43 protein-coding genes and 2 pseudogenes (1 of these 45 running past the window's edge) are annotated in these 57,671 nt (G+C 61.2%); 28 read left to right on the top strand and 17 right to left on the bottom strand.

Annotated features, from left to right (window positions below; translation table 11 throughout):
• From U1H82_RS16685 to U1H82_RS16670, 4 genes are all read right to left on the bottom strand, one after another.
• Positions 1-519: the start of a tetratricopeptide repeat protein gene (locus tag U1H82_RS16685; protein ID WP_322966087.1), read on the bottom strand. Its footprint begins 744 nt before the window's first position; the window shows 519 of its 1,263 coding nt (coding positions 1-519); the start codon lies at positions 517-519; its stop codon lies off the left edge, out of view.
• The gene (locus U1H82_RS16680) at positions 473-2,680 is read right to left on the bottom strand and encodes a GumC family protein (protein ID WP_322966085.1); all 2,208 of its coding nucleotides are present in this window, start codon (positions 2,678-2,680) and stop codon (positions 473-475) included. Before U1H82_RS16680 ends, U1H82_RS16685 begins: the two co-directional genes overlap by 47 nt.
• Positions 2,681-2,694: 14 nt before the next feature.
• Positions 2,695-3,405, bottom strand: coding sequence for a polysaccharide biosynthesis/export family protein (locus tag U1H82_RS16675; protein WP_322966084.1), 711 nt, complete (start codon positions 3,403-3,405; stop codon positions 2,695-2,697).
• 66 nt (positions 3,406-3,471) lie between these two features.
• On the bottom strand, positions 3,472-4,842 hold the full coding sequence (locus U1H82_RS16670; RefSeq protein WP_322966083.1) for an O-antigen ligase family protein: 1,371 nt from the start codon (positions 4,840-4,842) through the stop codon (positions 3,472-3,474).
• A 274-nt stretch (positions 4,843-5,116) separates the two neighbouring features.
• Here U1H82_RS16670 and U1H82_RS16665 point away from each other — a divergent pair, with 274 nt between their 5' ends.
• Both U1H82_RS16665 and U1H82_RS16660 read left to right on the top strand, forming a co-directional pair.
• Positions 5,117-5,968, top strand: a complete 852-nt coding sequence (locus tag U1H82_RS16665) for a 2OG-Fe(II) oxygenase (RefSeq protein ID WP_322966082.1) — start codon at positions 5,117-5,119, stop codon at positions 5,966-5,968.
• A 463-nt stretch (positions 5,969-6,431) separates the two neighbouring features.
• On the top strand, positions 6,432-6,965 hold the full coding sequence (locus tag U1H82_RS16660) for a chloramphenicol phosphotransferase CPT family protein (RefSeq protein WP_322966081.1): 534 nt from the start codon (positions 6,432-6,434) through the stop codon (positions 6,963-6,965).
• 13 nt (positions 6,966-6,978) lie between these two features.
• On the opposite strand, the gene U1H82_RS16655 is transcribed toward U1H82_RS16660, so the two are convergent.
• From U1H82_RS16655 to U1H82_RS16645, 3 genes and pseudogenes are all read right to left on the bottom strand, one after another.
• Complete coding sequence (locus tag U1H82_RS16655; RefSeq protein ID WP_322966080.1) at positions 6,979-7,986, bottom strand: IS30 family transposase; 1,008 nt, start codon at positions 7,984-7,986, stop codon at positions 6,979-6,981.
• 423 nt (positions 7,987-8,409) lie between these two features.
• The gene (locus tag U1H82_RS16650) at positions 8,410-8,886 is read right to left on the bottom strand and encodes an IS110 family transposase (RefSeq protein ID WP_322966079.1); all 477 of its coding nucleotides are present in this window, start codon (positions 8,884-8,886) and stop codon (positions 8,410-8,412) included.
• Positions 8,887-8,993: 107 nt separating this feature from the next.
• A pseudogene (locus U1H82_RS16645) lies at positions 8,994-9,631 on the bottom strand (IS5 family transposase); the annotation flags it as partial.
• 459 nt (positions 9,632-10,090) lie between these two features.
• Here U1H82_RS16645 and U1H82_RS16640 point away from each other — a divergent pair.
• The 16 genes from U1H82_RS16640 (at position 10,091) to U1H82_RS16570 (ending at position 30,989) form a co-directional block, all read left to right on the top strand.
• A complete protein-coding gene (locus tag U1H82_RS16640; RefSeq protein ID WP_322966078.1) occupies positions 10,091-14,680 on the top strand; it encodes an RHS repeat-associated core domain-containing protein in 4,590 nt (1,529 codons plus the stop codon).
• Between the two features lie 23 nt (positions 14,681-14,703).
• Positions 14,704-15,159 carry a pentapeptide repeat-containing protein gene (locus U1H82_RS16635; protein ID WP_322966077.1) on the top strand — a complete coding sequence of 152 codons (456 nt, stop codon included), beginning with the start codon at positions 14,704-14,706 and terminating at the stop codon, positions 15,157-15,159.
• A gap of 74 nt (positions 15,160-15,233) precedes the next feature.
• Complete coding sequence (locus tag U1H82_RS18330) at positions 15,234-15,587, top strand: TrbC/VirB2 family protein (protein WP_375339553.1); 354 nt, start codon at positions 15,234-15,236, stop codon at positions 15,585-15,587.
• Between the two features lie 92 nt (positions 15,588-15,679).
• Entirely contained in the window at positions 15,680-15,994 is a 315-nt protein-coding gene (locus U1H82_RS16630) for a TrbC/VirB2 family type IV secretion system protein (RefSeq protein WP_322966076.1), read from the top strand.
• A 1-nt stretch (position 15,995) separates the two neighbouring features.
• On the top strand, positions 15,996-16,280 hold the full coding sequence (locus tag U1H82_RS16625; protein ID WP_322966075.1) for a VirB3 family type IV secretion system protein: 285 nt from the start codon (positions 15,996-15,998) through the stop codon (positions 16,278-16,280).
• Positions 16,253-18,646, top strand: coding sequence for a VirB4 family type IV secretion/conjugal transfer ATPase (locus U1H82_RS16620; protein ID WP_322966074.1), 2,394 nt, complete (start codon positions 16,253-16,255; stop codon positions 18,644-18,646). Before U1H82_RS16625 ends, U1H82_RS16620 begins: the two co-directional genes overlap by 28 nt.
• Positions 18,643-19,908, top strand: coding sequence for a type IV secretion system protein (locus tag U1H82_RS16615; protein WP_322966072.1), 1,266 nt, complete (start codon positions 18,643-18,645; stop codon positions 19,906-19,908). Before U1H82_RS16620 ends, U1H82_RS16615 begins: the two co-directional genes overlap by 4 nt.
• Positions 19,905-20,825 carry a VirB8 family type IV secretion system protein gene (locus U1H82_RS16610; protein WP_322966071.1) on the top strand — a complete coding sequence of 307 codons (921 nt, stop codon included), beginning with the start codon at positions 19,905-19,907 and terminating at the stop codon, positions 20,823-20,825. Before U1H82_RS16615 ends, U1H82_RS16610 begins: the two co-directional genes overlap by 4 nt.
• Positions 20,822-21,478 (top strand): TrbG/VirB9 family P-type conjugative transfer protein, encoded by a 657-nt coding sequence (locus tag U1H82_RS16605; protein ID WP_322966070.1) that lies wholly within the window; start codon positions 20,822-20,824, stop codon positions 21,476-21,478. Before U1H82_RS16610 ends, U1H82_RS16605 begins: the two co-directional genes overlap by 4 nt.
• Positions 21,475-22,605 carry a TrbI/VirB10 family protein gene (locus tag U1H82_RS16600; RefSeq protein WP_322966069.1) on the top strand — a complete coding sequence of 377 codons (1,131 nt, stop codon included), beginning with the start codon at positions 21,475-21,477 and terminating at the stop codon, positions 22,603-22,605. The genes U1H82_RS16605 and U1H82_RS16600 overlap by 4 nt, the downstream gene beginning before the upstream one ends.
• Positions 22,606-22,630: 25 nt before the next feature.
• Positions 22,631-23,152, top strand: a complete 522-nt coding sequence (locus tag U1H82_RS16595) for a hypothetical protein (RefSeq protein WP_322966068.1) — start codon at positions 22,631-22,633, stop codon at positions 23,150-23,152.
• Positions 23,153-23,448: 296 nt separating this feature from the next.
• Positions 23,449-24,426, top strand: a complete 978-nt coding sequence (virB11, locus tag U1H82_RS16590; RefSeq protein ID WP_445977871.1) for a P-type DNA transfer ATPase VirB11 — start codon at positions 23,449-23,451, stop codon at positions 24,424-24,426.
• Between the two features lie 98 nt (positions 24,427-24,524).
• Positions 24,525-25,190, top strand: coding sequence for a hypothetical protein (locus U1H82_RS16585; protein WP_322966066.1), 666 nt, complete (start codon positions 24,525-24,527; stop codon positions 25,188-25,190).
• A gap of 129 nt (positions 25,191-25,319) precedes the next feature.
• Positions 25,320-25,526: an RHS repeat domain-containing protein gene (locus tag U1H82_RS16580; protein WP_322966065.1), complete on the top strand. Its 207-nt coding sequence runs from the start codon at positions 25,320-25,322 to the stop codon at positions 25,524-25,526.
• A 1,153-nt stretch (positions 25,527-26,679) separates the two neighbouring features.
• Entirely contained in the window at positions 26,680-29,790 is a 3,111-nt protein-coding gene (locus U1H82_RS16575; RefSeq protein WP_322966064.1) for an RHS repeat-associated core domain-containing protein, read from the top strand.
• A 596-nt stretch (positions 29,791-30,386) separates the two neighbouring features.
• The gene (locus U1H82_RS16570) at positions 30,387-30,989 is read left to right on the top strand and encodes a hypothetical protein (protein WP_322966063.1); all 603 of its coding nucleotides are present in this window, start codon (positions 30,387-30,389) and stop codon (positions 30,987-30,989) included.
• Between the two features lie 274 nt (positions 30,990-31,263).
• Here the strand turns inward: U1H82_RS16570 and U1H82_RS16565 are convergent, their stop codons facing one another.
• Both U1H82_RS16565 and traA read right to left on the bottom strand, forming a co-directional pair.
• On the bottom strand, positions 31,264-31,959 hold the full coding sequence (locus U1H82_RS16565; protein WP_322966062.1) for a DUF6118 family protein: 696 nt from the start codon (positions 31,957-31,959) through the stop codon (positions 31,264-31,266).
• Positions 31,960-32,072: 113 nt separating this feature from the next.
• A complete protein-coding gene (traA, locus tag U1H82_RS16560; protein ID WP_322966060.1) occupies positions 32,073-34,928 on the bottom strand; it encodes a Ti-type conjugative transfer relaxase TraA in 2,856 nt (951 codons plus the stop codon).
• Positions 34,929-35,072: 144 nt separating this feature from the next.
• On the opposite strand from traA, the gene U1H82_RS16555 reads away from it, so the two are divergent.
• The 3 genes from U1H82_RS16555 to U1H82_RS16545 are packed head-to-tail and all read left to right on the top strand — an operon-like array spanning position 35,073 to position 36,062.
• Complete coding sequence (locus tag U1H82_RS16555) at positions 35,073-35,492, top strand: GNAT family acetyltransferase (protein ID WP_322966059.1); 420 nt, start codon at positions 35,073-35,075, stop codon at positions 35,490-35,492.
• Between the two features lie 5 nt (positions 35,493-35,497).
• Positions 35,498-35,827 (top strand): conjugal transfer protein TraD, encoded by a 330-nt coding sequence (locus U1H82_RS16550; RefSeq protein WP_322966058.1) that lies wholly within the window; start codon positions 35,498-35,500, stop codon positions 35,825-35,827.
• 13 nt (positions 35,828-35,840) lie between these two features.
• The gene (locus U1H82_RS16545; protein WP_322966057.1) at positions 35,841-36,062 is read left to right on the top strand and encodes a conjugal transfer protein TraD; all 222 of its coding nucleotides are present in this window, start codon (positions 35,841-35,843) and stop codon (positions 36,060-36,062) included.
• Positions 36,063-36,076: 14 nt separating this feature from the next.
• On the opposite strand, the gene U1H82_RS16540 is transcribed toward U1H82_RS16545, so the two are convergent.
• Positions 36,077-36,577, bottom strand: a complete 501-nt coding sequence (locus U1H82_RS16540; protein ID WP_322966056.1) for a GAF domain-containing protein — start codon at positions 36,575-36,577, stop codon at positions 36,077-36,079.
• A 183-nt stretch (positions 36,578-36,760) separates the two neighbouring features.
• Here U1H82_RS16540 and U1H82_RS16535 point away from each other — a divergent pair, with 183 nt between their 5' ends.
• From U1H82_RS16535 to U1H82_RS16525, 3 genes are read left to right on the top strand one after another with little or no spacing between them, the layout of a single operon-like run.
• Positions 36,761-37,276, top strand: coding sequence for a Ros/MucR family transcriptional regulator (locus U1H82_RS16535; RefSeq protein WP_322966055.1), 516 nt, complete (start codon positions 36,761-36,763; stop codon positions 37,274-37,276).
• 58 nt (positions 37,277-37,334) lie between these two features.
• Positions 37,335-37,598 carry a hypothetical protein gene (locus tag U1H82_RS16530; protein ID WP_322966054.1) on the top strand — a complete coding sequence of 88 codons (264 nt, stop codon included), beginning with the start codon at positions 37,335-37,337 and terminating at the stop codon, positions 37,596-37,598.
• A gap of 2 nt (positions 37,599-37,600) precedes the next feature.
• Complete coding sequence (locus U1H82_RS16525; RefSeq protein WP_322966053.1) at positions 37,601-39,256, top strand: type IV secretory system conjugative DNA transfer family protein; 1,656 nt, start codon at positions 37,601-37,603, stop codon at positions 39,254-39,256.
• Between the two features lie 132 nt (positions 39,257-39,388).
• Here U1H82_RS16525 and U1H82_RS16520 read toward each other — a convergent pair.
• The 5 genes and pseudogenes from U1H82_RS16520 to U1H82_RS16500 form a co-directional block, all read right to left on the bottom strand.
• Positions 39,389-39,892 (bottom strand): annotated as a pseudogene (locus tag U1H82_RS16520) (Tn3 family transposase); the annotation flags it as partial.
• A 162-nt stretch (positions 39,893-40,054) separates the two neighbouring features.
• The gene (locus U1H82_RS16515; RefSeq protein WP_322966052.1) at positions 40,055-41,563 is read right to left on the bottom strand and encodes a tryptophan halogenase family protein; all 1,509 of its coding nucleotides are present in this window, start codon (positions 41,561-41,563) and stop codon (positions 40,055-40,057) included.
• A complete protein-coding gene (locus tag U1H82_RS16510) occupies positions 41,560-42,234 on the bottom strand; it encodes a DUF6445 family protein (protein ID WP_322966154.1) in 675 nt (224 codons plus the stop codon). Before U1H82_RS16510 ends, U1H82_RS16515 begins: the two co-directional genes overlap by 4 nt.
• A 76-nt stretch (positions 42,235-42,310) precedes the next feature.
• Positions 42,311-45,142, bottom strand: a complete 2,832-nt coding sequence (locus U1H82_RS16505; RefSeq protein ID WP_322966051.1) for a TonB-dependent receptor — start codon at positions 45,140-45,142, stop codon at positions 42,311-42,313.
• Positions 45,143-45,305: 163 nt separating this feature from the next.
• Positions 45,306-46,874, bottom strand: coding sequence for a family 43 glycosylhydrolase (locus U1H82_RS16500; protein ID WP_322966050.1), 1,569 nt, complete (start codon positions 46,872-46,874; stop codon positions 45,306-45,308).
• Positions 46,875-47,403: 529 nt separating this feature from the next.
• Between U1H82_RS16500 and U1H82_RS16495 the strand changes: the two genes are divergently transcribed.
• The gene (locus U1H82_RS16495; protein WP_322966049.1) at positions 47,404-50,475 is read left to right on the top strand and encodes a TonB-dependent receptor domain-containing protein; all 3,072 of its coding nucleotides are present in this window, start codon (positions 47,404-47,406) and stop codon (positions 50,473-50,475) included.
• A 47-nt stretch (positions 50,476-50,522) separates the two neighbouring features.
• On the opposite strand, the gene U1H82_RS16490 is transcribed toward U1H82_RS16495, so the two are convergent.
• Positions 50,523-52,112, bottom strand: coding sequence for a hypothetical protein (locus tag U1H82_RS16490; protein WP_322966048.1), 1,590 nt, complete (start codon positions 52,110-52,112; stop codon positions 50,523-50,525).
• A gap of 132 nt (positions 52,113-52,244) precedes the next feature.
• Between U1H82_RS16490 and U1H82_RS16485 the strand changes: the two genes are divergently transcribed.
• The 3 genes from U1H82_RS16485 to U1H82_RS16475 all read left to right on the top strand — a co-directional run bounded on the left by U1H82_RS16485 (position 52,245) and on the right by U1H82_RS16475 (position 57,074).
• Entirely contained in the window at positions 52,245-52,712 is a 468-nt protein-coding gene (locus U1H82_RS16485; protein WP_322966047.1) for a hypothetical protein, read from the top strand.
• 349 nt (positions 52,713-53,061) lie between these two features.
• Positions 53,062-54,234: a glycosyltransferase gene (locus U1H82_RS16480; protein ID WP_322966045.1), complete on the top strand. Its 1,173-nt coding sequence runs from the start codon at positions 53,062-53,064 to the stop codon at positions 54,232-54,234.
• Positions 54,235-54,488: 254 nt separating this feature from the next.
• The gene (locus U1H82_RS16475; protein ID WP_322966044.1) at positions 54,489-57,074 is read left to right on the top strand and encodes a TonB-dependent receptor domain-containing protein; all 2,586 of its coding nucleotides are present in this window, start codon (positions 54,489-54,491) and stop codon (positions 57,072-57,074) included.
• 203 nt (positions 57,075-57,277) lie between these two features.
• Here U1H82_RS16475 and U1H82_RS16470 read toward each other — a convergent pair whose 3' ends face one another.
• Positions 57,278-57,469, bottom strand: a complete 192-nt coding sequence (locus tag U1H82_RS16470; RefSeq protein ID WP_322966043.1) for a hypothetical protein — start codon at positions 57,467-57,469, stop codon at positions 57,278-57,280.
• Between the last annotated feature and the right edge of the window lie 202 nt (positions 57,470-57,671).

The following is a 57,671-nucleotide window of genomic DNA, read 5'->3' as shown; positions in this document are numbered from 1 at the left end:
GGCGCGCTTCGATGTACGCAACGCTACGTCGTAATGCCGCAATGCCTCTGCGACGTCGCCGCGGTTGACGGCATCCTCGATCAGCCACAATTGCGTCTCGAAATCACGACGCGACAACGCCGTCGCTTGGCGCAACAGAGGGCGCGCCCTGTCCGGGCCACCATCGGCTTCCACCGCAAAACCTATCTGCCGCAGGGCAGCAGCGGACACGGGTTCGCGGAGATAGGCGCGCCGTGCGAAGTCGGCAGAGCGCCTTATCCCGTCGGGCGTCAAGGACGCCATCGCCTGCGTTGACATGCCGACTAGCGCCTCGGCATTGTCGGGCGCGATCTTCAGCGCGAACGAGGGGGAGGTTGCTGCCGCAACAATGCCTAGGCCAACCCGCAGAACCGCATAGCATAGTGCCAGCAGAAGCGTTCCCCAACCCAGATACCAGACGGCGCCGTGCGACGCGCCGTCCGCATCACCCCGATCAGGCCGGATCGCTGAGCTTCTCGCCATAACCATATCCGTAATCATAGCCCTGGCCGTATTGCGCCTTGTCGGAGTCGAACTTGGTCAGGACAACGCCCAACGTCCGGGCATGGGCAGCGGACAGACGGCCCAGCGCGATCTTGACCATTGTGAAGCGGATGCCATGGCTTTCGACCGTGAAGAGCACCGCCTGCGAACGGCTGGCGATCAGCGGGGCATCGGCTAGGCCGACGACCGGGGGGGAATCGATCACGATGTGATCGTACTTTTCGCCTAGCAGCGACAGCACGTTGCCAAAGCGAGGCCCGGTCAGCAATTCGGCGGCATTCGGCGGCACTGGCCCGGCAGTCAGTACGTCGATGTCGAAAGCATTGGGCTGCAGGATTGCGTCGAGCCCGGTTTCGTCGCCAGCGAGATAGTTGCTGAGCCCCTTCTTGTTGGGCAGATCCAGCACATGATGCACCGATGGCGAGCGCATGTCTGCATCGATTAGCAACACGCGCTTGTTCGACCGTGCCAGCAGTACCGCCAGCGACAATGCCGTGGTCGACTTACCCTCGGCAGGCCGCGTGCTCGTGACCGCGATCGTGGCCGGCACGCCCGTATCGGTCGAGAAGGCCAGATTGGTCGTAACCGCAAGATAGGCGTCGACGAGTTCCGACTTTCGGTCGCTAAGCACTTCGACCGGGCGGCCGTTCTTCAGCCTTGGAATGACGCCGAGCAGCGGCATGCCAATCAACCGTTCTGCTTCCTCTGGATCGGTGATTGTCTCGTCGCTCTGCTCCAAGACATAGGCGATGGCTGCCCCGATCAGCGTGCCAGCGATGACTGACAGAAGCAGATTGAGCAATAGACGCGGACTTGACGGCGATTGCGGGACCTCTGCCGCATCCACCACGGATATATTATTGACGCCAATACCGCTGGCAACGCCGATTTCCTTGTAGCGTGAGAGCAGGCCGTCATAAAGTGAGCGGTTGGTGTCCACCTCACGCTGGTAAATGTTATACTGGATGCTCCGACGACGCAGATTCAGCAGGCCATCCTTGAGCGTATCGACCCGGCGACGCAGACTGTCTTCGCGGTTCGCTGCGGTCCGCAGTGCGGTGGCAAACGAATTGGAGACGCGGCGTTCCTCGCGTGCGATGGACTGATCGATGTTCGCGATCTGCACGGCAATTTCACGGGCACTCGGATAGTCCGGGGTAAACTGCACCATGAGGCGCTGATAGTTCGCGGCGAGTTCCGCCCGGCGCTGCCGCAATGCATTGATCGCACCATTGGTCAAAGCCTCGGTAACGGCACCATTCGCCTTGGAAGCTTCCTGATACTGCGCCTGTGCCTGGATACGGCTCGCCGTAGCGCGATCGAGTTCTTGGTTCAGATCGGCCAGATCCTGCGCGATCAGCGGCCGGCTGCCCGCTGCGCCACCCTGTCCTGGCAATTCAAGAATTTTCTCGCGAGAAGCGAAGGCGACCAGCGAACGCTCCGAATCCTCCAGGCGCTTACGCAACTGGTTGAGGCGCTCTTCCAAAAAGCGTCGGGCATAGGAACTGGCGTCATAGCGCCGCTCAAGTGACAAGGCGATAAAGTTGGATGCCCAAGCGTTGACGATCTTCGCCGAAAGCGTTGGATCTGGGCTCGAAAACGAGATCTTGACCAATCGTGAGGCACGCGCCGGCACGACATCAAGATGCTTGAGCAATATGGCGCCGGCCACCCGTTCCCGTTGCGCGCGACCTGCCGCCGTAAAGCGGCCGTTGGGACCTGTGACGGTGTCCGGCAGCTTGATCGAAAAGGTTTTGAAGAAAGTGGGATCGTCGACGATTCCGGTGCGGACCGCGACGCGCTCTGCCAAGGTACGCGATTCCAGCAGGCCGTACTGCGTCTGATAGAATTCTTGATCCCCTTCGCTCGCCTCTTGCTGGACGCCTTGGATATTGACGATCCGGTTGCTCTCGCGAGCGATCTCGAGAGTGGTCGCCGCCTTATACATCGGGGTCATCAAAAACGTGATGATGAGGCCGACGACGACACAGGCGACAATCGCACCCAGAATGTAGCGACGCCAGCGCATCGCGATGCGCAGGTATTGACGGAAAATGGATGGCTGCACATCGGCAACCGCCGCCACTTCGTGCTGCGGTCGTATTGCTTCGAAGGTGGCGCCGGATCCGAACCCTAGGGCTGCCGGAATTTTGTTCATGGAGCGGCCTTAATTCAGCGGTTCAGAAGAGCGATGAGCGGCGCGGTGAGGAGAGGTGACACCGCGATCAAGTTACGGAACATACGACGCGCCGGCGAGTCTCCGACCGTGATGACGTCATTCGCGTAGATCGGAGGGTCGCCATATGCGCCGCGCCGGATCGCATCAAGATTGTATAGGCCGGCCACCTTGTGGCCGTTCACCATTCGCAGGATGACAACGTCGTCCAGCTTCGCGTATTCGGAAAGGCCCTTCGCCGATGCGAGCGCACGCATCAAGGTCATCTGATTGGTAACCGGATACAGGCCAGGTTCGGTTACCTGACCATCGATCGTAACCACTTGACTGACCGAGCTACGGATATTGACCGTTACCTCTGGGTTGCGCAGGTACTTGCCGCGCAACGCATCTTCAATCTTAGCGGCCAATTCCTCACGGGTTTTCCCCATGGCATCGATATTGCCCACCAGCGGCATGGAGATGCGGCCGCTTGCGTCGACTTGCAATTCGCGCGTTAATTCAGGCACGTTGAAAACGTCGACGAAAATCACGTCCAACGGACCGATGAACGTCGCTCGATCCGGCGCAGTCAGATCGGCACGGGTGGGTTCTGGCAGCGAAGCCGCTTGAACAACCGTGAGATTGGGAGAGCTTTCGATAGGCTCGCGGTGTACACATGCCGCCAGCAGGAACGTGCTGGCAACTGCCAAGCCAATTGAACGCATGATTGAGTTATCCTGATCTCAGGCTGATCCGGAGCCTATACCGACTAGCTTCAGCGTGGTAAAGGATCAGCAGGTTGAGGCTGCATCTTTCCCATTTTGTGGGTCCTGTCCGACACGCGGCCCATGTAACCAGACCGCGAACAGGGCGAACAGAGCCGCCATTAAGGGGGTTCTTAACGGGTAATCCACGATGCTGGCACCAAGCATCAATATCATCAGGATCGATGCAAGGCGGGCAAGGCGTGTGGCGGTACGATTCGGCGGGGATCGCCAGGCAGCCACCATCTGGAATGCCAGCCATCCCAGAGCGATAACCAAAATCAACGCGCCGGGTAATCCACCTTCCAGGACAATCTGGACAAAATCATCATGAGCCTGATTGAAATATGTAAGCTTGAGGTCGCTCAGGCCCTCAAAGCGCCGGAACGCCGGATTGAAAGTTCCAAAGCCCGTCCCCACCGGAAAAAAGGTTGAGGTCATCTCAACAACGCGAGGGAACAAGCGTGTGCGCGTATCTCCTGCGATATCCATGGACATCAGCCGCCGCACCCCTTCCGCACGATTTAGGGTAGAGATGAGGCCGATTAACCCGATAAATCCAAATAGCATGCCGGCGATCAACAGTTTTCGGGTACGACGCCTCTTCACCTTCTGAAGGAGGCGCTTCGCAGTTTCCGATAGAAAGATAAGGGCCATCACTAGTGCAGCAGTACCTAGCAACAGGCCCGTGCGCGAACCGGTTGCCGGGATTAAGATGATCAGCAATAGGGCGCCTGCGGCCGCGGTACCCCATCTTAGCCAAGGCGTCGTGCGCGACAGCTTATGGTCTGTGACCCATACCGCTAATGCAGGCAATCCGATGACAAACAATAAAGCCTGGTGATTACGGTTGGCGAAAATCCCGCCGCCTCCCCCGTCGGTCGGTTGCCTCAATGCTATCCAGCCACTGCCCGACATCAATCTTGCCAGTGCGACAAGCATACTGAAGCCCACGATAGCCAATACTACTGGAACGAATGCGGCCCGCTGGCGGTAATGCATTTTTGCTAGCAGCGCGACCACGGAAATAGGCACGATAAGCGACAGTAGCGCATTCCAGGTTTGATCGGGAGAAAGCGTCAGCGGCCGCCAAATTTCGCCGGCCCCTATTAAGGAGCCCTGTTGTGCATATAGTGCGCGTCCAGGCAGGGACGACCAAATCGAGAATGGCAAGGGAATAAGCTGGACAGCAACCAAGAAGGCTGCCGCGGCCAAGCCTGCCATGACGGGGCCGGTCGCGCGATCAAGTTTGGCAGGGCGGCTGAATATGGCATACGCCAACGCGGCGATTGCGCTCATTCGCACGATCATCTGGACTGGTTCGTCCGCTCGCGATGCGCCGCCAAACAATGTGAGAATGACGAACAGCGCGATCAGAACCAGTTGCTCGACCGGCATCCACCGGATGCGAGGTGCGCGACGTCTCAACGGCGAAAATCCTTGCTTTTGGCCATATGCCGATTGGGCGAACGGGAGTATCCGTAAAAGGGGAAAATGGGCGAAATATGGCAATTATTTTTAGGGTGATTAGCATTGAGCCATGAGGTTGGCAACGCGAGCGCTGTGCATGCTTATCCACAAACTTGTGCGCCATGAAAGGCGCATCATATAAGATGCGGTTTCGGTAGTGGCCGGTGTTTTTGGTATGTCCAACAGGATTGAGAGGTGGGTCGTGAGCCGTACTGTAGCTGAAATTGAAGGCTTGGTTAACCGTAAAGTAATGGCTGATTTCATCCTCATGCGCCTGGAGGAAGAGAAGTTTAAAATACAAGAAATGATAGCTTTGTCATCTTCCGGTATACCATATTTCTATGTTGATAACGTTTTGCCCTTGGAAGTCGTAAAATCGATAAGTGCCGCATTCCCTGCTCCTGGGTCTATGCGCCTAAAAAAGACGATCAGAGAGTATAAATATATTGCTGCCCAGATGGATAATTATAATCCAATCTTGGAGGAGGCCGTTTACGCCTTCCAAGATAGTAGAATAGTGAAATTTATTGAAGAAAAGATCGGGGCGGGTACTCTTTTCCCCGACGAAAATCTGTACGCAGGTGGTATCTCCCTAATGGGGGAGGGGCAGTATCTTAATCCCCATATCGACAATTCGCATGATAAAGACAGGGAAAAATGGCGAGTTCTTAATCTTCTTTTCTATGTTACGGAAAATTGGGAAGAAGAAAATGGCGGAAATCTTGAGCTTTGGCCTGATGGCGTTGAAGGCAAGCAAATAACTATTTGGAGTAAGTTCAATCGTCTGGCTGTCATGGGTACCCATGATAAATCATGGCATTCGGTAAGCCCGATCCGGGTAAATGACTATCGTCGCTGCGTATCGAATTATTATTTTTCCGATGACCCCCTGCGATCGAGTGACAATTTCCATGTTACTTCATTTCGTGGGCGTCCTGAACAGCCGATTATCGATAAAATTCTTCAGGCAGATGCGAAGTTAAGAACCGGTATTCGTGGTGTACTGTCACAAGGGATTGGCAATAAAACGCACGTTTATAAGAAAATTAAATAATATTAGAAATGGTATTGGCTTTTTTGAAATTGATGCTTGGCCTGCACCTCGCTCTGCTGCCCCGTGTGTTTTATGGCTGAGGACTGAGGGGCGAAGCCAGCGTGGTCCGGTTATGTCCTCGGACCACGCTGGCTGGCGATCTCGACAGGCCTCATAGCCAAGACTGTCCGGGGGTGAACCAGCGAGGTAACGGCATCACCTTGAGGCAATCGGGCTCTGGTTAATTAGTGCGGTTTCAAGCCGAAGTGCGATAGGCCTGGTGGCAGCGGGGGCAGCGTGTAGCCACCCAAGCAGCGCAGCGCTGCCCCCGCTGATGCGATCACCTCTCGGCTCCTGACCCCGGACCCGCTGCGCTAGCAGTGGGCCTGGTCACGCAGGGCGAGTGTCTGAAGGTGGTGGCAAGTGGACGTTGCGCACACTCAACTGTGACCGATAATAAGGTGCCAATCATCGAGGCTAGGCAATGTCGCAAATCATTTTTTTGCATGGTGCTTCAAGCAGTGGCAAATCTACCCTTGCCAAGGTGCTTCAAGCGCGGCTTGAAAAGCCGTTTCTCCATATTCCGCTAGATCATCTGCGTGATTCAGGCATCCTTCCGATGAGCCGCTTTAAGAGCGGAGAATTCGCTTGGGCCGACGTGCGCGAAGCCGTTTTCAATGGATTCCACGCCTCTTTGGCTGCTTATGCAGACGCGGGCAATGATCTGATTTTAGAACATATTCTCGACACCAACGAATGGATGACGGCGCTGCGCAAGCTTTTGTCGAGCCATAATGTTTTCTTCGTTGCTGTGCATTGTCGTCTCGATGTACTGATCGAGCGCGAGAAGCTGCGCGGCGATCGGAGGCTGGGCAGTGCAAAACGTGATTTTGAGACAATTCATGTCGGCAAACTCTATGACCTTGAGCTGGATGGCGAGGACGGCGCAGAGGCCAACGTTGAAAGGCTCCTCATAGCTTGGCGATCCACTGAACGCGCTTCGAGCTTTGACAATTGATGTGGGGAGGTCGTCAGGGTTCCGCTTCAAGCACGAGGGCGACCTGCTCGGCCAGGACCTCGCCAGGTGTTCGATAGGCAAGGCACTTGCGTGGCGTTTGATTTAGGCGGTTAACCAGCTGCTCGAGCTCGGCTCGCGATACCTGTGCGATGTCCGTGTCCGAGGGTAGGAAACGCCGTACCCTGCCGTTGCTGTTCTCCACGCTGCCCTTCTGCCATGGCGCTGACGGCTGGCAGAAGTACGCGGTCATGCCTAGGCTCTCCCGTAGGCGCCCATACCCGGCGAACTCGGTGCCTCGGTCGAGCGTGATCGTGCGACGGAGGGAAGGGGGGAGAGTGCCGAGGTGGCGCTCAATCCCTTCCATGATGCCGGCCGAGTGACGGCTGCCGTTGGGCGCAAGCACGATGAAGCGGCTTCGACGCTCAACCAACGAGGTGAGGTTGGCTTTACCGTGATGCAACTTGAACGCGATGAGGTCGCCTTCCCAATGGCCAAAGTCGGCCCGCTCGGCGATGTCTGGCGGCCGAGCCGCAATGGTGTGCGCAGGCGGAATGTTCAGGCCGCGTGGCTTCCGGGCGTAGCGACGTCGCCGCTTCCGCCTACCGGTGGGCAGCAGGCGTGCCAGCTTAGTCGCCTGACCTTCGGGCCCGTACACAAACTGATAGATCGTCTCATGGCTCACCCGCAGCGGACCTGCGGTGCGGTGCCGAAGGTAGCCAGCGATCTGTTCGGGCGACCAGGCGGCTTTCAGTCGGTCGACGACGTACTTGGCGAGCTCGGGATAGCGACTGAACTTGGCACCTCTCAACCGTCGCTCAGCCGCCATCAAGTGCGCCGTTAGTGGGAAGTAGCCGCGGAACATCGGCTCCTCGTCGAACCGGTGATTGCGCTTGAGCTCGCGATAGATGGTCGACGTGTGGCGCCCCAGCTCGACCGCAGCCTGGCGCGGACTTCTGCCAGCGCTGGTGAGCTGATAAAGCTTGCGGCGTTCGTCCAGATCCAGATGCGTGTAGCGGCCCATGCGCGACCCTCAGGTGGTTGGAACCCGCACTTAAGCCGGGTTTTCGCACTTCGATCTAGAATGCACCTAGCCACTCCCTTCAATTCGATAATGATAGTTATGTTAAATGCCATTCCTTCTCACGCTTATTGGCTCATTCGGCTCCACGACAACCGGACATTCTAAAAGCCTCGGTCTCTCAGCCCGCAGATGAAAGCCTGCCGCCCGCGCTACATCCCGATGCCAAGTCCCGGCTGCGGGTCCGCCCGATCATCTGCTCGAGCTCCCGACTAACGCTGGCGCCGGTGCTATTACCAAGACCCAGTGGCACCTTCCGATTACGCAGGATGGACTCGACCTGTGGGTCGCGCTCGAGGTCCTTGGCCATCCCCATCATCCGGTCTGCGACCCGATTCACGCGTGTCTCGCGACCGCGCGCGGCGTTCACGACATCGATGCGCTGCTCGCGACAATTGCGCGAGCGGATCTCTGGTCGATGGCGGAGCGGCCACGTGCTTCGACCAGATGCGCGCGGGCGGTGATCACCGAGCGCACCCCGTGTGACGTCAGCGATTTGACGTGCACCTCCTTGTAGAAGCCTGTCCCGGCCAACTGTGCGAGGCCCGCCGCATCATGCGGATCAGTCTTGTTCGCCTTCATCGCCCTGAGGCTCTGGTGGGCTTGGCGCGCATCAAAGCACACGATCGCGACGCCCAGCTCGTGCAGGCCACGCGCAACCCATGGCGTCATCCGGCCGGTCTCGATCACCGCGCGTTCCATCGGACCATGGCGTTCCAGCAGCGCGGCGATCGCTTCCGGCGTGCTGTCCACGCATTGCGCTGCGACCTTGCGCCCTTCGGCATCGACAATGCAGACGTGCGACGTTTCCATCGACAGGTCTATTCCGGCATAGTACTTCATAGCTGCTTCCTTCCTTCAGGTCCGACAACCAGAAGGTGCGCCGCTCAGCCGGCCCGGGGAAGCAGCCACAAATTACACGTTGACTCGTTGATTATAGCCAAAAGATGACGGTGGCAGCGAGGGTGACGGCGCTTGTCATACCTGATCGGCTCGTTGCGGGGTCGCCGACCCGGTATGCAGGGCTGGATGCCCTTGGCCTGGAGAGCGTCGCGAAACCAGTCGGCGTCGTAGCCGCGATCGCCGAGCAGCCACTGCGCCCTGGGCATATCGTCGAGCAGCGCTGCCGCTCCGGTGTAGTCGCTGACCTGGCCAGCGGTCATGAAGAAGCTCAAAGGCCGGCCGTTCGCGTCGGCGACGGCGTGTAGCTTGGTGTTCATGCCGCCCTTGGTGCGCCCGATCAGGCGGCCAAGATCCCCTTTTTTACCCGCAGGCTCGAGGCCGTGCGGTGCGCCTTCAGGTAAGTCGCGTCGATCATGACCGTCTTCGGCTCGGCACCTTTCGCCGCCAACCCCTCCATCATGCGCGTGAACACGCCTGCCTCACCCCAGCGCTTCCACCGATTGTAGAGCGTCTTGTGCGAACCGTAGGCGGTGGGTGCATCTCGCCAGCGCAGCCCGTTCTTGTTGACGAACACGATGCCACTCAGCACCCGCCGGTCATCCACGCGCGGCTTGCCGTGGCTCCTGGGGAAGAACGGCCGCAGCTGCGCCATCTGCTCATCAGTCAGCCAAAACAGATCGCTCATTCCGGTCTCCTTGCGGAGCCTGAATCAGATCGTGACGCTCACATCAATGGGTCCTGACCCTAGCTCGCCGGGACGTCATCGCAAACGTGACGACGTCATCCTATCGAACGCCCACAGTCAGAAAAGTAGACCTTTTCACCTCATTGAACATTCAGTGCCAACGCGGCTTCATCCCCGACAAAGCGAGGAATTCGATGTACCGCGCCTCGGCCAGAACAGGGAGACGCAGGCCTTCGCGAGCATGGTTCAGTCCTGTTATCTCTACGGCGTTCAACCTCGGCGATTAGCAAATACTGAAAATTAATGAAGTTATCGCCTTCGCCAAAAGGCAAGGCATCACACGTTACATAATTACAGTCAACAATTATAATTAACCTTATTAACGACTTCCTACGGAAACATACCCTAGATAATATATAGACTAATTAGTCAGGCACAGAGTTGACCTAGGGGGCTAGAATGTCACGCAATGCATTGATTTCACTTATTTGTTTGATGCTATTGCAAATTTGCATGCCTGTAAATGCGCAAACTCGTGCCCCCCTTCCTGCGCCCCGAGCGCCCTTGTGGTGGGGGGGCAGTGAGGATCGGGCAGGAAAGACTCCCGATGAGGCTTGCCGCAAGGATCATGATTATTGGAATCCTGAAGCTCCGTATTTGCCTCCAGAAAAGCGGCCAGATTCAGATATTACCTATAATTGCAAATGGCTTGCAGCTCAAGATGAGGGCGGGGCCGGTAATACAATATTACCGGCTATAGTATGGGCAAATTGTGAAGTTGATTACTATTACAGCAATGGAATGTGCTATAATCCTAATATTGAAAGACCTATATGTGATTGCACAGATTCGGCTTTGCCTGTTGGGTCAATGCCTTCTATATTTGCAGGAGATCCAGTTGATGTAAGTACAGGCCATGAAGTAAGATACGAGAAGGATTACGAATCTGCAGATGGCTTACTATCTATACAAAGACGATACGTAAGTACCAATTTCAGTGCTTATGATGACCCGTTTGTTGGATTTGGCCAATCATGGCAGGGCCTAATACCGGCCCGACTTTACATTTCTCCGAACTTTGGAAGAGTCACATACGGCGCCAATAGAGGTAGCTCGTCATTGACATTTGATTGGGATGGCAATGACAATAGTTACAAATTTGTAACATCGAATGAAGACCGAAGAGCGACCCTGACTTTTGTTGGTAAAACAAGGGAGTCAATGTCATCATATTACCAAAGTCAATCAATCATCAATGGTTCAGCTGAATTTAAATTACAGTTTTCCAATGGAGAATATATACTTTATAGAAGAGCGAACGTATTCAGTGGCTCATTGCGAGGTGAAGGTCGCTTTGCTGTCCCAATCGAGCGTGGCTACGCAACCGGCTACAGGATTACCTATATATATCCGGATGCGGGATACTATCCATCGTCAGTATATGATAACCACGGCCGAACTTTAAATTTATCGTGGCAGCTGGCCTCGCTCGAACCCGGCATGCCTCCTACCGATAGTGATCCACGATATAAAGTATTGAAGAGCGTAAAGCTGCCCTCCGGTGGCAGTTTGGAATATCAGTATGACGAAGCCCGCTGGGCTTCAGACGGGGCAACGAGCCTCGATATGGATGGTCGTGTCGATCGTCTGATAAAGGTTAAGCGATTTGATCATGATGGCGTGTCTTTGTGGATGAAGTCCTATCTATATGAGAACAGCAAGTTCCCATATGCACTTACGGGCGTTTTAGACACACTGGGACATCGTGTTTCCACCATTGAATATGATCAATCTGGTCTCGTCAAATCTACGCAGCTTGCGGGAGGCGTAGATAGATACGAATTTCAATCATATATCATGGTAGACAATGACGGAAACTCGTCTGACGATATAGTTTATAGGGATGTGAAGAACCCACTTGGACAAATCAAACATTTTGAGATATCGCGAGGATATGGGGGCGCGCATGATGCACCTCATCCTTCTATATTTAAAATCACGACTCTGCCTTCCAATAATACCCCTGGAAGTGAGGTATCTCTTTCAACAGATCGCCTCGTTCCATACTCAATCACAGATGGTCGGGGCACGCAGACAAATTATGAATATGCCGGTCTATTCGGTAGGCCTACGACGATCACTGAAGCGGTAGGGCTGCCAGAGCAACGGAAGACCGTCACAAGTTGGCATGCGAAATTCGATCTTCCGGTTAAGGAAGTCGTATCAGGTTTGACCACGACATACACCTACGGTGCGACAGGTCAGATTCTAACAATTACGAAGACGGATACAACGAGCCAGACAGTACCGTACTCGACCAAGGGGCAGGCGCGCACTTGGACGTATAGCTGGAACGCCAACGGAACCCTCGCATCGGTTAATGGACCCAAGGCAGCTGTGAATAGCCAAGACGATGTAACCAGCTATGGATATGATCAGAACGGCAATTTGCAGACCATTACCAATCCGCTCGGACAGGTTACGCGATTTGAATCTTTCGATGCGGATGGTCGTCCTGGAGTAATGACGGATGCCAATGGTGTAAGTACGACCTTTGCCTACGACGCCTTGGGGCGACCCACGACATTCACCGTCAAAAATCCCGCCGATACTACGCTCGATCGCACCGCCACACTAACCTACGATCCAGAAGGCCGCGTTATCGGCGTGACCCAGCCGGGTACGGATCCGCTGATACTCGATTATGATCTTGCTGGACGGTTGAGCAGCGTTCGCGCGGGTTCAGGTGAGCGAATAGATTATGAACGCAATGCGATGGGCGGTGTCGTTTCGGAAACGATCAAGCGCACCGATGGTTCGGCACGATCGACGATCACACGTGTCTTCGATGAGCTCAATCGCGTGATTCAGGTGGCCAAGGGGCCGGGGCGGGTCAGCAATTTCCAGTACGACGTTAATGGCAATATCGTGCAACTGCAGTTGGCGCGTTCGAACGCAACAATCTTCGCTTTCGACGGCCTTGATCGGCTCGTCAGTTCCGTCGCGTCCGATAGCGGGAAGACGAGTACGGCCTATAACGCACGCGATGGCGTAACATCCTTTACCGATCCGGTAGCGGTCAAAACGACGTTCGTACGTAACGGTTTTGGCGAGGTGATACGCGAGATCAGCCCTGATCGCGGCATTACTACGTACTATCGCGATGCTGCTGGTGACGTCATCGCGCAAATCGATGGGCGCAATCAGCGGGTTGATATAGTTCGCGACGTGCTGGGCCGGATTATTCAGAAAACGCCCGCCAATCGGCCTGCGTCGGAGGTCGTCAGCTATACCTATGATGCTTGTGGCAGCGGAGCCTATCTCGTCGGGCGATTGGCCTGCATGACAGATGGCACCGGGACCACAACGTTTGGGTATGATTTTGCTGGTGACTTACTTGAAAAGCGTCAGGTGATCGGCGTGTCGACGGACGCGAAGCTCGGCTATCGGCGCGACCAAGCCGGGCGTGTCGTCGAAATTCTTTATCCCTCGGGAATGACTGTCTCTTATACGCGAGACAGTAAAGGGCGCGTCATCGCGGTCCGAAGCAAAGCGTCCGAGGGATCTTCTTGGACAATCCTGGCTTCTTCCATGGGCTACGAGGCATTTGGCGCTTTGAACGCGCTGACCTATGGCAATGGCTTGGTCCTCTCGATGGAATGGGGCAATGACGATCGCCTCTATGCCAAGACAGTGCAGTATGGCGCTACTAATCTTTGGGCGACGCGGTATCGTTATGATAGCGACGACAACATCATCGGTATCGATGACCTGGTAGATACTGCTCGCAGTGGGACCTACGGGTATGATGGCGAGAATCGTATGATCTTCGCGACGGGGAGCTTTGGATCGGCCCGGCGCTATGATTATCTTTTGGACAAGAACGGTAATCGTACCGCGCTGGAAACTCGCAATGACGAAAACCAGAGCGTTGCGATATCGACGACGCCTTTCACTCGGGCAACCGGCAGCAACCGTCTCGCTTCGATAGGGACGGATTCCTTGGCGCGGATGATCGGCTATGATGGACGCGGGAATACTACGTCCGAGACGCGTCCGGCTGGGATAACTGTGAATGTCAGTTATGACGGATATGGTCGGTTGACCAACTATACCCGCTCCGATCAGCCGGTGCAGGACAACATCTATAATGGTCTCGATGATCGCGTCGTGGCGACCAGCACGAATGCAGGCGTTACGGACGTTCGGCGATTTGTCTATGACGCAGACGGCCGCGTCATGGGCGAGTACGGCGCTGATACGAGTGACGTGAGGGGTGAATTTGTCTGGCTACAGCCGGAACAGGCTGAAAACAGCATATTCTCGAGGGGGGATGGCTTGGGAGGCTACGGCATCCTCGCTGTCGCAGTTGGTGCTGGCGCACGGCAAAAGGTCGAATTCGTTTCTACGAGTCATCTTGGTACGCCCGTACTGACAACCGATATGGGCGGACAAGTCGTCACGCCGAGCGACTATTCCCCGATCGTATTCCCGGGGCAGACCCGGACGCTGAGTGATCTCTATTATAATCGCTCTCGCGATTATGATCCTACGCTGGGTCGATATATTCAGGCCGATCCGATCGGTTTGGAAGGCGGCACCAATCCCTATGCCTATGCTGCCAATAATCCACTGAGGTTCATTGATCCTTCGGGTTTAGCGCCTCGTCCGCTTGATCCAAATGGTGAGGAGTGCAGGGCGCTTGAAAAAAAGATCGCTAACATTCGGAAAGACATAGCAAAAAGAAAACAGGAAATTTTGGATAATCCAAATGACCTTCCTGAGTTTTTGCAAGGAGGAAAGCCCCGGGACTCTGTCGAGGGTCACCGGCAAATTATTAGGAATCTTGAAGAGATTTTAGCAAAAAGAGAGGCCGAGTATGCCCAAAAATGTGGTGGAAAAGGAGGATGCCCCGAGGGGATGGGTACTGCCGCAAAAATTGGAGCAGGAGTAGGTATTGGATATGCGGCTTATAGAGTATTAAGATTTCTTCCCTCTCTTCTACCTCCTCTATGGGAAACGATTCCGCTGAATCTTGTTACCCCGTAATTATCACGGTATTGGAGCAATCAATGAAATTATATAATGTAAATGGCATTGAAATATACAATTTACCTGGCCATGGTAATTCAAATGACTTAGACTCTGCAAAATTGTCAGGATTAAATCTTTCTTTTGTTGATTTAGAAGGTTTCAATTTGAGTGATGCGGATATGTCATATGCAATCCTGAAGGGTGCGAACTTATATTGGGCCATACTGTTTCGAGCAAATTTGACTGAAGCAAACTTGGCGGATGCCGATTTGCGAGGAGCGAACCTTTGCCAAGCCAAAATGGTCAAGGCGGATTTGTCTGGATCAAACTTTGGTTATGACAAATTGGGGGTGGCGGCCAAGCTACAAGGGGCTCAACTATTAGAAGCAATAATCGAAGATTCCAATTTCATTGGCGCAGAATATGATGATTTTACAGTATTCCCAAAAGACTTTAACCCTATTACTCGCGGAATGAGAATGGTAAATTTTTAAATATTCCTTTATCACGCCATAGTGAAAATATTGGTGGAATGGCTAAGGTCTAGGCGTTTCTGGATTTGGTGAATATGGAGATCCTATTATCAGCGTTACTTTGGATCGAGCGCCTGACCGCAGGCTCATTCGCGACAGCCATTGCGACGATTGCCGTCGCAATGGCTGGTCTTGCGGTCATGGCGGGGCGCTTGCGTGCCCGTCGTGGCTTGGAGATCGTGCTAGGTATCGGTATGATCTTTGGAGCACCAAGCATCGAAAGGGGGGTTTTGGCCGTACCTTCATCGCAGCCTGTTGAGATATCCCTGGCTCCTGCCGCCACTCCGATCACCGTGAGGCAGCCGTCAATAGCTATGTACGATCCCTATGCGGGCGCATCCGTTCCGAAATCGCAAACATCCTCTGATATTTTTTTGCCAGTCCGGTAAGATCTGAAGGCGCGATGCGTTTTCCATAAGATCAAGAATTGACGGGTCTCGATAAACCTACGAGAAGTCGGTAATGCGTTGGGCGGGGATGAATGGTGTCGATCAAATCTAAACTCAGTGTCATCTCTCTCATTGCCTGGCCGCAAGTCGCTTTGGCACAAGACAGTTTTGCCGATCCGGCCGGTTCCGGCCCCATCGTGGGGGCCATGCAGTGGTTGCAGCATACCTTGCTCGGCACGGTCGCGACGGTCTCTGCCATAATCGCCGTAGCCTTGGTTGGCTTCCTGATGCTGACCGGCCGGATAAACTGGCGCTACGGTGCCACCGTGATCCTGGGCTGCTTCATCCTCTTCGGAGCGGCAAGCATCGTCGGGGGCATTCAGGCATCGGCTGGCAGCGGCCTTTGACATGGACAGCCTCGACCGGGACGTGCTGTTCACGGGTCTGACGCGTCCGCAGATGCTGCTCGGCGTCACCTATGGTTTCGCCATCGCCAATGCGATCCTGACGACCGAGTTGTTCCTGATCTTCAAGTCCGCCTGGGTGCTGGTCGCGGCGGTGGTGGTCCATATCCTCGGCTTTACGGCCTGCCTGCGGGATCCGCGCATTTTCGACCTCTGGTTGGTCAAGGTGCAGCGCTGTCCTCGTATCAAGAATTACCGGCTATGGCGTTGCAACTCGTACCGCCCGTAGGTCAGCCTGAAGACTGGGCGTGCGAGGCAGCGGCAGGCTCGCACCTGCCGTACCTGGCGCAAATCGACCCGCATACGTTGATGCTGCGCGACGGGCGGCTGATGCAGGTCATCGCGCTCGATGGCCTGCTGTTCGAAACGGCCGAGACGAGCGAGATCAATTATCGCAAGGCTCTGCGCGACGCGATGCTGCAGGCGATCGGCTCGTCGCGTTTCGCGCTCTACCATCATATCGTGCGCCGACGTGTCGACATCGCGACCGAAGGGGTGTTCCCCGATCCGTTCAGCGCGCGTGTGGATGCGGCGTGGCAGCAGCGGCTGGCCACCAAGCATTTGTTCGTCAACGAGCTGTTCCTGTGCCTGATCCGACGACCGGCGCAAGGCAGAGGCGGTTTTGCAGATCGGCTCGCCAATCTGTTCGGCCGTATCTCGACCGAAGGGCGTTCGACGGCGCTGATCGAGGAGCGGCGCCAGCTCGAAGCCGCAACCGATGCAATGCTCGCGGCGCTGGGCACCTATGGCGCGCGACGGCTGGGCAATTACCCCCTCGCCGGGGGCACCTGTTCGGAAATCCTCGACTATCTCGCGCTGCTCTATAGCGGCGCTCCCCGGCCGGTGCAGTTGCCGGAGAGCGACATTGGCCAGGCTCTGCCCGATCGGCGGATCAGCTTCGGGGCCGACACGATCGAATTCGGCAGCGCAGGCGATGCGCCGCGTGGCTTTGTTGGCATGGTCGGGGTCAAGGAATATCCCGGCGCGACGGGGCCGGGGATGCTTGACGAACTGATGCGGCTGCCGATCGAGTTGACCGTGACGCAGAGTTTCGGCTTTGTTGACCGACAGGCCGCGCTCGGCAAGGTCAATCTGACGCTGCGCCGGATGCGGGCAGCGGACGACGAGGCGCTGAGCTTGCGCGGCGAACTGGCGGGAGCGCGCGACGACCTAGCGGCGGGCCGCGCGGCGTTCGGCGAGCACCACCTGACCGTCTCCGTGCGCGGTGAAACGCCCGATATGGTCGACGCCCATGTCGCGGAAGTGCAGGCGGCTTTGACGGATCTGGGCATCATCGCGGTGCGCGAGGACATGGCGCTGGAGCCATCCTTCTGGGCGCAATTTCCCGGCAATTTCCGCTACATTCCGCGACGCGGGCTCGTTGCCAGCCGCAATTTCGCCGGGCTTGCCAGCCTCCATAATTTCCCGGTGGGGAGTGCAACCGGCAATCACTGGGGCGATGCCGTAACAGTGCTGGAGACGACTGCCGCCGGGCCCTATCATTTCAATTTTCATCACGGCGATCTAGGCAATTTCACCGTCATTGGCCCATCGGGCTCGGGCAAGACCGTGGTGTTGAACTTCCTCCTCGCACAGGCGCGGCGCTTCGATCCCCGCATCGTCTTTTTCGACAAGGACCGCGGTGCCGAGCTATTCCTGCGCGGGATCGGTGGGCGATATGACGTGTTGCGCGCTGGCGAGCCCGCCGGGCTCAACCCGCTGCTGCTGGACGACACCCCGGAGAACCGACGCTTCTTGGTCGAGTGGCTGGGCCTACTCGTCGGTGATGTGGGCCGCCCCCTCGATGCCGATGATCTGGCGCGGATCAAGGAGGCGGTGGATGCGAACATGGAAGCGCCGCGCGCCTATCGTCGGCTCGGTCATTTCGCCCAGCTGCTGCGCGGCGGACATCGCCCGCGCTCAGGGGATCTGGCGGCGCGCCTGGCACCTTGGTGGGGAAGTGGCGAACATGCCTGGCTGTTCGACAATGCCGAGGATCTGACCGACCTCGGCCAGCGCGTCGTCGGCTTCGACATGACGCGTATCCTCGACACGCCGGTCGTGCGCACGCCCGCCATGATGTATCTGTTCCACCGCGTCGAGGAACGGCTGGACGGAAGCCCGACGATCATCGTCGTCGACGAAGGCTGGAAGGCGCTAGACGACGAGGCGTTCACCGCGCGGATCCGCGATTGGGAAAAGACGATCCGCAAGCGTAACGGCATCGTCGGCTTCGCGACGCAGAGCGCGGAGGATGCCTTGGAAAGCCGCATCGCCTCGGCGATCGTCGAGCAGGCGGCGACGCAGATCTTCATGGCCAACCCCAAGGCGCAGGCGCGCGACTATGTCGATGGCTTCGGTCTCAGCACCCACGAATATGATCTGGTGCGCGGCCTCCCCGATAATGCCCGGGCCTTTCTCATCAAGCACGGTCAGGAGAGCGTGGTCGCGCGGCTGGACCTTTCGGGCGAAGCGGACTTGCTGACCATCCTGTCGGGGCGTGAGCGCACGGTACGGTTGCTCGATGCAATCCGCGCGGAGACGGGCGACGACCCGCAGGCCTGGCTGCCCCGGCTGCTCGAGGCGGCACGGTGACGCTCGGCTGCGTTCCCGTCGATGCGGATGCAGGCGTCGTCCTTCGCTTCGCGGCGAATGCCGAGTGCGCGGCGCAGACGATCGGTGCGGACGGCTTTCAGGCGATGATCGGCGGCCCGGTTGCAGCGGGGCTATTGTCGGCGTTGGTGACGATCTTTGTCGCGATCATCGGCTATCGGTTGGTGCTCGGCAATGCGCCACGCTTTGACGAGGGCATAGGGCGGGTCCTTCGGTTGGGCATCGTGCTCGCGCTGGTCACCGGCTGGCCGGCGTTCCAGACACTGGTCTACGACACGGCGACACAAGGGCCGGAGGAGATTGCCGCCACTATCCTGCCCGCCGCAGGTCTGTCGCCGACCGATCTGCCCGCGCGGGTGCAACAGGTGTATGATGCCATGCGGCTGGGTGCCAGCGGCGATCCGAGAGCAGGTGATGCGCAGCAGGGCGCGTCCTCTGCTGCGTCCACTACGTCTCAGCCCGGCACGGCGGGGGCGACCGCGACGTCTCAAGCAAGTGCCAGTCAGCCTGGGCTTGGCGCTTTGCCGCAGAGCGCATCGATTTTTGCAGTAGCGACGATCGGCACGCTGGCGGCGCTCCATCTGGCGGTCGGCTTATTGCTCGCGCTCGCGCCCCTCGCCATTCTCGCGCTGCTCTTCGACGGTACGCTCGGCCTGTTCAATGGCTGGGTTCGAGCGCTGGTCGGCACCGCGCTCGGCGGGCTTGCGGCCACGATGGTCACGGCGGTGATGCTGATCCCGATCGAACAGGAAGTACTGAAGCTTCAGGGTTGGCGCGGCGGTGGCGTGCTGGCGGTGGTCGACCCCCAGGCCTTGCCCACCCTCGTGCTCGCCAGCGCCGTGGCGATGCTGGTCTCGACGCTGGCAGCAGTTCGAATGGGCAGTGCCCTGCGCTATGCCCCCGTCGCTGGCAGCATCTGGGGTTCTGCCGCACGGAACAGCAGCCGTTCGGAGGTGTCCGTTTCGGCAAACACGCAAGTGGCATCCCCACCGGCCAGGACCACCGCCGTTCCAGGGCGCGACCGCGCCGCAGGCGTCGCGGAAGCCTTGGCCATGTCGGTGCGACGCGAACAGCAGTTAGGCGGCAATAGCAGCTCTGGGGCGATGGCGGCGCCCGGCGCATCGTCGGCAAGCAGGCTGCAGGATCAATTCGCATCGACGCCCGGCGGGCAGGGAATGGCAGCGCGTCGGACGGCGCTACGCCGTTCGCGTGCCGCGGCATCGCGAGACAAGGTGGGACGGTGAAGAAAGACTATCACGCACAAGCCGAGAGCTGGGCGCTCGACCGAGAGGTCCAGGCGGCACGCTCACGCCGTACGGCCTGGACGGTGGCTGGCATTGCCGTCGCGGTGGGGATGTTCGAGGCCATCGCACTTGCGATGCTCGCTCCCCTCAAGACCGTCGAGCCCATCACCCTGCTGGTCGACCGGCAGACGGGCTATGTCCAGGCGCTCAACCCGCTTCAGCCGCAGGGCATCGCGGCGGACGATGCGCTGACCCAATCCTATCTGGCGCAATATGTCATTGCCCGCGAAGGCTTCGACCGGGCCACGGTTCGCCTGGATTATCGCAAAGTCGCCCTATGGTCGGCCGGAGTGGCGCGCAGTCGCTATCTGGCCTCGATGCCGGCGAGCAATCCCAACAGCCCACTGACACGCTATCCGGCGGGCACGACGATCAGCGTGCGGGTGAAGAGCGTGTCGCGCGTCGGCCAGAATGTCGCGCTTGTCCGTTTCGACACCCAACGGGTCGATCGCGACGGACAGGTTGCTGCACCGTCGCCCTGGATCGCGGTGATCCGTTATCGCTTCGTCGATGCGCCGATGGCGCTCTCGGATCGCCTGATCAATCCGCTCGGCTTCCAGGTGACAGGCTATCGCCGCGATGCCGAAGCCTTGCCGCCACCTGATGCCTCGCCTCCCTCCATGCAAAGACCTGATGCTCAGCCGACGCCGCTGGCCGCTATTCCAGCCCCCATCGCTCCTGGTCGCGTCGTGCAACCGATAAAGCTTGGTCGTTCAGAAGCTATGCTGGCGCGAAGAGTTGAAACGGCATCCTATCAGGTGGGTGCCCCCCGCGCGGTACCGATCAATCAATTGCCGATGGGCTCGCCGCTTTCGCCAAGAGCGGACGCGCCGCCTGCCGGGACAGCCCAGCCATGATCCTGACCATGCTGGCCCTGGCTGCGCCGCAGGCGATGTTCCAACCCTCCGACCCGCGCATCCAGACGCTTGTCTATAATCCGGGACAGGTCGTGACGCTGACGGTCGCGCAAGGCTATGCAACCGTTGTCGAACTGGTGCCGGAGGAACGCGTCGATACCGTCGTGGTCGGCAATAGCGCTGGCTGGCAAGTCACCGCTTCGCGCGCTGGCGACAAGATCGTCGTCAAGCCGCTGGCGGGGGCCACGACTACCAACCTGGTCGTCATCACCGATGCGCGGCGTTATGCGTTCCTGCTCCAGCCGGGCAATGGCGATATGGGCACGCCGTTCATCGTCCGGTTCACCCCGCCATCCGAGCCTCACGCGAATGCCGATGCAGCCGGACAAATCCGCACGTTCCGCTTGTCAGGCGACAAAACCCTGTTCCCGGAAGAAATGTCGGGGGACGGTCAACGCACCCGCATTCGATGGAAGCTGGACGTGCCATTTCCAGCCATCTTTGCCGATGATGGCCGCATGAAAGAGACGTTGGTCAACGGACGTATGGTCGACGGCGTCTATATCATTGAGGGGGCAGCGCGGCGTTACACCTTCCGTGTGGGCAAGCAGCGTGCGGTGGCCACGGCTGTCACAAACGGAAACCGGCGATGACGGCGCCCGCACCGCGCAGCCGTGATCCGCGACCGACCGTGCGCCTGCCGCGCGCGGGTGTTCCGGGCGTCGCGATCGCCGGGGGGGCGGTGCTGGCCGCAGGGCTGCTCTTCGCGGTCCTCGATGCGCGGCGCCGTGACGATCGCACCGGACCCAGGGTGGATGCCGTCCAACAGGTCAGCGCCTTTCCGTCACCGCCGAGCCTCGCACTCCCGCCTGAACCAGAGACGACTCTACAACCCCCTGTGGTCATGGTGGCCCCGCCAGTCCCTACCGCGCCGCCTGTCATGTCGCGGCCTTATATCGCGCCGCAGTCCTCCCCGCCCATGATCGTCGCCGCGCCGCCACAGCCGATGATCATGCCCCAGCCGACCCCGCCGCCAGAGCGACGGGCAACGCCCACTGAGGAGCCTCAGGCACTGATCATCGATGGCGGCATCGAACGGCAGCCCGATACGGGGACGTCCCAAGCCGCCAAAGTGTCGCAAAACGGCAATCAGCAGCGTAATCCCATGATGCAGGGGCCGGGATTGGGTAGCGATACGGCGCCAGCACAGGCGATATCGCTTCGTAACCCGACCATGGTCATGCCGACCGGCACGATGATCCCCGCCGTGATCGAAACGCCGATCGATACTGCGCGGCCTGGACTCGTCCGCGCGATCGTCAGTAGCGATACGCGGGGGTTTGATGGACGGCGTGTCCTAGTGCCGCGCGGCTCGCGTCTGGTCGGCGAATATCAGGCCGTCGTACAAGGCGGACAGAACCGCGTACTCGTCAACTGGACACGCCTAATCCGCCCCGACGGCGTGACCATCGCGCTGTCGTCACCAGCCGCCGATGCGCTGGGCGGGGCAGGCGTTCCCGGCAAGGTACATAGCTTCTTCTTCCAGCGCTTTGGGGCCGCCTTGCTCCAGTCGGCGATGACCGTCGGCGTCAATCTGGCCTCGCGTCCCGGCAACGGCTCGGTGATCGTCGGGCTGCCCTCCAGCCAGATCAACAACACCGTTGGCCAGGGCCTGCTCCCGAACGACCTGCGGCCGAAGATCACCGTCAAGCAGGGGGCGGAAATCAACGTGTTCGTCGCGCGCGATCTCGACTTTTCCCTCGCGTCGCCCGCACCGTGACCATTTCGTACCCAAGGGGGGTGTAATGCGGTATTTTGCTTTGGTGTCAGTGGCATTGCTCACATCAAGTGCATCTCAAGGCGAAACGGTTCGGTATGCCTATGATGCTCAAGGTCGGTTGCAAGTAGCAGATTCCAGGCGTCCAGGCGGCGCTGCGGCCGGCTACGGCTTCGACCAAGCAGGTAATCGCGTACGATATCAATCAGCACTGGTAGTGAGAACCGGGACTTTACCGGCTGGTACAAGTCTGAAAGTCGGCGAGGGCATCATTTCGCCAGGAGGTGGCTACAGGTTTACCCTGCAATTCGACGGTAACCTTGTGCTTTATGCCGGGCCAACCCAACCGCTGTGGGCAACGATGTCATTTCAGCCGCAAAATGCGCATCTTGAAATGCAAGGTGACGGAAATCTGGTGCTTTATACAGGAAATCAGCCAATCTGGTCCTCAAATACGTACAACCATCCAGGGGCATTTTTCGCCGTCCAAGATGACGGCAATATAGTCGTTTACGACGCGAATGGCTCCCCTCTCTGGGCAAGATTTTGACTTTAGAAAAACGAAATTTGTCCAATATCACAAAAATATAAGATCGCACGAATTATCAGCTTAACACTGCACCCATCACTAGCGGAGCCCGTATCTATGGACCTGAAAATTCTGACAAGGCCAAGTCAGGCGGAGCCGATAGCGGGCCATGCTCTCGCTGAAATCCTGCGTGTCATCCATGTTAGGTTAACACGTAATTATTCTACTAACTCCAAATATAATGCTATACGTCCGCGTACTGTCGGCCTGCCGATAAATATTGTTTGGCCCAGATCCATACCCCGCTTGGACATCCCGTGAGTAATTCAACAGCATCCTATCTTAGTGTCTATCTAGCGCCGCTGGCTGAATATATGGCTCGGGGCGATATCACCGACATTTACATCAACCGGCCTGACGAACTCTGGATAGAGCGTCTCGGCCACAAGCCTGAGCGTTGCGATGCGCCGGGACTGACCGACACCTTGCTTTGGCGATTGGCCAAGCAGGTGGCAAGCCTGACCCATCAGGGCATCAGCCGGGAGCACCCTCTTTTATCGGCAAGGCTGCCCGATGGTTCGCGCATCCAGATCATTGCGCCACCCGCCACCCGTGGCCCGATCGCAATCGCGATCCGCAAGCATCTCGTCGCTGACCTGACCCTTGACGATTATGTCAGCCAGGGTGCCTTTGCGCGTACACGTAGGGGCGAGGGTCCCAGTGTCGATGACGAACTGGCCGCGTTCTATGAGGCAGAGGATTGGGGAGCATTCCTCCGCCGGGCGGTACGGCAGCGCAAGACGATCCTCGTCTCCGGCGGCACATCGACCGGCAAGACCACTTTTCTCAACGCCTTGCTGCGTGAAATCCCCGAACAGGAGCGGCTAATCCTCATCGAGGACACGCCGGAAATCCAGTTACGTCATGCCAATGCGGTGGGCCTCGTTGCCATACGCGGCGAGCTTGGTGAAGCAAACGTCACATCCGACGATCTGTTGACGGCCACCCTGCGTATGCGACCCGACCGGATCATCATCGGCGAGCTGCGAGGCCATGAAGCTTTCACGTTTCTACGCGCGGCGAACACCGGGCACCCCGGTTCGATGAGCACCATCCATGCCGACTCGCCCGAAGGGGCTTTCGAGCAGCTAGCCATGCTGGCGCGAATGGGTTCGGTGCCGGCGAGCCGCGATGAAATCATTACCTATGCCCATACCGTCGTCGACGTCGTCGTACAGATCGAGCACCGCGATGGGAAAAGGCAGATTTCTCAATTGCTCTGGCGGGGCGCGTAAGACAGCAAAGTAAAAGATGTGAAATAATTCATCTGGTGTGATCTTGCGCGAATCAAGGCGAACGTCTCCAAAGAAATTGTTTTTTCCGGGGGGATGCAATGCGCTTGAAAATCACGGCAGTCTTAATCCTGCTTTCGATCCCCATGGGGGCGGCCATGGCGTTGGAAACTGCGACCTTCAGTTATGATGCGCTAGGTCGTTTGATCCGCACATCGAAGGATGTGGCCGGTCCCAATATATCAACCTATCAATATGATGCGGCCAGCAATCGCCAGAGAGCAACGACGTACCCTGAGGCGACTATCCCAAACGGCGATTTTGAAAACCCGGCATTGAGTAGCTACGTCTACGATCCCGCTGCTCCTGGTCTTTCTTTTTCCGGTAGCGCAGGTATTTCAAGATATGGCGATGCATGGGGGTTTCCGGCGCCTTGGTCGGGGCATCAGGTGGCTTTCCTCCAAGCGACTCCGGGGGGCACCGGCGCTGTCGAGATGACGGCGGTCAACCTCTACCCTGGACATCAATACCAGATCGCCTTCGCGGCAGCGCAGCGGCCGGGCTATGCCGCTAATAGCCTGCAAGTCTTCATAAATGGTGTGCTCGTATGGAGCCGAGTTCCGGCATCGGCCGACCACTTCACCCCTTATCCTACCTCGTCGTTCGTTCCATCATCGGACAGTGTCACGATACGGTTTGCGTCCTCACCGTCCTCGCAGGATTCGGCATCTGCAATTGATTCAATCAGTGTGCAGCGGCTGAACTAAGCTGGTATAGTTATTTGATACTGCTTCATATTTTGTATGAAAATAATATGATACAAAATTCATGAAGGTTACCTCTTGTGAAAACTTGCAGCTGGCATTTTAATTGGAGAATAGATTAGGGGGGTGGTCATGAAAATGCGTATATGCATTGCTCTTGTTCTGGCGGCGGTTCCCGTAAGCGCTGCCTTGGCCACCGGAACCGTATCCTACAGCTATGATGCGCAAGGGCGACTGATCCGGATCGTCAAGAGCGGCTCGGTCAACAATGGCGCGGCTGTTCAATATACCTATGACAAAGCCGGTAATCGGGTCCGCGTGACGGCTACAGGATCGTAACCAGCTCGATAAAGGCTGCGAGACGCTGCCGTACTGCCAGCACTTATAATTCGGTTGCAGGTCAATCTTCGCAGACGCGCAGATAGCGTGGGCCCTTCTCGTGCCCACGCCCGTCGTCGCGCGCAAAAAAATCAGGGGGTGGAACATGAAAGTTGGAAATTTCGGCGCCATGTCGACGCGTAAGCGTCGTCTCTGTCTCGCGATATCTACCGCGTTGTGCTCGGGTTTGGCAGCACCTGCATTTGCGCAGATCGTGCCTCCTATTCACACATCTGTCGACGCTAATGGTGTCGACCTTATTAGCGGAAATTTCGTCACTACGATCGTGGAGGGAAGTATAGGTTCCGGGGCGGGGGCTATCTCTCTGTCAAGGAATAGATTTGGTCAGTCGAATTGGATCGACAATTGGTCTGGTGGTCTGTTTACCCAAACAGTCAATGGAAGCAACCGAGTCTATGCGACGCAGGGCAGTACTTCTGAAGCCTTTGTTCAAAGCTCTACGGGATACCAATCCGTCAGCGGTGACGGATCAACGCTTACAAATTCGGGAAGCACCTATACACTCACTGCCTCTGATGGAACCAAGATTGTATACGACGCTGACCCAAGCATGTACCCTATACAAGGATTTGCATGCACCAAATTTGGAAGTGGATACTCTTCGTGTGCTATTCCCAAAACAGTTACGCGCCCCGATGGAATGGTGTTTACGATCAATTGGTCGTTTGCCAATATGTGCCCAGGGCAGCGGGTTCGGCAACCCGACTGTCCAAATGGTGTAAGCTACTATAGGTTTGCGGGAGTTACGAGCAGTTCCGGGTACGGAATCAGGGTAAATTATGTCACTTCAAACCCTGGTAACTATAATGCTCCGCAAACAGACTGGTATAATAAGACATCTGTCACATTTCTAAATAGCAAGGGAGGAGGCGGATCGTCATCCGTCTCTTATGCGACGCCATCAGCATATTATCCTGATTTTACGGATGCGGCTGGTGGAGCTTGGCATTTTTCTGGTGGTACCAATTCGGCGCTGTCGGGCATCCAAATGCCTGGTAGCTCTGGGGTGAACATATCGATTAGCAATCAAGGCCCTGATGGGACAGTGTCTGCCGTCACGCGCAATGGTGTTACGACCAATTACAGCAGATCGGTGAACGGCAATCTCGCCACGACCACCATCACCGATGCCCTCTCGCATACGACGACGGTGGTAGCGGATTTGAATGTGCAGAGGATTGTGAAATTCACCGACCCGCTGGGGAATGTCACCAACTATACATTCGATCAGAATGGTCGCCTAACCCAGGTGACGCTGCCATCTGGAATTTCGAAGAGCTACACCTATGACGGCTATGGCAACGTCACGAGTGAAACAGGCTCGGCCAATGGCGTCACCATCACGAAATCCGCTGGTTTCTCTCAAAATTGCTCCGGCTCACCGGTTTGCAACCAGCCCGTATGGACGAAGGACGCGAATGGCAATCAGACCGACTATACATACGACTCCGCGACAGGCCACCTTCTCACGGTCACGGCACCGGCAGATAAGACGGGGACGCGACCACAGCGGCGTTTGGGCTATTCGACGATTTCAGGGGTGTCGTTGCTGACGTCGACCTCCGAATGCACAAGTTCATCCAGTTGCGCGGGCGCAGCGAATGAGTCCAAGACCAGCATCGCTTATAATTCCAACCTTTTGCCGTCCAGCGTGACGCGATCGTCCGGCGATGGCGCGATCAGCGCCTCGATCGCTGCGACCTATGATGATTTTGGCAATGTGACTGCGGTCGACGGTCCGCTGCCGGGTTCGGCAGATACGACGAACTATACCTATGACGCGATGCACCGGGTGACGAGCATTGTCTCGCCGGATCCTGATGGCAGTGGGCCACGGATGCGGCGGGCAAAAGTCATGCATTATCTGCCGAATGGCTTGGCGGACTCGGTCAGCGTCGGCACGACGGATGCAAATGGTGGATCGTTCAACTCGCTGCAGCAACTGGTCAGCACTTTCGACGGCAATATGCGCAAGGTCCAGGACACGCTGTCGGCGTCGGGCACGACCTATGCGGTGACGCAGTATGGCTATGACGCGGTCGGTCGGCTGCAATGCACGGCCGTGCGCATGGATCCGAGCCAGTGGGGCGGCCAGAGCGATGCCTGCACGCCGCAGACGAACGGCGGCAACGGCCCGGACCGTGTGACCAAGCAGGTGTACGATGCCGCCGGGCAGGTCACCGGCGTCTATTCGGCCCTCGGCACCGGCGCGCAGGCCTTTGAGCAGACGAGCTATACGCCCAACGGCAAGGTCGCCAGCGTGACCGATGGCAATGGCAATGTGACGACCGCGGGATATGACGGGTTCGACCGGCAGACGACCACGACCTATCCGGGCGGCAGCTTTGAGCAACTGACCTATGATGCGAACGGCAATGTGGTGACGCGCCGCCTGCGCGATGGCCAGGTCATCAACTATGGCTATGATGCGCTCAACCGGATGACGTCGAAGGACCGGCCCAACAACAGCTATTCGGAATATGACCAGAGTTATGGCTATGATCTTGTCGGTCACCTGACGAGCGCATCCGACACCAGCGGCCGGACCCTGAAATACGACTATGACGCGCTGGGCAACCGGCGCGCGCAGTATGACAATGTCTATACCTTCGGCAACGCGACCTTCCAGTATGACGCGGCAGGACATCGTACGAAGATGACATGGGGCGACGGCAACGCCGTGACCTATGACTATCTCACGACCGGGGAGGCGAATACGATCCGCGATGGCTCGGGCAACGTACTCGTGTCGTTCGGCTATGACGATCTGGGACGGCGGACGAGCCTGAGCCGGGCCAATGGCACGATGACCTCTTATGCCTATGATCCGGCATCGCGTCTGTCGCAATTGACGCAGGATCTGGCCGGAAGCGCCAATGACCTGACGGTGACGTTCGGCTATAACCCGGCAGGTCAGATCACGAGCCGGAGCGCGTCGAACGATGGCTATGCCTGGACGGCTGGCGTGAACGCCGACCGCAGCTACAGCGTCAATGGGTTGAACCAGTATACCCAGGCTGGCTCCGTGTCGCTTGGCTATGACGGCCGCGGCAACCTGACGAGCTCGGGCAGCGATACCTACAGCTACACGGTCGATAACCAGATGGCGGTCGGCAAGGGAATCGGCATGGCCTATGATCCGCTCGGCCGCCTGTTCAATGCCGCGGTCGATCCCGGTGCCAACACCTCATTCACCTATGACGGGCCGGACCTGATCGCGGAGACCAACCAGAATAACGGAGCACTGCTGCGCCGCTATGTCTATGGCCCGGGCAGCGACGAGCCGCTGATCTGGTATGAGGGCGCAGGGCTTGGCGATCGGCGCTGGCTGCATGCCGACGAGCGCGGCTCGGTCATCGCAGTGACCAACGATGCGGGCAACGCCATCGCGATCAACCGCTATGACGAATATGGCATTCCGCAGTCCGGCAATATCGGGCGCTTCCAATATACCGGGCAGAAGTGGCTGCCAGCGCTCGGCCTCTACGACTATAAGGCTCGCACCTATTCGCCCACCCTTGGCCGCTTCATGCAAACCGATCCCATCGGCTACGGCGATGGCATGAACTGGTATAACTACGTCAAGGGCGATCCGGTTAACTTTAAAGATCCGACCGGATTGACATGGAAATTATGCACATACTACAGTGTTACTTATACTTACTCAGATGGATCCCAGGAAACAGTCGTCAATGATCCGGCTTACACCCAATGCACGGAAATGCCCGATCCGACGCCAAGTTGGAATCCAGATACATATGGGCCGGGCGATGGTGGCGGGCCTAGTGGGCCTCCCTCCCCTTCAAGGTCTACCACTCCTACTCAGCCGTCGCAAAATTCTCCACGACCTGCACAAGCGCCAACGCACCACTGTAAATTGACCGGAGACATCATCGCCCTTGGTTTTGATGCGGCTGGCTTTCTTGCGGGCTTTACGCCGGGTGGGGATGCAGCCGTAGCTTTGACCCAGATCGCATTGGGAGCTGGCGCTACAACCAATAGCGGCGCAGGGCATGACAATTTAGGGATTGGACTCGGGTCTGCGGGCATGATTTCCGCATTATTTACCCCCGCAGCTAAAGCAACGGGTTTACTCGCAAGAACTATTCCTGGTTTAGGTGCTGCTATTGCCATAACAAGCACGATTCATGATGCCAAAGGCCTATTGGATCATCTCAATGGAAATTGTCCCTCGGATCAATAATATCATGAAAAATTTTTCATTGCAGTCATTGGGTTATGCCGCCGGCCTTCTATCTATTCCGATAATGTTTGCATCATCACATTTTTTTGGTGAATCATTAAGTATTTTGATTGGCTTTATTTCTGCTATAACAATATTTTTTGTAGCAAAATTCTTTATTCGTTCTTAATAGCAATTTTTGTTAATATTTCCGTAAATCAATAACCCAGACTGCACTTCTGGGATATGGGACCATTGGCCAGTGATTTTCTACCACCGTCCGAGAGGAAAGTAATATAGAGATTGCGATTGCAGCCATTACACTCATAACCCTTCTTCAAGACCGGATAAATGGCGCATATACTTAAAGAGAGAATAAAAAGCGAGAGTATACCTCTCTCATATTCTTTTTTGGGGGGGGCGGTTTGCGGACTGTGCGGGTGCTATGCCGCCGGAACTGCTATGACGGTGCATGGTGCCCTAGCTTGTCCGCCATGCTTCGATGATATGTCTCGTCGTAACAAGTGAGAAATGCATTATATACCAATTGTTGTATTTTAGACGCGTATCATTTAACCATTCTATGGCAACACCCCTCTGATAATGGGCATGATATAATGAGCGCGACTGGTCGAATAGTAAGCATTAGTGCTTTTTTAGTTTTACTAGTGCCTTCGTTAATCCAAGCGCAGAGCTCGACATCTTTTTCTTACGACTCGATGGGGAGGCTGACCGGAACTGCTGACGGTACTGGCACAAAATCCACTTACACGCTTGATCCAGCTAGCAATCGTAGGGATGTTGTCGTCCGCCGGCAATTCGATCGCATGTGGGAGGCGGAGAACCTTCCCCATATTGTCGGCTACGCCGATCGCAATGGATGGGCTGCCAACGTAAACACGGCAAGCGGGCATATGACATATGGCCCATATGTCACTGACATTGCCGCAGGAGCGAGAGTGGCCACCTGGCGCATGGCCATCGACGTTAGAAATGCATCGAATGATCAGATCGTGACGCTCGATGTCTACGACTCTACGGCTGGCGAGCAACTCGCATCGCGGTCTATCTCTCGGCTCGAATGGAGCGCTGATCAATCATTCCAAGTATTTGAGCTACCCTTTACCATGGCAGCTTCACGTGCTGGCCACGCCTTAGAATTTAGAACATATTACCACGGCTATTCCTACATATTGGTAGATAAGATTGGTGTATACTAATCATTATCCAATGATTACCTGAAATCTATCGAGATACATCTTTATAATATCAAAGCCTGATTATTGCTTGCAGAACCCCGGGATGATTAACCTGTTCAGCTAAATCACAATCTGACCGAGCACCTGTACGTGACCGGAGATTGGCGGCCATGAATCCATGCCGTTCAGGTGAACTCGATGCTACCGCAGAGCGTCTTCCCGGCAGATGGCCCCACGTTTAGGCGTCGAGAATCCGCCTGATCGAAATCCTTTGGCCTCGCGCGTCTTGCCGGCATCACGGTTCACCCCCTCCCACTTCGATCGTGCAGCGCACCGCCTTCTTCGTCTTGGCCGCCTGACCACGACATACCTCCAATGCTTCACGGTTCGTAGCCACCAGCCGGTCGGCCGCCACTAAGCTGGCGAACCCGGTCGCATCCCCTGCCCGCATCAGCCGCTGCCCGGCCTCCCACATAGGCAGTCGCAACGATCGCGCCGCCATCCGCTCCGGCAACAGCCAGCTCGCCGGGAAGCTGCGCGCGATCGGGCCGGCAAGGGCCGCCCACAACACCATGCCCGCTGCAACCCCGGCCAGTCCCATCTGCCGCAGCCGGCGCTGCTGCTCGCCCGCCATGACGTGCGAATCCAGCTGATAACGAAGCTTGGCCGCCACCTCGTCCATCCCCTGCTTCGCTGCGGTGAACAGGCGGTGATCCTCCCGCCGCGCGTCGAAGCCGGCCGCCATGATCTGCCGGCCGATCTCCTCGGGCGGGAGCGATAGCGCAGGGCTCTTCACCAGCACATCGACGCGTTGCGCCACGGCGGTGATGTTATTGGCGATGACGCCCAGCGTTTCGGAATAGTCCGGGGCGTGGGCATCATCGCCCCGTTCGGCCGCCAGGCGTTCGACGGCACGGCGGAGCAGCGTAACCTCGCCGCGAAGGTGCTCAAACGCCTGCGTCGCTCCATCCATGTCGTTGTCTTGCGTCATTCACGCCTGCCCTTTTTGCACTTGCAACCGACGATGCTGCGCTGCACAAAGACCCTACCTTTCAGGCATCCTCTCCTAAAAACTTTGCGGCCGTCCATCAGGGCGGCCTTTTTTTATCGCTCGAACCCGCGATCCTGCTGGCGATCACGCATACGCACCCTTTCGATCTGGTGCCCGCGATCCAGCCCCAGCTCGGGCGCATGCCGCTCAAGCGCTGCGCGGAGCGCCGGATCGTGCCGCAGTCCGTCGATCATGTCGGCCCTGACGCTGGCGATGCGGCCACTGCCACCACCACCTTCGGCCTCCAACGCCCGCCAGCGCTCCATGAACCGCTCCGCGCGACTGTAGGGATCGCCACGGACCCGCGCCTCCTCGGCCATTGCCCAGACGGCACCGCGCGTGTTCCCGGACGCGGCCTCATGCACCAGCCTCGGATCACGCTGGAACGCGACGACGAGATCGCGTGTGCCCTGCTCACGTATCGTGTTGAGCGCCTCACCGGCGCGCTCCATCGCCGTCATCTGATGCGGCAGCACCGGCAATCCCTTGCGCTGCATCTCGGCTGCCTTGACCGCGGCCCGCGCATAGCGCCGGATCGCCACCTCCAGATCCGGCCGGTTCGTGCTTTCGGTTACACGGTCGGTCTCGGGCGCCTTCGGCCGGAACCCGGCGAACATGCTCCTAGCCTTCGCCTCGACCGTCCGCACGATCTCGCGCACCCGCTCCGGCAAACGGATCTCGCGTCTGTCCGCGAAAGCACGAGCCGCGGCGTCGGGATCGACGGCATAGTCGGCCGCCATGTCCTTTGCCCGATCCCGCGACAGCACCGCGGCAAGCTTCGCGTCAGAGGCGAAGTCGTCGCGACCATAGTGGAGCTGCACGCCGTCCCGGTGCCGCGACAAGGCGACATAGGCGGCGTGCCGGTCCATCCCCGGCGTCACCAGCACATGCGTCCGATCGACCGTCACACCCTGCGACTTATGGATCGTGGCGGCATAGCCGTGATCGATCGCGGCATAGTCCTTCAGGTCGAAGCCGACATGGCGCCCGTCGTCGAGCCGCACCGCCATCCGGCCGGGCGATACCGCCTCAACCATGCCGAGCGTGCCGTTCTTCACCCCCAGCCCACGCTCGTTGCGCAGGAACATGATGCGGTCGCCGCTCGCAAACTGCCGCTCTCCGCGGTCCGCCTGGACACCCACATCCTGCCCGAGGTGGCCGCTCGCCCGCATCCGTGCGCGCGCCTCCTCGTTGAGCGAGCGCACCTCCGCGTTGGTATGGGTGAGAATCATCCGCGTAGCGCCCGGCTCGGCCTGGCGTTGCCGGTCCCAGTCCTCCACCAGCGCCGCGCGCGCCGCCTCGCGCGTGTCGGCGCTGCGCACCATATCATGATCGCGATAGGCGCGGATCGCTTGATCCGTGCGCCCCGTGGCCAGCCAGCGCGTCGCATCGCGCTGCCAGTCCGTCCGCTGTCGGCGGATCTCGGTGATCTCGGCCGCACCGTGCGCTTCCGCGATCGACCGGAACGCCGCACCCGCCTCGATCGCCTGAAGCTGCTCGGGATCGCCGACCAGCACCACTTTGGCGCCGGCCTGGGTAGCAGCGGTCAACAGCCGCTCCATCTGCCGCGTGCCGATCATACCCGCCTCGTCGACGACCAGAACGTCCTTCGGCCCAAGCTGGTCGCGATCCCGCGCCCACGCATGTTCGAGACTGGCGATCGTGCGCGAGCTGATCCCCGATCCTGCCTCCAGATTTTCCGCCGCGATCCCCGACAGAGCCGCCCCGCGCACCGTATAGCCGGCGCTCTCCCATGCGTCCCGGGCAACGCCCAGCATCGCTGACTTGCCGGTGCCGGCATAGCCGATGACCGAGGCCAGACCGTCGCGCTTCGTGATCCGCCCCAGTGCGTCACGCTGCTCGCCCGACAGCGTCAGCCCCCTCCCCTCCGCGCCCTCCAGCGCGCGAACGACATGCGATGCACCGACGAAATGGTGCCGCCCATTGGCGAGCCGATCGCCGGCGCGCTCCAGCCGCGCCTCGGTCGCGATCATCTCGCGGCTGGTGAAGCGCTCGTCGCCGCGCCCGTCCCGGCCCAGCGCCACCAGCTCGGGCGAGCCCTTGGTCGCCGCCATGACTCGGTCATACTGCTCCTTGCCGTCCGAATGCCGGAACGCGAACACCGCCAGGTCGCGGGTGGTGAAGGTCGCCTGGGTGCGCGTGATCGCGTCCAGCGCGACGCGCGGATCCGCGATGATCCTGTCGCCGTTCTCCCACGCAATGCGCGCATGATCCTCGATCCGCTCGGCTTCCAGGCCCTGCCCCGGCCGCCTCGATGCGGCCGGTCCGATCTTGTGCTGCGGCTCCAGCGCAATGCCCTGATCGGCATAGGAGCGATGATCGATCCGCGCATCGATCCCCAGCGCGACCAGCCGCTCGTTGACATGCGCGCTCCACGCCTCGCGCCAGTGCTGCAACAGCTCGGTGCCGTTCCAGTCGCGCTGCTTCTTGCCGAACCCGTCGGGGCCGACATCGCGCATTGCCAGCATGACATGCGCGTGCGGCTTGGGACTGCCATCCTCCGCCCGGTCCCAATGGACGCTAAGGTCAGCCACCATGCCTCGGTTCACGAACTCGCGGGCCACGAAGTCGCGCGCGAGCCGGATGCCCTCTTCGCGGTTCATCTCGCGCGGGATCGCAAACTCGATCTCGCGGGCGAGCTGCGCGTCCTTGCGCTTCTCGCCTGCCTCCACCTCGTTCCACAGCATCGTGCGATCCCTCAATCGCGCCGGCGCACACTCGGGCAACAGCACCTCGGAGTGGATCACATTGGCTTTGTTGGAGAAATCGTGATGCCGCCCAAGCCGCTCATCGAACAGTTCGCTGGCCGAGCGATAGGCGGCGGATGCAACGGCGCTGGAGCCTTTGGCCCGGCTGATGACCTTGGCGCTGAAATGGTAGATCGCCATCGCGTCTCTTCTTCTACTCTTCTGAGCGCATGTCGGCAACGACGTATAAGCGCGCACTCATGATCCGCTGCGCTCCTCTGATTGACTGCCAGTCGCTTATGATTTGTGTTGCCTGCTCTTGCCTGTGCGGTAGAATGCGCGGCTATGGAGATTGGCGAGCTGATCGACATGGAAACCGGCTCCGTTGTCGAACTGTGGCAACGCTGCGACCTCACCCGTCCCTGGAATGATCCCTTTGCGGACATTGCCCATGCACGCCGCACCGCCGATGCCGTCGTGCTGGTCGGTCGCGAAGGATCCGCGATCGTCGCCAGCATCATGGTCGGCTTCGACGGGCACCGGGGATGGGTCTATTACCTCGCGGTCGATCCTGCCCTTCAGCGGCGTGGCTATGGTCGCGCGATGATGGCAGCCGCAGAGACTTGGCTGCGTGATCGGAGCGCACCGAAACTACAGCTCATGGTGCGTGACACCAACCTCGCCGCACTCGGCTTCTACGAACGCCTGGGCTTCGAACGCCAACCCGTCGCGACCCTGGGTAAGAGACTGGATGGGAGGACGTAACGCTCATGCGCAAAGTGCGTGATTATGATGCGGAGCTCAAAGCGCTCGAGGAGCGCGCCCGCGCGCTGAAGGCCCGCCGCGTCGAACAGCTCGGCCAGCTCGTCACCTCGACCGGCGCCGATGCGCTCGATCTCGAAACGCTCGCCGGCGTGCTGCTCGATGCGGTCGCTTGCGATGACGCCCAGGCGAAGGAGGCGTGGCGTGCGAGGGGCGGCGCCTTCTTTCAGCGAAGCGGGCGCAAAACTGCACGACAGCCTGGCCGCAACCGCAGCGATGCAGCGCCGCAACCGCCAGGCGATCCGGCGTCTGGAAACGGCGCGGCGTCGCACGGATAGGCGGGGCTGGGTCGTGGATCGCCGGACACGCACCCGCCACCTCATCGAGCTGGGCGGCCTCGTCCAGAAGGCCGGCCTGGTCGATCTCGCCGACGACGATCGCGCCACCATCTACGGTGCGCTGCTGGAGCTGGTCGGCAAGGCGCGGAGCGAGGGTGCCGGCGACACGCTTGCCCTCTGGAAGCGACGCGGCAAACGCGCCTTCGATGCCGATGCATCGGAGACGCAGACCTGACCGCGACCTTGCCCCTATCCCGCCTGTTTGGTCCGGCTCAGTTCCAATGCCTGCATGGTGCGACGCGCCAGGCTCTCCAGAGCCGCGCGATCCCGCTCCCTCAAACCATCGGGATGCGCCTTGGTGTCAATGACGCAGAGCGTTCCGATCCGCTTGCCGTCCTCGGTTCTGAGCGGAGCACCGGCGTAGAAGCGAATGCCGACATCGCCGGTGACGAGCGGATTGGTCGCAAACCGATCGTCCTGCATCGCATCGTTCACGATCATCGTCTCGTTGCCGTGGATCGCATGCGTGCAGAACGAAATCGACCGCGGCGTCTCGGCCGGCGCCAAGCCGACCCTGGCCTTGAACCATTGCCGGTTCTCGTCGATCAGCGAGATGAGCGCGATCGGCGTGCGCAACGTCCTGGCGGCATCGCGCACGATCGCATCGAACTGCACCTCGTTGGGTGTGTCGAGAACGCCATAGCCCTTCAACGCCGTCAGGCGTCCCTCTTCGTCGTGTCTGCCGTCCATGTCCTGATCCGAATTTTCCGGCATGGCGGGTAATAGGCAAAGCTTAATATCGTCGTTCGATGTCGCGCCATGGCGGATCGCTCAGAATAACAGGTGTCTAAGTCGGCCTTTAGGCAATCGACGCGCCTGACGATCGCAAGTACATCCGCCCATATGATCCATCCCATTCCTTCAGGAGACCCCATGAGCGACAATATCGACACCGTGACCCTTGCCAGCGAACTGACCATCGCATGGCTCGGCAATCCCAATACCCGCACCACCGCCGATGACGTGCCGGCGTTTCTCACCTCGATGCACGGCGCTGTCTCGCGCCTTGCCGGCACCGCCGACGCGCCGGCGGTCGAGGAAGCCCCGCAAGACTATGCACCTGCCGTCTCGGTCCGTAAGTCGCTGGCATCGAAGGACCACATCGTCTCGATGATCGACGGCAAGCCCTATAAGACGCTGCGCCGCCACCTGGCCACCCATGGGCTGACGCCGGAAGAGTATCGCGCCCGCTACAACCTCAAGGCCGATTATCCGATGGTCGCGGAGAGCTATTCGGAAGCACGCCGGACCATGGCCAAGAAGATCGGTCTCGGCCGCAAGCCCGGGCAGAAAGTGGCCAAGGCGGTCGAGGGAACCGTGAAAACCGTGCGCAAGACCGGCAAGGCCGCGCTCGCGTCTGCCCGTGAGGCGCTGACGCCGGAGAGCTGACCGAAGGACATAGCCGGCACGGAGCCTGCCATCGGGCAGGCTCCCGATGGAGGACGACATGGCTGAGATCGTATCGCGCTCGTGGCAGCTCCTGACGGTCGGCCCCGGTAGCCGCCATATCACCCCCGAACTCCACGACAGGCTGGTGCGCCTGCTCGACCTTCTGCCTCAGACCCGCCTCATCGAGATCGAAACCGACGCAGGCGCGGTCAGCGTGTCGCGCGACTGGCCGAGCGACCGCCTGGAAGAGGTCGCTGCCATCGAGGCCGACGTCGCCGCCATGCCTGGCATCCACCGCCTCACCCTGTTCCAGGCGACCTGAGCATGGAGTGGGTCCGCCAGCTCGGCCGCGCGTCGCGCAACCTGGCCCGCATCGCTCGGCAAAATCCCGTCTGGGCGATCCAGAGCCTTATCTTCGCCCCCTTCCGCTTCGCCAGGCACCTGTTCGGCGTCCTGGTGCTGACGATCGTCGTTGCGGTCGTCCTCATCCTCGGCTCGGACGGGCTGGTCTGGTATTTCGGTCTTTACCGCTATCCCATGCTCCACGGCGTCATCTCAGGCCTCGTCCTGCTCGCGATCCTGCTGGTGCCGCTGCGCGCGCTCTTCCAGCCGCTCATCCTGCACTATGGCGGTCCGGATGGTGCCGACACGCATGGCTCGGCCCGTTTCGCAACAGACGCCGAGGCACGTGATCTGACCGGCAGCGCCGGCCTGTTGATCGGTCGCGACCGCAAGTCCGGCAAGCTGCTGCGCTATCCCGGCCCTGCCCATCTGCTGACGATCGCACCCACCCGCAGCGGCAAGGGCGTCGGCACGATCATCCCGAACCTCCTCGACTATCCCTTCGCCTGCGTCTGCATCGATCCCAAGGGCGAGAACGCCCGCATCGCCGCCCGCCAGCGCAGGCGCTTCGGCCCGGTCCATGTCCTCGACCCGTTCGGGATCACAGGCCTGGCCCCGGCCGCCTGTAATCCGCTCGACCGCATCGACCCTGACGGCCTCGACGTCGCCGACGACTGCATGACGCTCGCCGATGCGCTGGTCCATGACGCTCACAACGAGCAAGGCGAAGCGCATTGGAACGAGGAAGCCAAGGCGCTGATCGCCGGCTTGCTCATGCACATCGTCGCCAGCGAACCCACCGCCACCCGCACGCTGGCGACGCTGCGCGATCACCTGACGCTCGCGCCGGCCGCGTTCTCGGACCTTCTCGCGCGGATGCAGGCCGCCGGTGGCCTGGTTGCGCGCGCCGCCAACCGCCAGCTCGGTAAAGCTGATCGCGAGGCCGCCGGCGTGCTGTCGTCAGCGCAGCGCCATACCCACTTTCTCGACAGCCCTCGCATGACGGCGACGCTCGGGGCTTCGGATTTCGGCTTCGCCGACCTCAAGGAACGGCCTGCGACCATTTTCCTGGTGCTGCCGCCCGACCGGCTCGACACCTATGCGCGCTGGCTGCGCCTGATGGTGGCGCAAGGACTGACCGAGCTGGCCCGCGCTCCGGGCCGTCCGCCCTGGCCGGTGCTGTTCCTGCTCGACGAGTTTGCCGCGCTGGGCCATCTCGAACCCGTCGAACGCGCGATGGGGCTGATGGCGGGCTACGGCATCCAGCTCTGGCCGATCGTGCAGGACATCCACCAGCTCCAGGCACTTTACGGCAAGCGCGCCGGCACCTTCCTGTCCAATGCAGGCGTCCTCCAGGTCTTTGGGGTCAACGACCAGCAGAGCGCGCAGCTCGTCTCCGACCTGTTGGGGCAGGAGACGGTGGTGTTCGAGACGATGAGCCGCGCGCTCGATGCGCAAGGGTCCGGGATCACGTTCGGGCAGCAGCATGTCGGCCGCCCCCTCCTCACCCCTGATGAAGTCCGCACACTTGCCCCCGATCGTCAGCTCCTGTTCCTCGCCGGGCAGCGGCCGGTGATCGCGGCCAAGCTGCGCTACTATGCCGATCGTGAGTTCGCCGGACGCTTCGATCCGGCGTGATCGTACACACCCAAGGCGAAGGGCAAGGTTCTGGGTGAAGCGTCCTGGGTTTTCCGGCGGCTCTCACATGTGAGTAGGAGCATCGGGAATGAGCAAGACGGGGTCATCGCAGAATGTCTCTCCAAACGTATCCTAAGGGCTGATGGCTGATCCCGTGGTTCGCAGTGGCCTGAACCGTTCGCAGGGTTTGTCGATCTCGCTCCACAGATAGTCGCCGGTAAGGCTGATGTGCTCCCAGCCCAGCCGGGCGACATGAGCGAGCAGGGTGTCGGGCACGTCGATGCCGCGCTCGCGCAGGTGGCGGGCCGCGCGGTCGAGATAGACGGTGTTCCACAGGATGATGGCCGAGACGATGAGGTTGAGGCCGGAGGCGCGGTGTCGCTGATCCTCGAAGGTACGGTCGCGCAGTTCGCCGAGCCGGTTGAAGAAGATGGCGCGAGCGAGCGCGTTGCGGGCCTCGCCGTTGTTGAGGCTGGCGTTGGTGCGCCGACGCAGATCGGCATCGTCAAGCCAGTCGAGCATGGACAGTGAGCGCTCGACCCGCCCGATTTCACGCAAGGCGCGGGCGACGGGGTTCTGGCGCGGATAGACGGCGAGCTTGCGCAGCATCACCGAAGCCCGGACGGTGCCGGCGCGGAAGCCCACCTTTCACTCTGCGTCATGCCAATTCCCGACGTGTTTGAGAGATTGCAATATCGAGAAAAGACGCCTGTCTGAGGCATATCCTGCACGGGGGTCCCGAAGAAGTGCTCGCCTCGATCGGCGGTGATCCGGGCAATGAAGTTGCGAGGGAATATATTACTCCGCGCCCCCGCAATGCCGCGCGATGAATTCCCCATGCGCCGGCAAATGCTGCACCGCCGCCCGCGTCACCTCCGCGATCCGGCCTAACCGTGCCCGCCCAGCCTCCAGAGGCACCCCTAGGGCGATCGGGTCGAAACCCTCCGCCTTCATCCCCTGGCCGTCCATCACCGCCAGCCAGCTGGTGCGGGTGAACAGGTCGTCGGCTTCCCGGTACACGCGCCCCGTGCGGCGGTAGATGGCGATGCGTTCGGCCAGGGTGTCGGGAATCGGCATGGCGGCCAGGTCGCGCCAATAGGCGGTGTCGTCGCGGGCGTTGGCGTGGAAGTGCAGGATCAGGAAGTCGCGGATACTCTCGAACTCGGCGATCATCAGGCGGTTGTAGCGGCGGATATCGGCCGCCTCGAAGGTGCGGGTGGGCAGCATTTCCAGCAGCCGGGCGATCCCGGCCTGGACCAGGTGGATGCTGGTCGACTCCAGCGGCTCCATGAAGCCGCTCGCCAGGCCGAGGGCTACGCAGTTGCGCACCCAGAAGGCATCGCGCCTGCCCGTCTGAAAACGCAGCAGGCGGGGATCGACCAGTGCCTCGCCGTCCAGCCCGTCGAGCAAGGTCGCGACGGCTTCGTCGTCGGAGATATGCCCGCTCGCATAGACATGGCCGTTGCCGATGCGGTGCTGGAGCGGGATGCGCCATTGCCAGCCTGCGAGCCTGGCGGTCGAGCGGGTATAGGGGGCGGGAGGCCCCGTGACGGCGCTCGGCACCGCGACGGCGCGGTCGTTGGGCAGCCAGTGGCCCCAATCCTCGAACCCCGTGCCCAGCGCCTGCCCCAGCAGCAGCGAGCGGAAGCCCGAGCAGTCGATGAACAGGTCGGCCGACAGCTGCCCGCCGTCGGCCAGCGTTACGTGCTCGATAATGCCGGTTTCGGGGTGCAGGCCGACCTCGACCACCCTCCCCTCGATGCGGGCCACGCCTGCCCCCTCGGCATGGCGGCGCAGGAAGGCGGCATAGAGCGTCGCGTCGAAGTGAAAGGCATAGCCGATCTGCGCGAGCGGCGTATTGCCCGGCTGGGGGCGGCCGAAGCGCCCGGCCATCGCCGCGGCGGTGCAGATCGAATAGGCGGCGAGCGGCTCGGCCTCGCCCGCCTGGTGCAGGCGCCGCCACAGCGCCTCGAACGGCACCGCGCCCGCATCGAGGCCATAGACACCGAAGGGGTGGAAATAGCGTTGCCCCCGCTGCCACCAGTCGACGAACTCGATGCCCAGCTTGAAGGTGCCGCCCGTCGCGCGGACGAACTCGTTCTCGTCGATACCGAGTAGCGCGTTGAACGCCTGGATGGGCGGGATCGTCGCCTCGCCGACGCCGATCGTGCCGATCTCTTCCGACTCGACCAGCGTGATCGTCGGTCCCTGCGGCCCCAGTACGCGGGCGAGCGCGGCGGCCGCCATCCAGCCCGCGGTCCCTCCGCCGATGATCGCGATGCTGCGCAAGGGGGCGTCGGGGGTCATGCGGCGGTCCGGCACTGGAGGAAGAGATTGCCCGTCAGCCGCCCGCGAGACGGGTCCTCGGCATGGGGCGGAAGCGCATCAATCAGGCCGCTATGGAGCAAAGCGGCGCGGTAGAGGATCAGCCGGTCGGGCTGTGCCTCCACCCGATCGATCGCGGTGAAATGATCGTGGTCGCCGGTGACGTAACCGCCTTGCCTAAGCCCCGCCAACTCGGCGTCGAGATGCTGGCGATAGACGGGCAAGCGCTCGGCATCGATCGTCTCATACCCGGTGGCGCGGTGGCGGAAAAAGCCGGTGCCTGCCGGGTGCTCGGACAGATAATGGACCCCGGCAAACTGCATCCGGTCGGCCGCGTCGACATGCGGCACGCGCTGGTCGGGGGAGAGTTCGTTGGGTGGGGTCGTGACCAGCGAGAAATTGCCGCGCGCGCGGGCGGGCACCACGGGGCCGGTGCCGAAATGCGCCGCGATCAGCGGGAGCGCAAAGCGGACCAGCCCGTCGAGATAGGCGACCGGCGCAGGCGCAAGCAGGCCGGGATAATGGCTGTCGACCGTGGCGGCGGGCGCGAAACCCGCCTTCGCCGCAAGGCCCCGCAACGGCCCCAGCAGACTGGTCGCGTCATCGATGACGACGACCGGCTCCTGCTCCTGGCCGACATGGCGGAGGGTGATCCGGGGCGTGGCTCTACTCCATCATCGGGTTCGATCGAAACCGATGGGGTCGTCCTCACGACCCCATCGGACCCGGTCAATAGGTGGCGCGCAGCGAGAAGCCGAAGCGCCGGTCGTTCAGCGTGTACTGCAACGGCTGGCTCATCGTGCCGATGTACGTCAGGTTCATGCGGTTGGTCAGGTTCACCGCGTCCAGCGACACCGCGATATGCGTGTTCAGATTATAGCTGACCGACGCATCGAGCGAGGCATAGGGCTTCTGGAACTGCGGAATGCCGTTCGCGCCGCTACCTTGCGTGGTGTCGAAATATTTGCCGCGCCAGCTCCAGGCCAGACGGCCGGTGATCGGCCCCTTCTCGTACAGGCCGACCAGATTGTAGCTGTGCTTGGACAGCTTCTCCAGCGGCACCGTCGTCGGGATGTTCGACCCTGCGGTTGCGAACGGGTTGGTCACGCTGCTGTCGACATAGGTGTAATTGGCCTGCACCCCCAGCCCGCTGAGCGGTCCCGGCAGGAAGTCGAAGAACTGCTGATACGCCGCCTCGAAGCCCTTCACCGTGCCCTTGCCGGTGTTGACCGTCGTGCCGATCGCATAGGTGATGCCGTTGAAAGTCTGGAAGGTGGTGCCGCCCGCCAGGAAGCCGTCGACCTTCTTGTAGAAGCCGCCGATGGTGAAGGACCCGGTCGGCGCGAAATACCATTCTGCCGTCACGTCGTAATTGTCCGAGGTGATCGGACGGAGATAGGGATTGCCCGAACCCCCGGTCGGATATTGCGCGATGATGTTGTTGTTGCTGTCGCGCACGATGAAGGTCCGCTCGGTCGGATTGTTGAGCGTGACGTTGGTCGCCATCTGGTCGAAATTGGGCCGGGCGAAGGATTTCGAGAAGGCGAAGCGCGTCTGGAGCGTATCGGTCAGGTGCGCGCGGATGTTGAAGCTGGGCAGCGCCTTGATATAGCGGCGCTCGACATCGATCGGCGCCTGGGTGCCGTCATTGTTGAAGATGGTGCCCGCAGAGCCCGTATCGGTGCGGACCAGCCGAACCCCGGCATTGCCGTCGATCTTCACGCCCCCCAGCACGCCTTCGTAATCCGCCGCGATATAGGCGGCGAGCGTGCGTTCGGTCTGGTGGTTCAGGTCGCCGGGCGAGAAGCGGGTCTTGGGCGTCGCGCCGAACTTCGCCTCGGTCTTGGTCAGGCTGTCCCAGAGCGAATTGCCGGGCTCGAAGCTGGGATAGAGGATACCGCCGGTCAGGGTGCGGCCGTCGAAGAAGTTGGGCGTCGGCCCCTTCATCGCCAGCTCGGGGAATTGCGAGACCCGGACGAAGGGCAGGCCCGCCGGGGACGAGCAGCTCGGGTTCGGCCCCGACGGCAACAGGCAGAAGCCGTTCCAGGTGCCGCGCAGGTCGATGGTGCTGTCCGAATAGCGAAGCCCCCCGCGCAGCTTCTGGAGGAAGCCGCCCTCGACATCATATTCCAGATCGTATTTCAGCGCGAGCTGGTCGGCGTCGTTCCGCGTGATCGCATCCGCCATATAGGTGAAGGCATAGTTGTTCGGATCGGACAGCAGCGCCGGATTCTGGACATTCCAGACGGGCCGCGATCCGCGCAGGTCGAAATCGACGATGCTCTGGTTCTTGGCGTTGTACGGCGTCTGCCCGGTCTGGTCGTAGAGCGAGATGACGAAGCCGTTGCGATCGGCATTGTAGCTGGACTTCAGATACTGGCCGTCGAAGGTCGCGTGCAGCCGATCGGACACGTCCCATTTGGCGTTGAGCGTGTAATTGCCGGTGGTGTTGGTCAGGTCCTGGTCGAAGCGCGCGGACTCGAACACCTGATTGGCCAGCGAGCCCGAGGTCGCATAGCCCGCCTTGTCGAAGGTGAAGGCCGCACCGTTGAGCGGCGTCGTGACCGTGTTGCCGTTATTATTGTAATAGAAGTACTTGCCCTGGCGGTAGAAGGTGTAGCGCGAATAGAGCGCCTGCGCCGTGATCAGCAGATTGTCCGCCGCCTGCCACTGCCAGGCGCCCGCCAGGCCGATGCGCTTGCGGTCGCCGCCATCGTCGTAAATCTGCTCGCCATAAGGCACTTGCGCATTGGCGGGGGCGCCGGGGATGGTGATGCCCGAGGGGATGGGACCGAAGGCGCCGATCAGGATCGCGTCCTGCCGGTACGAGCTGCGCGCATAGCTGGCGTTGAGCAGGAAGCCCATCTCGCCGATGCCGGTCTGGAAGCGGTTGCTGTAGAGCGCAGAGCCCGATCCGCCGAACTTGTCGGCGCGGTCGTAATAATTGCCCTTCAGCGTCGCGCTGATGAGCTGGCCCGGCTGGTCGAAGGGCAGGCGGGTGCGGATATTGACCACGCCCGCGATATCGCCCTCGATCGTGCTGGCGGGCGGGTTCTTGTAGACGTCGATGCCCGCCAGCAGTTCGGGCGGGATCGCCTCCAGGTCGAGGGTGCGGCCGCCCGAGGCCGAGATGGCGGCGCGCCCGTCGATGAAGTTGCTGACCTGGGTCAGGCCGCGCACGGTGATGGCGGGGGTGGTGCGATGGTCGAAATCGGTCGCGCCCTCGCCATAGCGGCGCTGGATCTGGATGCCGGTGATGCGCTGGAGCGCCTCGACGGTGTTGGCGTCGGGCAGCTTGCCGATATCCTGCGCATTGACCGAGTCGACGATCTGGTTGGCGTTGCGCTTGATCGCCTGGGCCGAGCGGAGGGATTCGCGGACGCCGGTGACGACGATGTCCTGGTCGCTGGCCGTGCCTTGCGCGGCCTGATCGGCGGTGACGTTACCGGTCGCCTGGACGGGCGGGCTGGCGGTCTGTGCCTCGGCAGTTCCGCAAGCGCCGATCGACAGTGCCGCGACCGAGGCGCCACACAAGAAACGCGCGTAATATTCTTTCATCATCGCTCCCCTTTCGTACCAATCGCGTTGGCTTGAGGGGCCCATGGTATAGATTTATATTGTTAGACAAATGACAAATCGGTCATGTTTCTAAGGACGTGACGTTAGGCCCAAGCCAATGGGCAGGGAAGAAATCACGAGGGAATCCCTGCTATCAGGGATGAAATCAGTTGTCGGATGATAAAGGCAGGTGTCCATCGCCGGAGCAGCCAGCAGGGGCCTCGGTCGGTCGCGGCGTGATAGCAATCGGCCGGGGCGACAACGCCTCCCACTCCTCCACCGCAAGTCCCGCATGGCGCCCCCCTGACCCCGACGCCTCCAGCACCGCGCGCAGGCAGCGGGTGGTGACGGTGAGGAAGCGCACCTCCTGGAATCCGTCCGTGCCCGTGGGATAGGTGCCTGCGATCCGTCGCCAGCGCCCTTGGCCCCAATATTCCAGATGCCAGGCGGCGGGCGGGGCGACGCCTTCGTCGGCACCTGCGGGATGGTCGGCGAAGAAGCGAATGCGCGCGGCGTTCAGCGTGACGGGCCTGGGCCAGCGATATTCGAGCCAGGCGCTGGCCGGATTGGCCTTGGTCCAGTTGCCCCACATATCGGGCGGCAGCGGGCTGGTCCGCACCACGCCGTCGTTCAACGCGGCGATCCAATATTGCACCGGGCCAGGCGCGTTGGAGGCGGTGGCCCAGGCGGTTCGCGCGACGTTGCGGGTCGGCGCGGGGCGTGGCGCCGGCGCTCTGGTCGGCGTCACGGGGCGGATGGCGGGCGGCGAGACGCTGTCGTCCCACGCCATCGGATCGATCGCGACCGAGCGGCGGAAATGCCCCCCGCCCTTGGCATCGGCGGTGTGATAGGTCAGGTACCAGCGGCCCTTATACTCCACCGCACCGGCATGGGAGGTGGTCGACGAGACCGGCCGCAGCACCACGCCGCGATAGGTCCAGGGCCCCATCGGCGTCGGCGCGGAGGCATAGGCCTGGCACGCATGATAGAGGGTCGGGGTGCAGGGGCTGTCCGGCCCGGCATTGTTGGCGGCATAGAGCAGATAATAGGTGCCGCGCCGCTTCATTGCCCAAGGCGCCTCGAAGAAACCGGTCGCACCGGTCACGACCTGCTCGGGCCCCTTGGGCGTGACCATGTCGGAGGCCAGCTCCATTGCGCGCAGCCGCCCGAAGGTGCCCCAATAAATGTAGATACGCCCGTCATCATCGATCAGCACGGTCGGATCGATATTCTGGATGTCGTTGGCGACCGGCACACTCTGCGAGATGATCGGGCCGGAGGGATGCGCATCGCGCCATGGCCCGGTCGGCCGGTCGGACACCGCCACGCCGATCGCGAACCGGTCCTTCGCCTCGCCGCCCCGCTGGAGCACCGGCGCATAGAGATAGAAGCGCCCGTCCCGCCCCTTCACGATCTGACCGGCATAGGCGCGGCCCGGCTCGGCCCAGGCGAACACGGCCTCGGGCCGGGCGATGGCGGGATAATGCTGCCACATGCCGCTGGCGGGGCTCTTGGTCGAGAGCAACTGCCATTCGTTCATGATGAAGTCGTTGACGCCGTCCGGTGCCTCGTCGCGCCCGGCTAATATCCAGAGCGTATCGCCATCGACCAAAGGTGCCGGATCGGTGGAATAGGAACGCCCATCGGCCAGGATCGGATTGCCCCGGCTATGTATGGTTTCGGAGGGCACAGTTTCCGGGGCGAGCTGGGCAGCGAGGAGGATCAGCGGGATCATGGCGGCGATCCTGACCGCCCCCGTCGCGCTTGTCGATATCGTATACGGTTACCCATGTGACATCGCTGCTTCCGCAGGAGGCGTGAACGAAGCTTTGCGGCCTACAAGATACCGGGAACACAGGATAAAACCCGCTGCTGGCCCAGCTGGTATGACCAATGACAATAAAGTCATACCAATTTGTCTATTATTCAATGAGATATAACGCATTCATATTTTTTTAATCGCCTGGAAATCCCGTTTCCTCGCCTAAGAATATGAAATGTAACAAGAGTCGAATATAGGCTGTCATGGCGGACCTGTGGGGCAATGGTAGGATACCATTGAAACCCCCAAATCATTCTGCAAGCATGATCACCGGTGATAACGGCGCAAGGTCCGGGACCTGCTGTTCAAAGCGGGCCTGGCATTTTTGGCCGATATCGCCAGACGCCTTCGCCGATATTCGATCGATCATCAAAAAACGACAGAATCAAAAAGAGATACGGTGAAATCGCGGGGGCGTGATCATCACGAAAAGGGGGGTTTCATGAAGAATATAGGTTTCCTGTTCGCGACGAGCGCGATGGTAGCGCTCTGCGCCGTTCCGGCCGCTGCACAGTCGGAACAGTCCAGCACCAATGCCTCGAACACCGCCAAGAGCGAGAGCCGCAAGAACGCCGAGCGTGAGGATATCCGGTCGGATGACCGCGACACGATCCAGGACGGCGATACGGCATCGGGCGATGTCGTCGTCACCGGCTCGCGCATCGTCAATCCCAACCTCGCCTCGGCCGCGCCGATCCAGGCGGTCTCCGCGCAGGAGATCAAGCTGAGCGGTGCGGTGAACGTCGAAGACGTGCTGAACCGCATGCCGCAGGTCGTACCCTATGCCCCGCAGGCCGATGACGAAGGCAATGGCACCGGGCGCATCAACCTGCGCAATATCGGTGGTTCGGGCGGCGCGGCGCTGATCCTGCTCGACGGCATGCGCCTGGGCGGTCAGGTCTCCGCCGACATCAATACCATTCCGCCCGCGCTCATTCAGCGGGTCGATATCCTGACCGGTGGTGCCGCGGCCGTCTATGGCCCCGACGCGCTGACCGGCGTGGTCAATTTCGTCCTGAAGAAGAATTTCGAAGGGGTGCAGGTCGACGCCAATTACGGCTTCTTCAACCACCTCAACCGCCGCAACATCGTGACCGACACCGCCCAAGCATTCGGCTTCGCCTATCCGCTGGGCATGACCAATGACGGCGGGCGCGCGACCATCAACGTCACGGCAGGCACGCGCCTGTTCGACGACCGGCTGTCGCTGTCGGGCTATTTCAGCTATCGCCACACCGACAACCTGCCCTACACGTCGCGCTCGACCCAGGCCTGCCACCTGCTCCAGGCGAGCGTCGATGGCGCGCTGAGCTGCGACACCACGCTCTATTCGCCCAACGGCGTCATCCGCCGGCTCAGCGACGGCGCGCTGTTCACCAACGCACGCGACGGCAGCCGCGTTTTGCGGCCCTTCAATAACACCCAGGACGCGACGACCGACCGCCAGAACCGGATGGACAGCAGCTATCAGATGCTGCGCGGCAACGAACGGTACAATGCGGGCAGCTTCCTATCGTTCAAGGCGACGGACTGGGCCGAGCTGTACGGCAGCTATATGTACACCAAGAACCGCAGCCAGGGCACCTACAGCCCGGCGACCGCGCCGATCCAGGCGCGCGATGGCGGGTATCAGCTGAACTGCAACAACCCGCTGATGTCGGCGCAGCAGGCGCAGACCCTGTGCGGTGCGGCCGCGGGCACCTCGGCGACCGTGCCGATCGACTTCGGCTATCGCTTCGCGAAGCTGCCGACCCAGACCATCGATTATCAGCAATTCTACAACCGGGCGGCCCTGGGCGTGCGCGGCGATTTCGGCGGGGCCTGGCATTATGACGTCGGTGGCGTCTGGGCCAAGGCGCTGATCAAGAGTTCGATCAACCGCAACTGGGACCCCTCGCTCGACAACATCGCCAAGGCGCTGAACGTCGTCAACGTGAACGGCGTGCCGACCTGCGTGTCGAAGGTCAACGGCACCGATCCGAACTGCGTGCCCCTCGACATCTTCCAGGGCGGGAACAGCGATCGCGCCTCCTATAACTACATCTTCCAATGGGCGCCGAACGGGCCGACCCGCAACGTCCGCTATTTCCTGGACGGTCAGGCCAATATCAGCGGCGATCTGGGCCATTACGGCATCCGCTCGCCGCTCGCGACCGACGGCATGCAGGTCAGCTTCGGTGCCGAAATCCGGCGTGACATCGCCAACAACTTCACCAGCGCCGCCTATAACAGCATCATCCAGAACACGCCCAACCCCTCCTCCTCGGCACGGGGGACGCAGACGGCCAAGGAACTGGCGACCGAAATCCAGCTGCCCTTGGTGCAGGACAAGTCCTGGACCCATTTGCTGGGCTTCAGCGGCGGGTATCGCGCGTCGAACTACAGCACCTCGTCGCGCACTTTCTTCAGCACCTGGAAGCTGGAGGGCACCTGGGCGCCCACGCGCGATATCCGGTTCCGCGTGGCACGCAACTTCGCCTCGCGCGCACCCAATGTCTTCGAGGCGACGTCGAACATCAATTACGGCCGCAACATCAACTTCCGCGACCCCTGCGGCGCCAATCCGAATGGGGGTGCCCCGGTCGCCAGCAAGGAAATCTGCGCACTGCAGCCCGGTTTCCAGCCATCGACCTATGGCAGCGCCGACCTGAACTGCCCGCAGGAGGGCTGTATCTACCGCTTCGGCGCGGTCGATCCCAAGCTGGGGCCGCAAACCGCCAATACCCTGACCTACGGCCTGGTGCTGACCCCGCGCTTCCTGCCGCGGTTCAGCTTCTCGGTGGATCATTATGAGATCCGCTACACCAACCAGATCGTCGAACTGGACCAGGACAGCGTCTACGCCAACTGCCTCGGCTATGCCAAGGACCCGACCGAGCTGAACAAGATCTCGTGTCAGCAGTTCGTGCGCAACGGCCAGGGCAAGCTGTTCGGCAGCATCAACAACCCGAATTCCGGGTTCGTCAGCTCGATGGTGCTCAACGTGCCCAACCAGACCGGCACGACCGGCTATGACTTCCAGGCGCATTACGACCTGCCGGTCGCCTCGGGCACCTTCGCCACCGACTTCAACGGCGGTCTCGTCACCAGCGCGGCGTCGGTCGCCAACCAGTCGGGCACTGTCGGCTATTTCGGCGACGGCGTGGGTAACCCCATTCCGAAGTGGCGCCACAATCTGCGCGGCACCTTCACGGGTGCGGAGGGGCTGTTCCAGCTCTCGCTGAACTGGCGCTATATCTCGGCCACCGAGAGCGGCACGCTGCGGACGCAGGCCCAGACGACGTTCGCCCGCATCCCCAATTACAGCTATTTCGACCTGGCGGCGAACGTGAACATCGCCAAGCGGATGACGCTGGGCGTGACGATCAACAACCTGCTCGACAAGGACCCGCCGATCATCCCGGCGCGGGGCGGGGCTCTGACCTATTCGATCAACGGGTGGCAGAATTCGCCGGTCAATTTCTACGACATCTATGGCCGGTACATTCAGTTCTCGGTCACGACGAACTTCTGATCCGACCTGAAATGCCTATCCCCGTCGGCCATGCCGGCGGGGATTTTTCATGGGCGCAGCGCCAGCGCGGTTGCGCTCGGGCAGTGGTCCGGCACCCTGCCCGCCCCCGGCCGATAGACCAGCCGCACCCGGCTCGGCCCGGTGGGGATACAGGCGGCGAGGTGATAGTCGCGCGCCAGTACGTCCCGCAGCACGGCCCGCGTCGCGCGGTTGCCGAACGCAAAACGCGGATAGTCGTCGACGATCGCCCCCGGCCGCGTGGCCAGGATGCGGCGAATCTCGGTGACCGGATCGACGCCGATGGCCTCCCGGCTCGCCTCGTCCTGCGTATCAAGATGGCCGGGGAACACCCATTTCGACGGCAGGCAGCTATGCGTCAGCATGTAGAGCGCCGGATAGCCGTCATAGACATAGAGACAGCCGCGCGCCGGGGTCGCCGCCTGGGCGACGGCCTGCGCTTCGGCCGCGCCGCCTTTGGTCCGCTCACTCAAGTGCAGCACGATCTGCCCGGCTGCGGCGATCGTCAGCACGAAGGCGGCGATCCCGGCGCGGTGCCAGCGGGCGAGCGCGGGTGCGGCGACCAGCATGGCGGGCAGGGTGATGGGCAGCGCATAATGCGGGCTGCCGAACCGGCCATAGAGCAGCACCGCGACCGCCGTCACCGCCAGCCAGACAAGCAGGAAGCGAAACCCGGCCCGCCGCTCGGCCGGGACATGTTTCCACGGCCGCCCGAAGCCGATCACCAGCACCAGCGGCGCCAAGATGCCGATGCACGCCGCCAGCCCCGCCAGCTCGTCGGCCAGCGGCCGCGCCGCCTGCCCGCCGACCGAGACGAAATTGGCGAAAAGCCAGGCCTGCCCCTGCCCCATCGCCGCATAGGTTCCGAACGCGATCAGCGTGGGCAGCAGCGCCAGCACCACCCAGACCAAGGCCATGCCCGCCAGCCGCACCACCGGCACCCGCGCGCGCCAGCCCAGCCAGAGCAGGATACAGCCGAAGACGAACCCCTCGGGCAGCGCCGAATATTTGATCTGGAGTGCGATCCCCACCGCGCCCATCGCGACCGCGCCGGACGCAAACAGCCGCCCCCGCCGCTCGACCTCGCGCAGGACTGCGGCTCCGGCGACCAGCATCAGCGCATTGTAGAAGACCGGGGACTGGCCCCCCTCCCCCTCCATCAGGTTCAGCCAGAGGATATAGAGGATCGCCGCGACCACGCCCGCGCCCGCCCCGGCAAAGCCCCGCGCCACCCGCTGAATCCCGAAGGCGGTGGCGATGACGAAGCCGGTCGCGACCAGCTTATAGGCGAGGAACCCGTCCCCCCCGAAGAGCCCGCCGAGCCACCGCGCCCCCGCATAGAGCAGGAACAGCCCGATCGGCTTGCGGTCGAAGATATCGATATAGGGCCATGCCCCGTGGAGCATGCGGTCGCCGACCAGCAGATAGAATTGCTCGTCGAACCCGATTACCGGATTGCCGAACGTCCGCGCCCGCACCACCAGCGCGACTAGCAGCAGCAGCAGCAGGACGCCGCCCTGCCCATCCGCCCGCTTTGCCCCTGTCCCTTGCTCATGCGACGCGCGGGTGGGTCGCTTTGCGGGCAAAGGCAAGGGGAAACAGGCGGGCGGGATATGCATGAGATCCCGATCCTTCCACCTCTTCTGCCGATCCCGCGTCAATTTGCCAGAGACGTGCCGCAACGAATTTTTACCTTTCCCGTAATACCGCGATTCGGATCGAGCAGGCCGGCGAGGGGGATTGATTTGCGAGTGAACGTCATTCTTCTCAAACAGCAGCATCATGCGATCATGACCGCCATCCAGGAACTGGTCGATCTGGTCGATCGGCCATCCGCGGAATCGCTACCGCATATTGCCAATGCCCGACTGAAACTCGCCAGGGCGGTGTCGGTCAACATGGCGAGCGAAACGGCCGAAATCCACGAACCCCTGCAACGACACAAGATGACATCGCGCATACCCGCCTATGCGGGCATCGCGGACAGGACGCGGGAACTCCGGCTCGTCTTCTCGGCGCATATCTCGAAATGGTCGACCAGCGCGATCCAAGACGACTGGCAGGGCTATGGGCGGTCGCTCAAATCGATCACGGCCGACCTTGCCGAGATTCTGGCTCATGAGGAACGCGACCTGTTCCCCCACGCACAGACGCTGTTGGTGAGTATCAGCGATACGGCTTGGTCCGGTGGCTTGCGACCGCAACCCGCTGGAGGGTGATGCTGCCGCCATTGGCAACGAGCTTGAACTTGTCGACAGTAACCGTGGTCGGGCAGCTTGTGCCCGCGCAAGTCTGCGACTTCTGCATCGATACGGCGGGCGTGCAGGGCAGCTTCAAGAGCTTATTGGGGAAACTCCCGAAGCTAGTCGATGCCGGCCATGGGCGGAAGGATGGCGGGGCGGGGTATGGCCAATCGATTTTTCCAAGCCTATCGAAGGCGGAACGCCCCCCACAGTCATAACGAATACGTCACGATAGGGTATCGTTTTCCCCGCCGGTCATGCTATCGGGGCGCATCATGGGCGGGAATTCCGGGCGATATCAGTATCGAGCAGGGCGCACGGCATTTTGCGCGTCCTGACCTTCCTGCACAGCTTCGAACCCGGCGGGGTCGAGCGGATCGCGCTGCGCCTCGTCCATCGCTGGCGGGCGAGCGGGATCGATGCGCCGTTGTTCCTGGGGCGGACCGATGGCGCGATGGCCGAGGATGTCGGGGCGGGGCTCGATTTCGTCACGCCGCGGCGCCGCTGGCCGGGCATCGCGCATTGGGAGACGATCTGGATGGTCGCCACCCTGCCGCGCGCGGTGCGGACGATCCGGCCGGACGTGCTGTTCTGTGCGGGCAACACCTATGCCTTTGTCGCGGTGATGCTGAAGCTGGTGCTGGGTCGCGACTGTCCGCCGATCATCGCGAAGATCAGCAACAATCTCGACCGCGCCGATGCGTCGTGGTTCTATCGGTTCTTCTACCGCATCTGGCTGCGTATCCAGGGGCTGGCGATCGACCATTTCGTCGGCATGGAAAAGCCGATGCGCGCCGAGATCGTGCAGGGAATCGGCGTGTCCCCTGCGCGCGTCGCGATCATCCCCGATCCGGCTTTGTCGGAGGCGCAGATCATGGCGCTTCGTGCGCCCGTGGCCGCGCGGCCGAAGGGACCGGGACGCCGCTTCGTCACCATCGCGCGGCTCGCGCCGCAGAAGAACCTGGCGCTGATGCTGCGCGGTTTCGCGCGGGGCAGCGCGCCCGACGACACACTGACCCTGTTCGGCGAAGGGCCCGAGCGCGCGGCGCTGGAGGCGCTGGCCGTGTCGCTGGGCATCGCCGGGCGGGTCGCGTTTCGCGGCTATGTCACCAATCCGGCCGCGCTGCTCGGCGGCTATGACACGCTGCTGCTGTCCTCGCATTATGAGGGCGTGCCTGCCGTGATCCTGGAGGGACTGGCGGCCAATATCGGCATCGTCGCCACCGATTGCAGCCGATCGATGGGCGCGTTGTTGCAGCAGGGCGCGTTGGGCACGCTGGTCCCGGTCGGTGATGAAGCGGGCTTTGCCGCCGCGATCGCGGCCGCCCGGCCGCAGGCGCAGGCGCAGGATGCCCGCCGCACCCTGCACCAGGCGCGCCGCTTCACCATCGAACACGGTGCGGACCATTATATCCGGGTGATGCGCAGCGTGCTGCACCGTCGCCCCGCGCCGCTGCCCGCTCCGCTGGTTGCCGAGCCCGCCCTGCCGACCTTGTGATCCGCCGGGCCAGCGTCAGCCGACGCGCTCGACCATCATGCCAGCCCATAGGCCGATTATTTAATGCGCATCGGCCGCGCCCCGTCGCAGCAGCGGTAAGCGTCTGAAGCAACGCGGCTTCCCGGTCACCGGCCCGGCAAGCGGCACCCCGGCCCCGCCGAAACACGGCGCTCGGCCCGATTTTCAGCCTTAATTGTGACATGATTGCCACAGTATTTGAGATTCTTCACGTCGGCGATGGGAGTGGCTGGACGATGCGATACGGGGGGAGCGCGCGCCTGAAGGGCGGCGCGGCGGGGATGGCGATCGTCCTGGGACTGACGATACCGATCGGGGTGGCAGCGCAGGAGGCGCCCCCCGCAACACCGCAGAGCGACGCCCTGCCACCCGACATCACCGTTACCGGCAAGCGTATCCCCGGCTCGGTCATCGGCGCGGTCGAGCCGGTCGCGGTGCTCGACGCCCAGGCGCTGGAGGCGCTGGGCGCGACCAATCTGACCGACCTGCTGAAGAAGGTGAAGTCGCTGACCGGCTCGTCGAGCGGGGGCGAGCCGGTGATGCTGCTCAACGGACGGCGCGTGTCGGGGTTCGCCGAGTTCCAGTCGCTGCCCAATGAGGCGATCGAGAAGGTCGAGGTGCTGCCCGAGCAGGAGGCGGCACGCTTCGGCTATCCGTCCAATGTCCGGGTGATGAACTTCATCACCAAGAAGAAATTCCGCGCGGTCACCGTGTTCCTCCTGCCCGGCGTCGCGACCGACGGCGGGGGCGGCACCAAATATGGCGAAGTCACCTCGGCCCGGCTCGACGGGCCGCGCCGCCTGACCTTCAACGTGTCGCATATGCGGCAGGACCCGGTGCTGCAAAGCCAGCGCGATATCGTCCCCGATCCCGAAACGCTGTTCGCGACCACCGGCAATGTGACCGGCGTGAACGGCGCCAGCCTGGACCCCCGGCTCGATGTGCTGGCGGGGCGAAACGTCACGCTGGCGGGGGTGCCGGTCGATCCGGCCGCGCGCCGCTCGCTCGCCGCCTATGCGAACAGCCCGGCCGGGGTCACCGATCTGGGCCCCTATCGCACCCTCCAGCCGCTGAGCGATACGATCCATAGCGAGGTCGGCTTCGCCGCGCCGATCAGCAAGACCGTGTCGGGATCGCTGATGCTGTCGATGGAGGCGATCCAGACCAAGGGGCTGAACGGCCTGGCCCCCGCGCTGCTGCGCGTGCCGGGCGGATTGGGAGATTTCCCCTTCGCCAATGACACGCTCCTTTATCGCTATCTGCCGGGCAGCGTGCTGCACCAGCGGACGACCAGCATGGCGCTGCATGGCGGGGGCACGCTGACCGGCGATGTCCGCCGCTGGACCTGGGCGATCACCGGCACGTACGACCGGATGGTGTCGCGCAGCACCTCGGAGACCGGCGTGCCGCTGGGCGCGCTCCAAGCGTCGATCGATGCGGGCGGCGACCCGATGGCCGCGATCAATCCAGGTGGCGACCCGGTGACCGCCGCGCGGCGCGACCTGAACCGCAGCCGGGCGGTGTCCGACACGATCGGGGTCAAGGCGACGGCCAACGGCCCGGTCGCCCGTCTGCCCGCGGGCGATGCGATGCTGACCGTCACCACCGACTACGCCCGCATCGACAGCGATGCGCGCACCAATCTGGCGCTCGCGACCGACGGGATCGGCCGCACCACGCGCGGCGCCAGCGTCAATGCCGTCGTGCCGATCGCCTCGGCGCGCGAAGGCTCGCTGGCCTTTCTGGGCGAGATGCAGCTGAGCGGCATGGCGGGGGTGTCACAGGTGTCGGACTTCGGGCGGCTCAGCACCTCCAATCTGGGGCTGAACTGGACACCGCTCCGCCCGGTCCAGCTCAACGCCTCGGTCAATGTCGCCCAGGCCGCGCCCGGCGTGACGCAACTGGTCGCGCCGGTGCTGGCCACGCCCAACACGCCCTTTTTCGACTATGTCACCGGGCGCAGCACGCTGATCACCACCATCTCGGGCGGCAATCCCGATCTCGCGCCCGAAAAGCGCCGGGTCACGACGCTGGGCGTCGCGGTGAACCCGATCAAGGACAAGGAAATCCGGCTCAGCCTGGATTATCTCGACACGCGGATCGACAATCAGGCCGCCTCGCTGGGCGGCGCGACCCCGGCGTTCCAGCGGGTCTTTCCCGACCTGTTCCGGCGCGATGCGCTGGGCCAGCTGGTCAGCGTCGACCTGCGCCCGGTCAACCTGGCGTTCGAGCGTGAGCGCAAGCTGCGCATGACCTTCGATATCCAGACGACCCTGGGCAAGACCCCGCCGCCCCCGCCGCCTCCCGATCCCAAGGCGCCCAAGACCACGCCCCCGCCCCGCCCGCCCAAGCGGCCGCCTTCGCTGTGGTTCTCGGCGACCACCAATTACCGGCTGGAGGATCAGCTGACGCTACGGACCGGGGGGCCGGTCCTCGACCTGCTCGACGGCGCGACGCTCAGCGGCACCGGCGGGCGGCCGCGCTGGGACGTCGATCTGAACGGCTATTTCAACTATGGCGTGTTCAACCTGGGGGTCTATGGCCGCATCCAAGGCCCGACCCGCATCCGCAGCGACATCGCCGCCTCGGACCTGCGCTTTTCGGGGCGGACCTGGCTGGTCCTCTACAGCTTCGTCAAGGTCGACAAGATCGTCGACAAGCCCTGGGCCAAGGGGCTGAACGTCAACGTCACGGTCGAGAATCTGCTCAACGACCGGATCAACGTCACCGACCGCAACGGCAATACGCCCAACCGTTTCCAGCCCGCCTATATCGACCCGATCGGCCGCTCGATCCGGCTGGGGGTGCGAAAATTGTTCTGAGGACAATCCAGCCCCTCCCCCCGAGCCCTCCCCTTCGGGGGAGGGGAGCGAGCCCTTCCTGAACGCCACAGAACAACCCCGTTCAGCCTCCTGAAGCACAGGCCGTTATAAACCTGTGTCATGCCCGGTGATGGGCATGGAGGGACCAGTCATGAAGGTGACGCGTATCATTGTCGCCGGCCTCGCGATCGCAACGCTGGGCTTCAGTGCAAATGCCAGTGCGCAGGAATGGGGCCCGCCCCCGCCTCCGCCGCCCCCGGGTTGGGGACCTCCGCCCCCACCGCCGCCTCCCGCACCGCCCCCTCCCCCGCCGCGCTGGGGTGGGTATGAGGGTGGTTATGGTGGGGGTTATGGCTGGCGCGATGCCGGTTATGGATACCGGCCTTATCGGCCATACCGCCCCTATCACCGCTGCTGGACCGAATATCGCGGCTGGGAGCGGATTCGGATCTGCCGCTGACGGAAAACCGGGCATGAGCCAAGCTGCGCCCCTCCCCTTCAGGGGAGGGGTTGGGGTGGGGCCTCTCCATTGGCGCGGCGCTTGTTGAAGCGCCCCACCCCCTGCCCCTCCCCTGAAGGGGAGGGGTGTATCGATTG

Origin of the sequence: Sphingomonas fuzhouensis, assembly GCF_034659795.1 — a bacterium.
GTDB lineage: Bacteria > Pseudomonadota > Alphaproteobacteria > Sphingomonadales > Sphingomonadaceae > Sphingomonas > Sphingomonas fuzhouensis.
This window is presented reverse-complemented; position numbering and strand designations above follow the sequence as displayed.

Bases quoted from the DNA above. Each gene is read 5' to 3' on its own strand.
- U1H82_RS16540 (WP_322966056.1), bottom strand. From the start codon at position 36,577: ATGGACGGCAGACACGACGAAGAGGGACGCCTGACGGCGTTGAAGGGC.
- U1H82_RS16475 (WP_322966044.1), top strand. From the start codon at position 54,489: ATGCGATACGGGGGGAGCGCGCGCCTGAAGGGCGGCGCGGCGGGGATG.
- U1H82_RS16675 (WP_322966084.1), bottom strand. From the start codon at position 3,405: ATGCGTTCAATTGGCTTGGCAGTTGCCAGCACGTTCCTGCTGGCGGCA.
- U1H82_RS16490 (WP_322966048.1), bottom strand. From the start codon at position 52,112: ATGCATATCCCGCCCGCCTGTTTCCCCTTGCCTTTGCCCGCAAAGCGA.
- U1H82_RS16635 (WP_322966077.1), top strand. From the start codon at position 14,704: ATGAAATTATATAATGTAAATGGCATTGAAATATACAATTTACCTGGC.
- U1H82_RS16600 (WP_322966069.1), top strand. From the start codon at position 21,475: ATGACGGCGCCCGCACCGCGCAGCCGTGATCCGCGACCGACCGTGCGC.
- U1H82_RS16470 (WP_322966043.1), bottom strand. From the start codon at position 57,469: ATGGCCGATAAGGCCGGTATCCATAACCGGCATCGCGCCAGCCATAAC.
- U1H82_RS16585 (WP_322966066.1), top strand. From the start codon at position 24,525: ATGCGCTTGAAAATCACGGCAGTCTTAATCCTGCTTTCGATCCCCATG.
- U1H82_RS16535 (WP_322966055.1), top strand. From the start codon at position 36,761: ATGAGCGACAATATCGACACCGTGACCCTTGCCAGCGAACTGACCATC.
- U1H82_RS16515 (WP_322966052.1), bottom strand. From the start codon at position 41,563: ATGACCCCCGACGCCCCCTTGCGCAGCATCGCGATCATCGGCGGAGGG.
- U1H82_RS16660 (WP_322966081.1), top strand. From the start codon at position 6,432: ATGTCGCAAATCATTTTTTTGCATGGTGCTTCAAGCAGTGGCAAATCT.
- U1H82_RS16640 (WP_322966078.1), top strand. From the start codon at position 10,091: ATGTCACGCAATGCATTGATTTCACTTATTTGTTTGATGCTATTGCAA.
- U1H82_RS16670 (WP_322966083.1), bottom strand. From the start codon at position 4,842: ATGCCGGTCGAGCAACTGGTTCTGATCGCGCTGTTCGTCATTCTCACA.
- U1H82_RS16495 (WP_322966049.1), top strand. From the start codon at position 47,404: ATGAAGAATATAGGTTTCCTGTTCGCGACGAGCGCGATGGTAGCGCTC.
- U1H82_RS16655 (WP_322966080.1), bottom strand. From the start codon at position 7,986: ATGGGCCGCTACACGCATCTGGATCTGGACGAACGCCGCAAGCTTTAT.
- U1H82_RS16530 (WP_322966054.1), top strand. From the start codon at position 37,335: ATGGCTGAGATCGTATCGCGCTCGTGGCAGCTCCTGACGGTCGGCCCC.
- U1H82_RS16620 (WP_322966074.1), top strand. From the start codon at position 16,253: ATGGCGTTGCAACTCGTACCGCCCGTAGGTCAGCCTGAAGACTGGGCG.
- U1H82_RS16550 (WP_322966058.1), top strand. From the start codon at position 35,498: ATGCGCAAAGTGCGTGATTATGATGCGGAGCTCAAAGCGCTCGAGGAG.
- U1H82_RS16595 (WP_322966068.1), top strand. From the start codon at position 22,631: ATGCGGTATTTTGCTTTGGTGTCAGTGGCATTGCTCACATCAAGTGCA.
- U1H82_RS16555 (WP_322966059.1), top strand. From the start codon at position 35,073: ATGGAGATTGGCGAGCTGATCGACATGGAAACCGGCTCCGTTGTCGAA.
- U1H82_RS16505 (WP_322966051.1), bottom strand. From the start codon at position 45,142: ATGATGAAAGAATATTACGCGCGTTTCTTGTGTGGCGCCTCGGTCGCG.
- U1H82_RS16580 (WP_322966065.1), top strand. From the start codon at position 25,320: ATGAAAATGCGTATATGCATTGCTCTTGTTCTGGCGGCGGTTCCCGTA.
- U1H82_RS16525 (WP_322966053.1), top strand. From the start codon at position 37,601: ATGGAGTGGGTCCGCCAGCTCGGCCGCGCGTCGCGCAACCTGGCCCGC.
- U1H82_RS16500 (WP_322966050.1), bottom strand. From the start codon at position 46,874: ATGATCCCGCTGATCCTCCTCGCTGCCCAGCTCGCCCCGGAAACTGTG.
- U1H82_RS16605 (WP_322966070.1), top strand. From the start codon at position 20,822: ATGATCCTGACCATGCTGGCCCTGGCTGCGCCGCAGGCGATGTTCCAA.
- U1H82_RS16680 (WP_322966085.1), bottom strand. From the start codon at position 2,680: ATGAACAAAATTCCGGCAGCCCTAGGGTTCGGATCCGGCGCCACCTTC.
- U1H82_RS16630 (WP_322966076.1), top strand. From the start codon at position 15,680: ATGGTGTCGATCAAATCTAAACTCAGTGTCATCTCTCTCATTGCCTGG.
- U1H82_RS16625 (WP_322966075.1), top strand. From the start codon at position 15,996: ATGGACAGCCTCGACCGGGACGTGCTGTTCACGGGTCTGACGCGTCCG.
- U1H82_RS18330 (WP_375339553.1), top strand. From the start codon at position 15,234: ATGGAGATCCTATTATCAGCGTTACTTTGGATCGAGCGCCTGACCGCA.
- U1H82_RS16650 (WP_322966079.1), bottom strand. From the start codon at position 8,886: ATGAAGTACTATGCCGGAATAGACCTGTCGATGGAAACGTCGCACGTC.
- U1H82_RS16570 (WP_322966063.1), top strand. From the start codon at position 30,387: ATGAGCGCGACTGGTCGAATAGTAAGCATTAGTGCTTTTTTAGTTTTA.
- traA (WP_322966060.1), bottom strand. From the start codon at position 34,928: ATGGCGATCTACCATTTCAGCGCCAAGGTCATCAGCCGGGCCAAAGGC.
- U1H82_RS16565 (WP_322966062.1), bottom strand. From the start codon at position 31,959: ATGACGCAAGACAACGACATGGATGGAGCGACGCAGGCGTTTGAGCAC.